Below are 57,671 nucleotides of genomic sequence, written 5' to 3' on the forward strand. Positions count from 1 at the left end.
CTGTTCGGCGCGGACACCGCCCAGCTGGCACGCGACATGCTCGCCGGCGGCCTGCGTGCGGCCTTGTGCTGCGTGGACGCGCGGCAACTCGACGGCCGCTACAGCGGCCGCGATTTCGATGCCGACCTGCTGCGCGAACTGCCGCCGCACTGCGATCCCTGCGGTGAGAACGGCGAATTCCACACCTGCGTCCATGCCGGCCCGATGTTCTCGCACCCGCTCGCGCTGGTCCGTGGCGAGACGGTGCTGCGCGACGAGCGCTTCGTCTACACCGACTTCGCCCTGCAATAGCACGCTCAGTCGCGCGCATCTTGCAGCCCTGCCGGCACGACAACCGCTAGGATGCCGGCTCGATGACCGCCACCCCGCCCTCCGCCACCGCCCCTCACCCGGAACGCGCCCTGCTACGCCTGTGCGTGGCGATCTTCCTCGGCTACCTCACCGTCGCCCTGCCATTGCCCGTGCTCCCGCTGCATGTACGGCAAACCCTCGGCTACAGCGATTTCATCGTCGGCGTGACGATCGGCGTGCAGTTCGTCGCCACCATCTTCACCCGCGGCTATGCCGGGCAGCTGGCCGACACCACCGGCGCGCGACGGGCGATGCGCGGCGGTTGCTGGCTCGCCGCCGTGGCCGGCGTGGGTTATGTCGTCTCCACCTGGCTGCCGCATGACGGCCAGCTCCCCGTTCTCATCCTCAGCCGTCTCCTGCTCGGCGTGGGCGAAAGCCTGCTGGTCACCGGCATGATGGCCTGGGGCATCGGCACGATCGGTGCCGCGCACTCGGGCAAGGTGATCACCTGGACGGGCGTGGCGATCTTCGGCGCGCTCGCGGCCGGCGCGCCGCTGGGACTGGCGATCCATGAGTACGGCGGCTTCGTCTGGGTCGGCGCGGCCACGATCGTGCTGCCGCTGGCCGGACTGGCACTGACCCTCGGCGTTGCACCGGTCGCGCCGCTCGGCGGCCATCGCCTGCCGTTCCGCACCGTGCTGGCGAAGATCGCGCCGCCCTCGTTCGGCCTGATGCTGCAAGGCGTCGGCATCGCCAGCATCAATGCCTTCATCACCTTGTACTTCGCGGCACGCGGATGGCGCGGCGCGGGTTGGACGCTGACCTGCTTCGGCGTCACCTTCGTCGGCATGCGGCTGCTGTTCGGCCATCTGCCGGACAAACTCGGCGGCCGCCGCGTCGCGCTGATCCTGATGCTGATCGAAACCGCCGGCCTGCTCGTGCTCTGGCAGGCGCAGGCGCCGTGGATGGGATTCCTCGGCGCCGCCCTGACCGGCGCGGGATGCTCGCTGCTGTATCCCTCGCTCGGCGTGGAAGCCGTGCGCCGCGTACCCGCGCAAGTGCGCGCCACCGCACTGGGCGCATACGCGGCGTTCCAGGACGTGGCTTACGCGGTGACCGGTCCGATCGCCGGACTGCTCGCGATGCGGTTCGGCTATCCGTCGGTCTACCTGTTCGCCGCGATCGCGGCGCTCGCCGGCTGGATCGTGGTGTTCCGTCTGCGCCCCGCCGCCGCGATGAGCTGAGGCAACTCAGCCACGCAACGCACGCGCGTGATGCGCGACGTGCTCGCCGATGAAGCTGGCGATGAAGTAATAGCTGTGGTCGTAGCCCGGCTGCAGGCGCAGGTCGAGCGGATATCCCGCGGCCTCGCATGCGGCTCGCAGCAACTCCGGCTTCAGCTGCGTGCCCAGGAATTCGTCCGCATCGCCTTGATCGACGAACAAGGACAGCCGTTCGGACGCCGCCGCGATCAATTCGACGGCGTCGCATGCCTTCCACACCTCACGATCGTCACCCAGATACGCGGCGAACGCCTTCTCGCCCCACGGCACCCGCGACGGCGCCACGATCGGCGAGAACGCCGACACGCTGCGATAACGTCCCGGATTGCGCAGCGCGATCACCAGCGCCCCGTGCCCGCCCATGGAGTGCCCGCTGATCGCACGCGCATCACCGACCGGAAACTGCGCTTCGATCAGCCTCGGCAGTTCCTCGACGACGTAGTCGTACATCCGGTAATGCCGCGCCCACGGCGCCTGCGTGGCGTTGACGTAGAAGCCGGCGCCCTGACCGAGATCGTAGGCCGCATCATTCACCACGCCCTCACCGCGCGGACTCGTATCCGGCACCACGATCGCGATGCCGTGCTCGGCGGCATACCGCTGCGCGCCGGCCTTGGTGATGAAGTTCTGCTCCGTGCAGGTCAGACCGGACAGCCAGTACAGCACCGGCACGCGCTCCCGCCGCGCCTGCGGCGGCAGGTAGATCGCGAATCGCATGTCGCAATCCAGCACCTGCGAGCGATGCGCCCAGACTTCCTGGCTGCCGCCGAACGCGGCATGTTGTTCGACGCGCTCCATCAGTGCGTGCTCATCAGTAATGGATCACCGTGCGGATCGACTTGCCTTCATGCATCAGATCGAAGGCCTCGTTGATCCGCTCCAGCGGCAGCGTGTGCGTGATGAAAGGATCGAGATCGATCTCGCCGTGCATCGCCTGCTCCACCATGCCCGGCAATTGCGTGCGGCCCTTCACGCCGCCGAAAGCGGTGCCGCGCCACACGCGACCCGTGACGAGCTGGAACGGCCGCGTGCGGATCTCCTGTCCCGCCCCCGCCACACCGATGATCACGCTCTCGCCCCAGCCCTTGTGACAGCACTCCAGCGCCGCGCGCATCACATCGACATTGCCGATGCATTCGAAGCTGAAATCCACTCCGCCGTCGGTCAGTTCCACGATCACGTCCTGGATTGGTTTGTCATGCTCCTTCGGATTCACGCAATCGGTGGCGCCCATCGATTTGGCGAGTTCGAACTTGCCGGGGTTGGTATCGATCGCGATGATCCGCCCCGCCTTCGCCTGCTTCGCGCCCTGGATCACCGCCAGCCCGATGCCGCCGAGCCCGAACACCGCCACCGAATCACCCGCCTTCACCTTCGCCGTGTTGTGGACCGCGCCGATGCCGGTGGTGACGCCGCAACCGAGCAGGCACACCTTCTCCAGCGGCGCCGTGGGATCGATCTTCGCCAGCGAAATTTCCGGCACCACCGTGTATTCGCTGAACGTGCTGCAGCCCATGTAGTGATAGATCGGCTGCCCGTTGTAGGAGAAGCGCGTTGTGCCGTCCGGCATCAGCCCCTTGCCCTGCGTCGCGCGCACCGCCTGGCAGAGATTGGTCTTGCCGGACAGACAGAACTTGCACTTGCGGCATTCCGCCGTGTACAGCGGAATCACATGATCGCCCGGCGCCACGCTGGTGACGCCCTCGCCGACTTCCACCACCACACCGCCGCCCTCGTGACCGAGCACGGCCGGAAAGATGCCTTCCGGATCGTCACCGCTGAGCGTGAACGCATCGGTATGACACACACCGGTGGCGTGAATCTTCACCAGCACTTCTCCGGCTTTCGGCCCCGCCACATCGATCTCGACGATCTGTAGCGGTTTACCGGCCTCGAACGCCACGGCGGCGCGTGATTTCATGACCCACTCCTTGATTACTTCAGATAGGAACGCACCAGCGCGATTGCTTGCTGGATGCCCGCGTCGTTCTCGGCGATGTCGCCGAACTCCTCGCGCAGATGGCTTTCCAGCACCTCCGCCATCAGCCCGTTCACCGCACCGCGGATCGCCGCGAGCTGCTGCAGCACGGCGCTGCATTCGGCGCCTTGCTCGATCGCGCGCTCGAGCGCATCGGTCTGGCCGCGGATGCGGCGCAGGCGTGTGAGGGCGCGCTTCTTTTCGTGGGGGGTGTGGGGCATGGCGGCGTATCCCAGTACTCCCAGGGAGTATATGCCAAGTCAGATGTTTAACGTGGCGCAACGCCGCAAAGCAAACGGGCAATGGCTGCTATCGGCCAGCGGCATGGGCCTTGAGCCAGCTCTCTTGCTTTGCCATAACACTCCTTTTAACCCCCCAAGCAGGCCTAACGTTTGAATTAACCCCTGAGTTAAGCCGCGCCGCGAAGCGGCGTCGGCTTGGACGAATTGTTAGGCGTCAAGTGACGCAGCCAACGTGTTTACGATTCTTACGAGTCCCGATGCTGTCATGACTATCTCCGCGGAATACGTAAACCCCTCCCCAGTTACTTCACGCGAGACGACATCCGCGAACTTTTCGAGGTTTTGGAAGTATTCGAGGTCTTCGTTTTCCTCGAAGGTGCCGAGCACGCCGCCTGAGACAATTGCCGCTAGATCGTTGTGGGAGAGTGCCTTGTTGCGCGCATGGCGCAACTTTTCAGCAAATGAATCTAACTTAGCGCGAATCGGCACCAGCAGTGACTTTGCGGCGTCCTCCCACCCGCCATATGTCATCACATAGTCGATGCTTAGGGTGACATTGCCTGCCACGACCGCCTTATCGTGGAGCTTGGCAATTTGAAGTGCCGCGTACTCAACGGTGACGCTGCTGAGCTGTGCAAGCGCACAGCCGTAATCTGTCCGACGCAACTTATCAGCGTGAGGATTGTTGTCGAAGAGGTGCCTGTGAATCTGATTGGCGTGGTAAGCCCAGTCACAGAGCGCACAGAACTCCTTTACGACATGATGTGAGAGACCTTTCATTGACGCCTAACGCCCGAGCTAAGCCGCACCGCTTTTCGGCGGCGGCAAGGTCAAAATCCTAGAGGCTTTGCCGATGCCGCGAAGCGGTGTCGGCTTGAACGAATTGTTAGGGCTCAAGCCTTTGACCTAGCGCACTGGCAGTGAGTTCGACAAAGTTGGCTAAGTCCTTTGGATTGCCCGCGTCAAACATGTTCATGCTGTAGTCGCGCAAAAGATTGAGGGATGGTTGAATCTCGTCAATGTCTTGCTGGTTGTATGCGAAAACAACATTGCGCTTGCAGTCGGGAAAAATTTCACCTGCTTTGTCGAGCGTGATCGACTTGATCGCAGCTTGACCATGACGATTGCGCAGTTGATCACTCTTAACGCGGAAGTCGATTGTCTCAGTGATGTGCATCACGCCGTTTCTAGCAGCAAAATCTGCAAATAGCTTCGCTTCTTCCATGACTGGGAAGTTAGCGACTACCTTGTGCTGAGATATTGCGCTTGGATCTTCACTATAAAGCTTGGCCTTGATGAGGTGACTCTTGAGTGTTGCGCGTAGACGTGGCTCGCGTTTCTCGCGTATGGCAAGCGGTGGAACAATCAGATCCCTCAAGAGAAGCCGAACTTGCTCTTCATACGACTCAAGATCGCAAGCAAACTGGGCTAGCGGTGAAGCATGGACGAACGGCAAGCCGGAAAGGATTGCCTGGCGCGTAGTAGAACTATCCAAGCCCTCACAAATTGAGTTCCAGTCCTGGGAGAGTCTCCTAAGAATTCTTAGGTCAACGTTTGGGTCTAGCGCCCTGATCTTGTTGTAGCTATCAGTGAGGTGGACATCAAGGTTGCCGCGTAGATAGACGCATACGCCGATATTCACCCACTCGCCGCGCCGGGGGTCTGGAACGGCACGAATTAAGGAGTAATCAAAGACTTCCATTGATCAATCTCCTCCGGATACGCGCGAGGCGCTTTGTGCGGTGACGTCTCCACCACCGATCAACAATCTGGCGTTGGGGAGCGGGCCACCATACTACTGGAACGTCGCAGATGTTGCGACTGAACCAGTCGTCGTCGAGCTGGAGAAGCCTGTCAATCGCTGCTACTGCGTCGACCTGAGACAGTGGCTGCGTTTTCCTGAGAATGCGCTGGCAAAGGTTGGTTTTGCAATCGTGCGGTAGGTCGATCTTTTTGGAGGGCCAGCCCGTAACCAAAAGTGATCTGCTGTGATCTACAGCCATTAGATCAGCGCCAGCGAATGTTTGTCTTATCAGATAGTTTCCGAAGTGTCGATCAATGTTCCTGATGAATACATCAAACGCATAAATTGCTGAAATTGTCCCTAGAACTTTCAGCAAGAAAGCGGCGTCTGTGGTGAGGCGCGAAGCTGCCATTTTTGGAGGGAGAACACCGCTCTCGGCTCTAGAAGCAAATGCTTGCTCCCCGTTTGGGAGATTCGCTAGATGCCCCGTAGCGCAGGCAATTTGGCTCGACGCTGCCATTCTTGAGCACACAAGCTCAGCGACCGGCATGAGTGGGTTGTGCTTTTCAACCTTCTTCAGAATGTACGGCAATCCATCAAAGCCGATTCCGTAGTGTGTGCAATCAGCGGAGCCAAACGGAGCTGGCTCCGTTCTCTGTATGTCCACAGGTATGAGTGGTGGCTGTTGAGTCATGATGGCGATGAATCCGTCCTTGAGCCCTAACTACGATTAGACCCTAAAATGGGGCGTAGCAAAGATTCTTCTGCCTGCGATACAGGCTCGTCAATCAGAATTTTCTTCCAGGGAACAATGGTTTGCGGCGATGGGTCCGTGGCCGGGGGCATGAAACATTGATGGCGTTATCCGGCAAGGAGACGTCCATATGCAATATGACCGCGGGCCTGCAGCCCTAACCGAGAGTCCAGGCCTTGCGCGGGCGCCTAGGCTACTGGACGAAATTCGCCGTCGTTTACGCCTCAAACGCTACAGCTTGCGTACCGAGCACGCCTATCTGTAACCGGTCTCCACGAGTCAGCGCTGCCTAAGTATCAACTTGCCAATCATCGACTGGGATCAGCCGGTATTCTGAATCCCCGCCGCAATGCCATTGACGGTGGCGATCAATGCCCGCAGCAGTACATCGTCCTCGCGACCGGCCTCGCGCCATCGGCGCAGCAACTCCACCTGCAACAGACTGATCGGATCGACGTAGGGATTGCGCAGCCGGATCGACAGGCGCAGCCGGTAGTCGTCGGCGAGCAGCGCATCCCGGCTCTTCAAGGCGAGGATCGCTTCGCGCGCGCGCACGAACTCCTCGGCGATGCCCGGGAAGAACGTCGCGTGCATGTCGCCGGCCAACAGCGAGTAGCGCTCGAAGATGGCGAGGTCGGACTTCGCCATCAGCATCTCGACGTCGTCCAGCATCGCGGCGAAGAACGGCCATTCGCGCGCCATCGCGGCCATGGTGTCGAGGCCGTGGGTGTCGATGCCGTGGCGCAGGGCGGCGCCGACGCCGTACCAGCCGGTCAGGCCGGAGCGGTTCTGCGACCAGGCGAAGACCCAGGGAATCGCGCGCAAGGTTTCGATGCCGCCTTCGCGCCGCCGCGACGGGCGTGAGCCGATGCGCAGGCGTTCGATCACGTCGATCGGGGTTGCGGCGCGGAAGTACGTGGGGAAGTCCTCGCGCTCGTGCACGAGTGCACGGTAGTGCGCGCGCGAGACCTGCGCGAGTTCCGCGGCCAGCGCGCGCCACTGCCCCTCGCGCGGTTCCGGCGGGCGCGGGCGCAGGCTGGCGCGCAACACCGCGCCAGTCATTTGTTCGAGGTTGCGCAGCGCCAGCGCGCGGATGCCGTATTTGCGATGGATCACCTCGCCCTGCTCGGTGACGCGCAGGCGGCCGTCGATCGATCCGCGCGGGGCGGCGATGATGGCGCGCTCGGTCTTGCCGCCGCCGCGGCTCACCGATCCGCCGCGTCCGTGGAAGAACACGATGCGCACGCCGGCTTCGCGCGCGAGTTCCAGCAGTTCCACCTGCGCGCGCTGCAGGGCCCAGCGCGAGGCCAGCAGGCCGCCGTCCTTCGCGCTGTCGCTGTAGCCGAGCATGACGATCTGGCGACCGCCGCGCGCGGCGAGGTGTTTGCGATAGACCGGGTCCTCGAACAATGCGCGCATCACCGACGTCGCCGCTTCCAGGTCGCCGACGGTTTCGAACAGCGGCGCGACGTCGAGCGGGACTTCGCCATCCTCAATGCAATCGGCGGTGCGCGCCAGCGCCAGCACCGCCAATGCATCCGCGGCACTGCGGCTCATGCTGATGATGTAAGGCCCGAAGGCGTGCTCGCCGAATTGCGCGCGCAGCTCGCGCACGGCGCGGAAGACGGCCAGCGTTCCGGCTGCCGGCTCCACATTGATAAGCCCGGTATCGGGCACGACGGGCGCAGCACCTTCGATCAATGCGTGCAGGCGGGCGATGCGTTGTGACAGGTCGCGCGTCGGCCACTCCGCATCGTTTTCCAGCGCGGCCAATGCCGTGTCGTGTACGGCCGAATCCTGGCGCAGATCGAGCGCCGCCATGTGGAAGCCGAAGGTGCGCGCGCGCCACAGCACGCGCTGCAATGCGAAACGGCCGGCGTGATCGCCGCGGTTGTGGGCGAGACTGGCGTCGATGGTGTCGAGGTCGCCGATGAATTCGTCGGCGTCGGCATAGCCGTTCGCGGCGCCGCTGTCCGTCGCCGCCAGGCGGGCGCGCATCAGATCGAGGAAGATCCGGTACGGCATGTCGGCCAGGCGCGGGCGCAGCCGTGCCGCGGCTTCCGGCAGCAGATGGCGATAGCGGCTGATGCGCGCCTCGACCTCGGCATCGGCGGCGATGCGTTCGCGGCTCTGCGTCAGCACGTCGCCGAGCGCGCGCAGATCGGCGCGATAGTTCGCCAATGCCTGCGCCCGCTGCACGCCGAGCGCGGCGCGGATGGTGTCGGCGCCGACGTTGGGATTGCCGTCCATGTCGCCGCCCACCCAGGTGCCGAAGCGCAGCAGCGGCGGCAGTTCGATGCGTTGGCCGTATGCGTGCTCCACGGCATCGGCGAAGACTTCGTAGAACACCGGCAGCACGCGGAACAGCACGTTGCCGAGGTAGAAGCCGATGTGTTCGACCTCGTCGGTGACGCTGGGCTTTTGCGGCGGCGCTTCGATCGTCTGCCAGGCGGTGGTCAGCGATTGGCGGATGCGCTCCTCGTCGGCGCGGCGTTCCGGTGGCGTGCGGGTGCGGTCGATGTCGTCGATCAGGCGATCGACGATGGTGTGCTCCTTCAGCAGCAGCGCGCGCCGGATCGCTTCGGTGGGATGCGCGGTGAACACCGGTTCGACGCGCATGCGCGGCAGCAGGTCCTGCAGTTCCGCCAGTGTGACGCCGGCATCGCGCAGGTCGCGTAGCACCGCTTCCAGACCGCCCGGCTGCGGCGCCTCGGAGGTACGCTGGTAATCGCGGCGGCGGCGGATGCGATGCACGCGCTCGGCGAGATTGATCGCGCCGAAGTAGGCGGCGAACGCGCGCACCAGCGCCTCGGCATCCTGCAGCGGCACCTGTGCCAGGCGCGTGGCGAGCGCGTCGACCGGCTCGCCGTTCTCGCGTCGCGCGATGGCGTCGCGGCGCACGGACTCGACCTGCTGCAGGAGGGCCGGCGAGACCTGTTCGGCCAGCATCTGCCCGACCATGGCGCCGAGACGGCGCACGTCGTCGCGCAGCAGGGTGTCGTTCTCGGCGAATTCGAGGCGTTCGCGCAGCGGCGCGGGGCGGGACGTGGGGTTGTCGGTCATCGGCCGAAGGCTAACGCGTTTTTTGCCGCGCTGCAGCATGGCCGGACGGGCGGCGTCCGGATCGGGCTTGCTGCCGGCTCAGTACGCGAATTCGCGGAACACGCGATCGATGTCGCCGCCCCACTCGCCGTGGAACAAGGCCAGCTTGCGCTCGGCCGGCGTTTCGTTGGCTTCGGCGGCTTCGATCAGCGGCGCGAGGAACAGGCTCTCGTCGGCACCGTTGCGGTTGCGGCGCGCGCGGCGTTGCAGACCGGCCGCGGAAATCCTCAGCGCTTCCAGCGCCAGCTCGCGCACGGTGGCCTTGCGGAACGGCAGTTTCAGCGCCCGCTGCGGCACGCCATCGCGCAAGGCGTGGCGTTCGGCCAGGGTGAAATCCTTGACCAGATCCCAGGCGGCATCGAGCGCGGCATCGTCGTAGAGCAAGCCGACCCAGAACGCCGGCAGCGCGCACAAGCGATTCCACGGGCCGCCGTCGGCGCCGCGCATCTCCAGGAATTTCTTCAGGCGTACTTCCGGGAATGCGGTGGTGAGGTGATCGGACCAGTCACGCAGCGTCGGCAGGGCACCCGGCAGCACGGGCAGCTTGCCGTCCATGAAGTCGCGGAAGCTCTGCCCGCTGGCATCGTGATAGATGCCGTCGCGGTAGGAGAAGTACATCGGCACGTCGAGGATGTAGTCGACGTAGCGCTCGTAGCCGAACCCGTCCTCGAAAACGAAGTCCAGCATGCCGGTGCGATCCGGATCGGTATCGGTCCAGATGTGCGAACGATAGCTGAGGTAGCCGTTCGGCTTGCCCTCGGTGAACGGTGAATCGGCGAACAGCGCGGTCGCGATCGGCTGCAATGCCAGCGATACGCGGAACTTCTTCACCATGTCGGCTTCGGACACGTAGTCCAGATTTACCTGCACGGTGCAGGTGCGCGTCATCATGTCGAGGCCGAGCTGGCCGACCTTCGGCATGTAAGAACGCATGATCTGGTAGCGCCCTTTCGGCATCCACGGCATGTCCTCGCGCTTCCACTTCGGCTGGAAGCCCATGCCGAGGAAGCCGAGCTGCAATTCGTCGGCGACGGTTTTCACTTCCTTCAGATGCGTCGCGACTTCACTGCAGGTGTCGTGGATGCATTCCAGCGGCGCGCCGGAGAGTTCGAGCTGCCCCGCCGGTTCCAGTGTCACGGAGGCGCTGTCGCGCACCAGCGCGATCACGCGCTCCTTTTCCTCCACCGGCGTCCAGCCGAAGCGCGTCAGGCCCTTGAGCAGGGCTTCGATGCCGCGCTCGCCGTCGAACGTCGGCGGGCGCAGATCGTCGAGGCGGAAACCGAACTTCTCGTGTTCGGTGCCGATGCGCCAGTCTTCCTTCGGCTTCTCGCCCGCGGCGACATAGGCGACCAATTGATCGCGCGCGGTGATGGGCGTATCGCTGACGTGGCTCGGACTCGACATGCGGACTGCTCTGGCTGAGCGCCTGTCGCGACAGGCACTACGGTGGGGGACGATATGCGGGCCTCCCCCCTGGAAGGCAAGCGGCACTATAGCGACTGGCTTGCGAAACGGCGTTGTGAAGATGGGATACCGGTGTTCCACCGATGGCACATAGGCCTACAACCAGCCTTTCTGCCGCGCCAGCCGGTACGCTTCGATGCGGTTGCCGACGCCGAGCTTGCCGATCGCCTCCGACAGGTAATTGCGCACGGTGCCGTGCGAGAGCTGCAGCTTCGCGGCGATTTCAGCCGCGGACTGCCCCTCGCCCGCCAGCCGCAGCACTTGGCGTTCACGGTCGTTGAGCGGGTCGGCGTCGCTCCAGGCATCCACCGCCAATTGCGGATCGATGGCGCGGCCACCGCGATGCACCTTGCGCAGCGCCTCGGCCAGGTTCTCGGCCGGCGCGTCCTTGAGCAGATAACCGGAGACGCCAGCCTCCAGGGCGCGGCGCAGGAAGCCGGCACGGCCGAAGGTGGTGACGATCACCACCTTGGTCGGCAAGGCATGGCGTTGGATGCGCTGCGCCAATTCCAGGCCGCTCAGGCCCGGCATTTCGATGTCGGTGACCAGGACATCCGGCTTCAGGCGTTGCAGTTCACGCCAGGCACTCTCGCCGTCGGCGGCGGCGCCCAGCACTTCGATATCGGGTTCCAATCCCAACAACGCGGTCAAGGCGCCGCGCACCATCGCTTGGTCTTCGGCGAGCAGGATGCGGATCATGTCCATCCATCATACGACGCGTCGCTTGGGTGTTTCCGTGGCGGCGTCTTCTTCAACGGCGTCCTCTTTGAACGCGGCATCGGACTGCGGCTGCGCCGCATCCGGTTTGACCGGTACGCGTACCTGCAGGCGCGTGCCCTGCCCTTTGGGCGATTCGATCCGCAAGCTACCACCAAGTTTCGACACGCGTTCGCGCATGCCACCAAGACCATTGCCTTCATCCACGATGCCGCCGCGTCCGTTGTCGGCGATGCGCAATTGCACGATGCCCGCCTCGCACGCAAAAGCGATCTGCGCATGCGTGGCCTGCGCGTGACGGGCGATGTTGGTGGCCGCTTCGCGTATCACCAGGGCGAGGCTGCGTTCGATCTCCGGGGGCAGTGCCGGCGGCGCTTCGTACTGCAGATGCACCATCGACGATTCCAGCAGCAGTCGCGCCGAAGCCAACTCGGCGGCGAGATCGGCGGCACGGATACCGGTCACCGCGCTGCGCACCTCGGCCAGGGCGTGGCGGGCGACGCGTTCGGCTTCCTCCACTTCGCGGCGCGCGGCCGGCAAATCCCGCTCGAGCAGTTTGCGCGAGAGTTCCAGCTTCAACGTGATCAGCGACAGTGTATGCCCGAGCAGATCATGCAGGTCGCGACCGATGCGCTCGCGCTCGGCAGTCGCCGCCAGACGCCGCACCTCCTCATGGGAGAGCTTCAGCGCCACATCCTTTTCCTGGCTCTTGCGCTCCACGTTGACGATGATGCCGATGATCAACGTCAGCACCGGCACCCAGAGCATGGCCCGCAAGGGATAGTCCAACAGCCACGCCACCACGAAGAAGGCGGCGTTGAGCAACAGCAGATGCCACAGGTAGACGAGCAAGCGACGGTTGTAGGCGCTGCGCAGCATCACGCAGCCGAACACGAAATAGCTGATGCCTGCGGGATAGACCGGCATCAGCACCAGGCACAGCACGGCCATGCCTACCGCGTAGAAGTCGGAGGCGCGCCGCGATGCGAGCAAGGTCTTGGCGTAGAGCAGCACGAACACCGGATAGCTCGCCGCGGTGATCAGCGTCCATCTCCAGGTATAGCCGGACCCGAACAGTGGAGTGATGAACACCCAGGCCGACCATAGCAAGTGGACGCCTTCGATCCACGGCGATTTGCCCCGGCGCCTGGCTTCGGACACGGCGGAATCCGGCGCGGGAGTGAACCATGCAGAGAGGAAGCGAGGGATCACGGGCGTGGGCCGGCCGATCGATGTCGCGATGATGCCATCTCAGCCATGCCGACGCAGACGCCGCGCCGCCAGCAGCAGGAAGACGACGGTGAAGCCGAGCAATGCCAGGACATGCGGCCAGAGCGCGGCGGATTCGAAACCGACGGCCGCCTGCGACAGCTTATTGAGGTGATAACTCGGCCACAGCGGCGCCAGTTGCTGCAGGAACCGTGGCAGCACCGACAACGGAAACCAAAGACCGGAGAGGAAGGCCATCGGGAGATAGAGCAGATTCGCCATCGCCGGCGCGCCCTGGCCACTGACCAGGCAACCGAGCAGCAGCCCCATCGCGCAGAATGGCAGCGTGCCCAGCATGCCGGTGGCGAGCAGGTGCGCGATCTGCAGCGGTTGGAGCCGCACATCCGCGGCGAACACCGCCAGCACCACCAATAAACCGACGATCAGCCCTGCCACCAGCATCGCCATGATCATCTTGCCGAGCAGATACGCCGCCGGCGGCATCGGTAGCGCACGCTTGAGCATGAGCAAGCCGTTGTCGCGTTCCAGGGCCAGGGCGATGCCGAAGCCGAACAGGCCAGGCGCCATCACCCCGAAAGTCGCGTAGGCAGCCAGCAGGTAGCGTGGCGCATCAGGATTGCCATGCCTGCCGCCGAGGACGATGCCGAACATCGTGTAGAACACCAGCGGAAACAGCAGCGTCGGCAACATGAAACCGGGGCTGCGCAAGTAGCGAAGACATTCGCTGCGCATTTCCTGCAGGTAGGCCTGCAGCACGCGGCTGGCCGGCATCGATGCTTTCGCGGGCGTGGCGGCGGTCCAGTCGAACGTTTGCATCAGGCGGCCTCGCTGCGCGTGGATGCGATCGCTTCCGCTTCGCGGGTGAGTTCGGTGAAGGCTTCACCGAGGCCGGCGGCCTGAACTTCCAGATGCGTCAGCGTGCTGTCGGCGGCGAGCAGGCGTCGAAGCAGATCCTCGACGTGTTCGCTCGAGAGCCAGAGCCGCTCGCCATCCATGCGCGCCTCGGCCACTTCCGGCCAGGCACGCGCGGTGGCCGGATCGATCCCGCTGCGGCAACGCACGCGCTTGAGCGCGACGCGCGCGCGCAAGGCATCGACACTGCCTTCGCTGATCACCTTGCCGCGCATCATCACGCAGACGCGATCGGCGAGCGCTTCGGCTTCCTCCAGATAATGCGTGGTCAGCAGCACGGCACAACCTTCGGCGAGCAGTTGCCGGATCGCGGCCCAGAGTCCGTGCCGCGCCTGGATGTCCAGGCCCGTGGTGGGCTCGTCGAGGAACAGCAGCCGCGGCCGCCCGCACAGCGCCAACGCGAACTGCACGCGTCGCTGCTGACCGCCGGAAAGCTTGCCGTAGGGACGCCGCAGCAAATCCGTGACGCCGGCAAGCTCCGCGCTCTCCTGCAGCGTGCGCGGCGCCGGGTAATAACTGGCAGTGAGGCGGATCAACTCGCCCACGCGCAGCATCGGCGGCAGCGCCGCGCTCTGCAGCATCACGCCGATTCCGCGACGCGCCGACAAGCGCGACGGATCCTCGCCAAGAAGTTCCACCGTCCCCGCATCGGCGCGGATCAGGCCGAGCAGCAAACCGATCGCGGTGGTCTTGCCCGCGCCGTTGGGACCGAGCAGGGCCAGGAGTTCGCCGCCGCGCAGCGACAAGTCGACGCCATCCAGTGCCGGAATCTTGCCGTAGTGCTTGCTGGCGCCGCGCAGGCGCGCCAGAACGCTTTCATCGCCGCTCATCGTGGTTTCAAAGTGGAAGTCGTGGCGCCAAATTAGGCCGCCGCCCTCTTTGGAGGCAGTTGCGGCGATCAGCCATCGCGCATGACAAACGTCAGGTGAATAGATGGCCAACCTTGCGTAAGCTTGTCCGGCATCACACCGAGGGGGAACTCGGTTGGCGACCGCTGATGCATACCGCCACAATCCGTCTTTTCCCGTTTCCGGATCACGATGAATACTTCCGCCGACCTGCTGAAGGAACTCCGCATCGACCGCAAGGCACCCCCGCCGCCGCCTTCACGGCGCGGCCTGTGGACGACCTTGATCGTGATCGCCGTCATCGCGTTGCTTGCCGTCGGTGGCTGGCTGTTCTTGACACGTGACAAGGGCGTCGAGGTACGCACCGCGACAGCCGTGGCGATCGGCAGCGGCGGAGCATCGGCATCCGTGCTCGACGCCACCGGCTATGTGGTGGCGCGGCGCACGGCGACGGTTTCGGCCAAGATCACCGGCAAGGTGCGCGAGGTATTGATCGAGGAGGGCCAGCGCGTCGAGGAAGGCCAGGTGATGGCTACGCTCGATCCGGTCAGTGAAACCGCTGATCGCACGCTGGCGTCGGCACAGCTGTCGGCGTCGCAAAGCGAGATCGGGCGCGTGCAGGCGCAGTTGAAGGAGGCCGAAGTCAACGCTTCTCGGCTGTCGACGCTGGTGAGCCAGCAACTGGTGTCGAAGTCGCAATACGACCAGGCCGTCGCACAGCGCGACTCCCTGCGCGCGCAGCTGGTGACCGCGCAACGCAACGCCAAGGTCGCGTCGGACCAGCTCGCGATCGCAGACATCAATCTCGACTACACCGTGGTGCGTGCGCCGTTCGCCGGCATCGTCACCGCCAAGGCGGCGCAGCCGGGCGAAATCGTGTCGCCGCTATCCGCCGGCGGCGGGTTCACGCGCACCGGTATCGGCACCATCGTCGACATGGATTCGCTGGAGGTAGAAGTTGACGTCGGCGAGGCGTTCATCGGTCGCGTGCAGCCGAAGATGCCGGTGGAGGCCACACTCAACGCCTATCCGGACTGGAAGATTCCCGCCGAGGTGATCGCGATCATCCCCGCCGCCGACCGCGGCAAGGCCACCGTGAAGGTGCGCATCGCATTGAAGGTGAAGGACCCGCGCATCGTCCCGGACATGGGCGTCAACGTCAGCTTCCTCGAAAACGAAAAGCCCGCCACCGCGTCGCCGCTGCAGACACGCGGCGTGCGCGTGTCCGCCACCGCCATCACGCAGCGCGAGGGCATCAACGTCGCCTTCGCGTTAAAAGGCGGCGACGCTGGCACGGTGGAGCAGCGCGAACTCAAGCTCGGCCGCACGATCGGCGACGACCGGCAGGTACTATCGGGCCTGTCGGCCGGCGACGAGGTCATCCTGTCCCCGCCCGCTGAGCTCAAGGACGGAAGCAAGGTCCGGGTGGCCGGCGCGGACGCCGAAAAATAATTTCGAATCGGGGCTGCGGGATGTCGATTTCCCGTCCTCTCGATCGTCGTAGTGGTTGTGAAGGCCCGGCGGACGCCGGGAGCGGCATCGCTGGGGCTACGTCCTCCAGCCGAGCAATCAACAGCAGCCCCCTGCCGGGGACGTAGCCCCGGCCTACATTTGAGGTAGAGCGATGTCATCCCTGGTATCGATCCGCAATCTCACCAAGACCTATCAGCGCGGCCCCGAGCAGGTTGCCGTCCTGCACGGGCTCGACCTGGAAATCCCCAAGGGCGACTTCGTCGCGCTGATGGGCCCGTCCGGCTCCGGCAAGACCACGCTGCTCAACCTGATCGGCGGTCTCGACGTCCCCACCTCTGGGGAGATCGAGATCGAGGGCGAACGCCTGGACCGCATGAGCGCCGGACAGCTGTCCCACTGGCGCAGCCAACACGTCGGCTTCGTGTTCCAGTTCTACAACCTGATGCCGATGTTGACCGCGCAGCGCAATGTCGAGCTGCCGTTGCTGCTGACCAATCTCGGCGGCGCGCAACGCAAGCGCAATGCCGAGATCGCGCTGACGCTGGTCGGTCTCAAGGAACGTCTCGGACACAAGCCGAACGAGCTCTCCGGCGGCCAGCAGCAGCGCGTGGCAATCGCGCGCGCGATCGTTTCCGATCCGACGCTACTGATCTGCGACGAGCCCACCGGCGATCTCGACCGGCATTCGGCCGAAGAAATCCTGGAATTGTTGCAGCTGCTCAACCGCGAGCACGGCAAGACCATCGTCATGGTGACCCACGACCCAAAGGCGGCCGAGTACGCAACCCACACGTTGCATCTCGACAAGGGCACCCTGGTCGAGCAGGTGCGACGCGTGGCTTGAGACATTGACTCCCTCCTCTGCAACGCATGGGAAGGAGAACCTCGGAGGATTCCATGAAGTATCTCCATCTGGTCTGGGCGGAACTGTTCCGGCGCAAGACGCGCACGTTCCTCACCCTTTTCTCGATCGTGGCAGCGTTCCTGCTGTTCGGGCTGCTCGACGGCGTGCGCGAAAGCTTCGCAGAGGCCGGGCAGAGCGCGAACGGCGCCAAGCGCCTGCAGACCGGCGCCAAGCTGTCCTTCATCCAGCCGCTGCCGATGGCGCTCAACGATCGCATCGCGCGCGTCGACGGCGTCAAGGGCGTGGCCTATGCGAACTGGTTCGGCGGCGCCTATCGGGATCCGCATAACCAAATCTTCAGCTTCGCCGTATCGCCGAACTACCTCGACCAGTTCCCGGAAATCGACGTCGCGCCGGCCGAACGCAAGGCCTTCGACAGCACCCGCACCGGCATCCTGGTGGGCGAGGATCTGATGCGGCGCTTCGGCTGGAAGGTCGGACAGAAGGTGCCGCTGCAATCGACCATCTTTCCCAATAGCGACGGCAGCAAGAACTGGAGCTTCGACATCGTCGGCGTGATGCGGGCGAAGGACAAGAAGACCGGCGGCTGGTACGGCCAGATGCTGCTGATGCAGTGGAAGTACTTCGACGAGTCCACGCCCTACAACCGTGGCCAGACCGGCTGGTACGTGATCAGCCTCAACGACGCCAACCAGGCCGACCGCGTCGCCAGGGCGATCGACGCGCTGTCGGCCAACTCCGATCATGAAACCAAGACCCAGACCGAAGCGGCCGCCGCGGCTTCGTGGATGAAGCAGATGGCCGACATCGGCCTGATCGTCAGCTCGATCATGGGCGCGGTGTTCTTCACCCTGCTGCTGCTCACCGGCAACACCATGGCGCAGGCGGTGCGCGAGCGGATCCCGGAACTCGCGGTGCTGAAGACGATCGGCTTCTCCAATCACAGCGTATTGTTCATGGTGTTGGCCGAATCGGTATTGATGGTGCTGATCGGCGGCGTGCTCGGCGTGACGCTGTCGGTGGTGCTGGGACCGATCGTCGGCGGCCTCAGCAACGGTGCCGTGCAAATTCCGCCGGTGGGCTGGAGAAGTTGGTTGCTCGGCATCGGTCTGATGCTGGGGATCGGATTGCTGGTCGGCGCATTGCCTGCGCTGCGGGCGATGCGATTGAACATCGTCGATGCGCTGGCCGGACGCTGAGGAGAAATTGACATGAAGACATTTCTGCGCGTTTTTCTTCTCATCTTGACCGTACTGGTCAGCATCGCGGCCTGGTTGATGCTGCCGTGGTACATCCTGCTCGGCATCGCGGTCCTGTTCGTGCTGTGGCTGCTGTTCACCCGGCGCGGCCAACAGACCGGATCTGTCACCCAAGTTGGCCTCAGTACGCTGAAGCAGCGCATCGCCGCTTCCTTGGTGGTGGTAATCGGCATCGCCGGCGTAGTCGGCGTATTGGTGGCGCTGCTGGCGATGGCCGAAGGTTATCGGGAAACGTTGCGCAAGAGCGGCAGCGAGGACAGCGCCATCGTGATGCGCGGTGCTTCCGCGGCCGAGGTGATGTCCACGCTCAGCCGCGACAGCATCGTCGCCATCAACGACGCGCCCGGCGTCGCCCGTGACGCGCAAGGCCGCGCATTGATCTCGCCCGAGCTGATCGTAGCCGCCAATCTGCCGTTGAAGGACGGCAGCGGTGATGATGGCAGCGTGCAGGTACGCGGCGTGGGCGATCAGGCCTGGGCTGTGCGTCCATCCGTGAAGATCGTTTCCGGCCGCAAATTCGAAACCGGCCGCCGCGAGCTGGTGGCCGGCAGCGGCGCGCAGCGTCAGTTCGCGGGACTCGAACCTGGCCATGTAATCAAGCTCGGCAGCCAGGACTGGACCGTGGTCGGCATCTTCCATTCCGGTGATGCCATGGATTCGGAAATATGGGGCGATGCCGAAGTCGTCGCGTCCACCTATAACCGTGGCAGCTCGCGCAGCTCGGTCACCGCCAAGCTGAGCTCCGCCGCCGCGTTCAAAGGGTTCAAGGCTGCGCTCGCCAACGATCCGCGCCTGGATGTGGACACAACCACCACTCTCGAATATTTCAATAAGCAATCCGAACAGATGACCACCGTCTTGCGCGCGATCGGCATCGTGGTCGGCGTGATCATGGCGCTTGGCGCGGTGTTCGGCGCGCTCAATACCATGTACGCCAGCGTCGCCGCACGCCAGCGGGAAATCGGCACCTTGCGCGCAATCGGCTTCCGCGGCGTGCCAGTGGTGGTGGCAGTGATGCTGGAAACGCTGTTGCTGGCGTTGCTCGGCGGCGTGATTGGCGGCCTGCTGGCCTGGCTCATCTTCAACGGCTACACCGCCTCCACCATCGCCGGCGGCGTCGGCCAGCTGACCTTCCAGTTCAAGGTCTCACCACAACTGCTGTGGACCGGTGTGAAGTGGGCCATGGCGATCGGTTTCATCGGCGGCCTGTTCCCCGCCGTGCGCGCGGCGCACCTGCCGGTCACCGAAGCATTGCGCAGCGCGTGAGGCTGGCAACAGCACATCGCCTTCGCACGCGTACAGCGTGCGAAGGCGAACCGGCCCGGTTTCGTGCGACGATCGCGGTGTCCGAAAAGAAAGCCGCATGACCGAAGACATCCACAATCCCAGCATCCGGCATCTCGACGTTCGCGCGCTCGATGCACGCCTGCACGATCTGCAGAAGCGCGCCTTCCAGCACTACGAGGCCGCCGCCGCACATGCGGAGGCCGAGCCTTCGCGAGCCGATGCGATCTATGCCGAAACGGAGCGCACGGTCGCGCCGTTGATCGCCGAAGCCAGGACCATCAGCGAGGAGCTCGCGCGTCGCCTGCGCGTGCGAGCGCACCGGTATCGGCTTGCCGCGCTCGTGGTCGCGGTCTTCGGAGTCGCTCTGGCGATCTGGCTGGCGACGAAGGGCTGAGCCAAGCGCTACGACGGCTGATCCGCATCGAGCCAGCCTCGGGCGATGGCGCTTTCGACATCGGCTTCGGTGTCGAGATCGAACTCCAGATCCGGCGCACGCAGCGTCCACACCGCGTCGTCGGGCAGCAATCGCAGGCGTCCGCCGAGACCGTGATCCGCCTGCAACCGCGCGGCCTCGGCCAGCAGTGACGGCGTGACCACGGCCGGAACTCCGCGCTTGTCCGCGTGCGATGTCGCCGCGCAACCCGATGATGCGCTGGCAGCACCTGTCAGCAATTGCTGGAGGTGTGTGATTTCGAGTGCCGATTGATCGCAGGCGAGGATCAACGTCGGCGCGCGATGTCCGACCAATGCGGCCGCGGCGGCGCGCAAACTACTGGCCATACCGCTTTGCCAATCCTCATTGATGACGATCTCGCAGGCGATGTCCGCCAGCGCGAGCTCGCAAGCATCACGATGTGCGCCGAGCACCACCAGCAGGCGTTGCGGATTCGTCCCGGATGCCAGACGCGCGGCGCGATGCAACAGCGTTTCGTCCGCGCGCCGCAGCAATTGCTTCGGGCGCCCCAGGCGACGGCTGCCACCCGCCGCCAACACGATGGCGGCATGCGATGCGGTCAAGCCACCGCCTCGGCGGGACGAGGATCAGGGTTGGAGGTGAGTTCTTCGCCAGACGCACGCCCCGGTTCCACCTCATGCAGATACGCCTGCAGTTGCGCGGCGATGCTCAGCGCGATCGCTTGTGGCCCCTGCCCGCCCAGCTTGAGGCCAATCGGCGAACGCAGGCGTGGCGTCAACACGGCGCGATGCGATGCCGGCAGCACGCGGAACAGATCCTCTCGGCGGCGCACCGGACCAAGCAGACCGACGAAGGGAATTGCATTCGCCGCCAACGCATCGAGCGCTTCGCGGTCGAGTTCGAAGTTGTGATGCATGACCAGCGCGGCATCGAACACCTGGTCCGCACGCACGGCATCCGCCGGCGTGGCATCGAGATGCCGATCCGCGAAGCGCGCCTGTCCGCGCCAGCGTTCGCGACGCTCGGCCAGCGTGGTCTTCCAGCCCATCTCGCGCAGCAGGGGTAACAACATCGGCGTTTCCGGGCCGGCACCGAGCACCAACACCTCGGGTGGGGCATCGATGCGCAGCGACCACGCCGTTGTCGTCGATCCCCACGCCACCGTCGTCGTCGCGATGCGCCAATCGCGCACCGTTCCCGCTGCGATGCATGCAACGGCGCCGTCGCGATCGATCTTCAAGTCCAGCGGCGCGCGCCCGCGCTGCCATGCGGCGAACGGCGCTTCCGCATCCGGCAGCTGCCGCAGCGGCAGCAACGCCAGACGCAACAGACCACGGCACCCGACCGCCGAACCGGACAGCATGTCCTCGTCCTCGCGCGTGTCGATTTCCAGCCAATGCAGTTGCCCTTCCCGTGCGGGCTCGCTGGCGATGCGCTCGATCGCCGGTTCAAGACAACCCCCGCTGAGCCAACCGACTTGCCCGTCGCTGGCGCCGAACAGCGCCATCGCGCCCGCGCGCGCGTACGTGGAGCCTTCGGTCTCCAGCACGACCACCAGCGTCGCCGCATCGCCGCGCTGCAAGGCCTGCAGCGCCGCTTCCATCACCATTCGATGTTCAGACATGAGGCTTGCGCAATTCCGACGCGGACGGGGCTGAGGCAACGATAGCGCCGGCCAGCCTCGAATGCCTATCCCCCGGTATCTCCGTCCGCAAAACTCAGCGTCGCATGCGCCGGAACTGGTTCGGCGCGACGCCTTCATGCCGCTTGAACGCGGTGGTGAAGTGGCTGTGGCTGGCGAAGCCGGTGGCCATGGCGATGGCGGTGATGCTCTGTCGCGTCCCGGCGAGCAGCGCCCTGGCGTGTGCCAGTCGCCGTTGGATCACGTATTGCGCGGGCGTGGTGCCGAAGGTGCCGCGGAACGCAACCAAGAGCCGGTGCACGCTCATCCCGGCCAGCGAGGCCAGCGTTTCCAGAACGATGCGTTTCGACAGATTCGCTTCGATGTAGTCCTCCAGCCACTGCCGTGTCTGCGGAGATAATTCGGCCGAATCGCCCTGCGCCGATGCATCGGCGGCCGCGCCGCCGTACTTGTCGAGCAGATGCAGCCCGATCATCTGGCTCAGCGAGGCACTCATCATCCTCGACAGATCATCGTCCCGGCCTACCTGTTCGGCGAGCCGCTGCGCGGCGAAGTAGAGGAATTCGTCGCGATGCATCAGCCGCGGCGGGATGTCGTGGAAATCGCGCGCGCGCCCGGTGAGTTCCTCGAAATACTCCGGCGCGATGCGGATCTCGGCGCAACGGTAACCACCGCCGCGAGCTTGGCTCGCGTACTTGCGGCCGGCGGGAATCAGCAACACATCGCCGACCGCCGTCGGCATGCGTCGCGCTTCGTGCCCTTCGATCTCGGCCACCAGATCGTGCATCTCGCCTTCGAAATGCACGATCAGCGTGTGTTCCTCGCCGTGGATCGCCCAATCGGTCGGCGAAAGAATCTGCTCCGAAAGCAGCGACAGTTCGAGCCCAGGCCAGGCAGCGAGCGTTTCGGTGCGGGGATTGATGTCTGCGGTCTCCACGGAAACATCGTCCGGAGAATTTGCAAGCATCGTGGACATTTTGGAAGCCCTCATCCAAGTCCCGTGGCCATCATATCCGGCATCGGGTCACAGACGGTGATGCGCAGGCATCACCATTCTTGACGAACAAAAATGCCGCAGTCGCACATCGCTGGCCGCGGCCGCCTAGCCAACCGTCCATCCGGAGAAAGCCATGGCCATCACGTTGAACATCAACGGCAAGGAACACAGCGTCGACGCCCCCGAAGACAAGCCCCTGCTCTGGGTGCTGCGCGACGATCTGCATATGACCGGCACCAAGTTCGGCTGCGGCGCGGCGTTGTGCGGCGCCTGCACCGTGCTGGTTGACGGCAGCCCGCGCCGCGCCTGCGTGATGCCGGCCTCCGCCGCCGCCGGCAAGCAGATCACCACTGTTGAAGGCATCGGCGCCACGCCGGTCGGCAAGAAGGTGCAGGACACCTGGGTGGCATTGAACGTGCCGCAATGCGGCTACTGCCAGTCCGGCCAGGTGGTGGCGGCCACGGCGCTACTCACCCTCAACCCCAAGCCGAACGATCGCGACATCGACGAGGCGATGTCGGGAAACATCTGCCGCTGCGGCATGTATCCACGCATCCGCCGTGCGATCCATGAGATCGCCGACAACGCAGCCTGAGGAGGTAGCGCCATGAAAGACGATACCAAGACACCTCTCGACGCACCCGGCACCTCGCGCCGCCGCTTCCTCAAGGCGACCGCCGTGGCCGGTGGTGGCCTGCTGATCGGCTTCCACCTCGTGCCGAGCGGACGCGCAGCGATGGCGGCGGAAACTGCCGGCGGAAAACCACTGCAACCGAACGCCTTCGTGCGCATCACTCCCGACGATCAGGTTACCGTCATCGTCGGCCATTCCGAACTCGGCCAGGGCACGTTGACGGCGATCTCGATGATGGTGGCCGAGGAACTCGACGCCGACTGGTCGCGCGTGCGCTACGAGCAGGCGCCGGCCGATCCGGCCTACAACCAGCCGGTGTTCCACACCCAGATCACCGGCGGCAGCATGTCGACCGGTTCGGAATACATGCAGCAGCGTCAGGCCGGCGCCGCCGCGCGTGCGTTGCTGGTCGCCGCCGCCGCCAAGCGCTGGGGCGTGGATGCCGCGAGTCTGCGTACCGAAGCCGGCAAGGTCCATGACGATGCCGGCAAGCGCAGCGCGCGCTACGGCGAACTGGTCGACGAAGCAGCGGCGCTGCCCGCGCCCGCGCTCGACACACTCAAGCTCAAGGACCGCAAGGATTTCAAGATCATCGGCAAGCCGCGGCAGCGGATGGATGCGGCGATCAAGGTCGACGGCAGCGCCCAGTTCGGCCTCGACGTCTATCTGCCGGGCATGTTGACCGCGATGCGCGTGCGGCCGCCGGTATTTGGCGGCAAGCTGCGAAGCTTCGACGCCAAGCAGGCGAAAGCGGTGCCCGGTGTGGTCGATGTGCTGCAGATTCCCACCGGCATCGCCATCATCGCCAAGGATTACTGGTCGGCCAAGAAAGGACGCGACGCTCTCGTCGTCGATTGGGACCCGACCGCCGGCGAGCGCCGCTCCACCGCGCAGATGCGCGCCGACTACGCCAAGCTGATGGATGCGCCGGGCGCGCTGGTGGCGCGCAACGATGGCGACATCGCCGCCGCGCAAAAGAACGCCAAGCAGACCCTGACGGCCGAATTCCCGTTCCCGTTCCTCGCGCACGTGCCGATGGAGCCGTACAACGCCGTGGTCGACCTGAAGGATGACGGCTGCGAGGTCTGGATCGGCACGCAGTGGCAGAGCGGCGACCAGTTGGCCATCGCGCAGGTGCTCGGGCTGAAGCCGGAGCAGGTGAAGCTCCACACCATGCTGGTCGGCGGCGGCTTCGGCCGGCGCACCAATCCGCCGATCGCGGCGGAAGCGGCGGAAGTGGCCAAGGCCGCGCGCGCGGCCGGCATCCAAGCCCCGGTCAAACTGATGTGGACGCGCGAGGACGACGTTCACGGCGGCTTCTATCGCCCGTTCGTGCATGCCCGCCTCAGCGCGACGCTGGACGAACACGGCCGGTTGTCGTCGTGGAGCGACCGTCACGCCGCGCAGGCGTTCCTGCCGGGCACGCCGTTCGAGGCGGCGATGAAGAACGGCATCGATCCGTCGAACAGCGAAGGCGCGGAGGACATGCCCTACGCCGTGCCGAACATGCACTTCAGCATCCACCAGCCCAAGTCCGACATTCCGCAGTGGTGGTGGCGTTCGGTCGGCCACTCCTTCAACGGCTTCATCGTCGAAACCTTCATCGACGAGCTGGCGCACGCCGCCGGCAAGGATCCTTATCAGTTTCGACGCGACCATCTCAAGGACGACCCGAAAAACACGCGCCTGCTCGGCGTGCTCGACGTCGTCACCAGCGCCGCGGGCTGGGACAAACCCTTGCCCAAGGGCGTGCATCGCGGTATCGCCGCGCATGCTTCCTACGGTTCCTTCGCCGGCCAGGTCATCGAGGTGAGCGTCGATGCCGACAAGCGGCTCACCGTGCACCGGGTGGTGGCTGTGATCGATTGCGGCGTGGTGATCAATCCCGATCTGGTCAGGGCGCAGGTGGAATCGGCCGTGATCTTCGGCCTGTCTGGCGCGCTGTTCCAGGAAATCACGCTGAAGGACGGTGTCGTCGAGCAGAACAACTACGACGATTACCCGGTGCTGCGCATGTACCAGACGCCGAGGATCGATGTGCATCTGGTCAACAGCGACGCGCCGCCCTCCGGTTGCGGGGAACCCGGCACCGAATGTGTCGCGCCGGCGCTCGCCAACGCGATCTTCGCTGCCACTGGCCAGCGCCTGCGCACCCTGCCGCTCAAACACCACCTGCAGATCGCCTGAGGAGGACGCCATGAACGTACGCAATCGCCCGCTGCGCATCGTCGCCCTGCTCGGGATCGTCTCCGCCGTCGCCGCTGCAATGGCCATCGCTGCGGAAAACGCCCCCAAGCCTGCCAAGTCCGTCAGCGATCCTGCGCTGTTCGATCCGATCGCCAGCGTGGTCATGCATCCGCGCTGCATGAACTGCCATCAGGTCGACTTCCCGCGCCAGACCGACGCCGGCATCCGCCATACCCAACTGGTGGTGCGCGGCACCGGCGGCACCAGCGCGCACGATGGTGGCCACGGCGCGCCGACCCTGCAATGCCAGACCTGCCACCAGGCCAGCAACACCGCCGACGGTCGCGTGCCCGGCACGCCGAACTGGCAGCTGGCGCCGGCATCGATGAAATGGGAAGGGCTGTCGAAGGCGCAGATCTGCGAACAGCTCAAGGATCCCGAGCGCAACGGCCATCGCACCACCGCCAAGTCCGTGGTCGAGCACATGGGCGCCTACGGCAGCCACACCGATCCGCTGGTATTGTGGGCGTGGAATCCCGGCGCCCATCGCAGCACCCCACCGATCAGCCACGCCGAGTTCGTCAAGGCGCTGGAAGCCTGGGCCGAAGCCGGCATGCCCTGCCCGTCAACGACCGACGCGCGCACCGCGGCGCGTTGATGCGCTGCGGCATCGCGGCCGACCGCATGACCGGCCGCGATGCTTTGCAGGATCGTGCCGGATTCTTGCAGGATCAGGCTATCCCGGCGTGAGCGCGCGATAGTGTCGCATGGCAATCTCCTTACATTCGGCGGCGGTGTCCCGCCCCCATTCGCGCACATTCCCTGGTGATCCCCCGATCACACCAGTCGGATGCCAGCGGGGGTAACATCCCGTCACCCCAGCCGTCGCCAGGGAGACGACCATGAAACTGCACGTCAACGGGACCGAGCGCGAAGTCGACGCGCCGGCCGACATGCCGCTGCTTTGGGTGCTGCGCGATCTGCTCGGCATGACCGGCACCAAGTTCGGTTGCGGCATCGCGCAATGCGGCGCCTGCACCGTCCACATCGACGGCGCGCCGCTGCGTGCCTGCGTCACGCCGGTCTCGGCCGTGGAAGGCAAGAAGATCACCACCATCGAAGGATTGTCGGCGGACGGCACCCATCCGGTGCAGAAGGCCTGGGCCGAACTCGACGTGGTGCAGTGCGGTTACTGCCAGTCCGGCCAGATCATGTCGGCCGCCGCGCTGTTGGCACAGGTGCCCAAGCCGACCGATGCCGACATCGACCAGGCACTGTCCGGCAACCTCTGCCGCTGCGGCACCTACCAGCGCATCCGCGCCGCGGTGCATCGCGCGGCCGAACTGAACACCTGATTCCATCCAAAGCCTTTTCCCTGCACGCAGGAGAAAGGTTGGAGTGAGGGGCGCGGCCCGACATCCTCGAACACCGCACACCCTGACTCCGTCTCCCTCATCCGGCCTACGGGCCACCCCTCAACCGCTTGTGGCGACTTCGATCCGGCAAGCGGGAGAAGGGAATCTGGAGGTTCTCATGAACGCAGTCCTCGATCCGGCCCGTCGCAACTTCCTCAAGACCAGCGCGCTTGTCGGCGGCGGCCTGGTGATCGGCTTCGTGGTCCCCGGCGCGAAGCGCTTCGCCCTGGCGCAGGAACCGGCCGCGGCCGCAACCGCCTTCGCGCCCAACGCCTTCCTGCGCATCGGCACCGACGACAGCGTGACCGTGCTGCTGGCCCACTCGGAAATGGGCCAGGGCATCTGGACCACGCTGCCGATGCTGATCGCCGAGGAGCTCGACGCAGACTGGTCGAAGATCAAGGTCGAGCACGCGCCCGCTGGCGATCCCTACAAGAGCACGTTGTTCGGCATCCAGATGACTGGCGGTTCCTCCACGACCTACAGCGAATTCGACCGCTACCGCCAGGCCGGCGCCACCGCACGCGCCCTGCTCGTGCAGGCCGCCGCCGCGCGCCTGAAAGTACCGGCCGACCAGATCCGCACCGAGAACGGCCACGTCATCGCCGGCGATCAACGCCTGCGCTACGGCGAACTCACCGACGAAGCGTCAAAGCTAACGGCACCCGATCCGAAATCGCTGAAGCTCAAGGAACCGAAGGACTGGAAGATCATCGGCAAGCCGACCAACCGCCTCGACACGCCGGAAAAGATCACCGGCCGTGCCCAGTTCGGCATGGACGTGCAGTTCGAAGGCCTGCGCACCGCCGTGGTGGCGCGCTCGCCGGTGTTCGGCGGCAAGGTGAAGTCCTTCGATGCCACCGCGGCGAAAGCGGTGCCTGGCGTGCGCGACGTGGTGCAGGTGCCGAGCGGCGTGGCCGTGATCGCCGATCACTACTGGGCCGCCAAGCTCGGCCGCGATGCGCTGAAGGTCGAATGGGACCTCGGCCCGCACGCGACGCTCGACACCGCCGCCCTGCGCGATCAGTTCACCAAGCTGGCGACCACACTCGGCGCGGTCGCCGCGCAGGCGGGCGATGCCGTCGCCGCAATGGCGAACGCGAAGAAAACCGTGGAAGTCGAATATGCGGTGCCCTATCTCGCGCATGCGCCGATGGAGCCGCTCAACTGCACGGTGAAGATCGACAGCGACAAGTGCGAAATCTGGACCGGTACCCAATTCCAGACCATCGATCAGCAAGTCGGCGCCAGGATCACCGGTTTGAAGCCGGAACAGGTCTTCGTCCATACCGCCTTCCTCGGCGGTGGCTTCGGCCGTCGCGCCACGCCGGCCTCCGATTTCGTCACCGAAGCGGTCGAAGTGGCGAAAGCCGCGAAGGCGCCGGTGAAGACGGTCTGGTCGCGCGAGGACGACATCCGCGGCGGCTACTACCGCCCCGCCTACGTGCAGCATGCCAAGGTCGGCCTCGACGCCGACGGCAAGCCGATCGCATGGCTGCAGACCCTGGTCGGGCAGTCGATCATCGCCGGCACGCCGTTCGCGTCGGCGATGATCAAGAACGGCGTCGATGCCACTTCCGTGGAAGGTGTCGCCGATTCGCCATACCTGGCGGGCACGCCGGCGCATCGCGTCGACCTGCACTCGCCGGACACCGGCATCCCGGTGCTGTGGTGGCGTTCGGTCGGCCACAGCTACAACGGCTTCGTGATGGAGAGCCTGGTCGACGAACTCGCGCACGCCGCCGGCAAGGACCCGCTCGAATACCGCCGCACGCTGCTCAAGGACCATCCACGCCATCTCGCCGCGCTGAACCTCGCCGCCGAGAAATTCGGCTGGGACAAGCCGCTGGCGAAAGGCCGCGGCAAGGGCATCGCCGTGCACGAATCCTTCGGCAGCTACGTCGCGCAGGCGGCGGAAGTCTCGGTGGAAGACGGCACAATCAAGGTACATCGCGTGGTCTGCGCGATCGACTGCGGCCTCGCCGTGAACCCCAGTGCCGTGGAAGCGCAGATGCAATCCGGCATCGCCTTCGGCCTCGGTGCCGCCCTGCACTCCAAGCTCACCTTCAAGGAAGGTCGCGTGCAGGAATCCAACTACCACGACTACACCGTCCTGCGCATGCACGAGATGCCGGTGGTGGAAGTCCACATCGTGCCGAGCACGGAAAAAATGGGGGGCGTCGGCGAACCCGGCACGCCGCCGATCGCACCGGCGGTGGCGAACGCGGTGTTCGCGCTCACCGGACAGCGACTGCGCGAACTGCCATTGCAGCTTGCAGCCACGCCCGCGACGAAAGCTTGAAGAGGAGAACGACGATGAAGCGTTCCGCCCTACTGTGTCTCGCCGTGCTCGCCCTCGCCGCCTGCGGCCAACGCGTCAGCCCGGAACAGAAGGCCAAGGCGATCGAAGCCTTCGCCACCGTCGAGAAAGTGTTCCAGCATCCGCGCTGCAGCAACTGCCACATCCCCGGTGACCAGCCGCTGCAGTTCGATGCCCAGACCCCGCACGCCATGAGCGTCGTCCGCGGCCCCGAAGGCAAGGGCGCGCCCGGCCTGCCTTGCAGCACCTGCCACGGCGTGCAGAACTCCCCCGCCAGCTACGGCCCGCATGCCCCGCCCGGCGCACCGAACTGGCACCTGCCCCCGCCCGATCACAAGATGGCCTGGATCGGACTGCCGGCGAAGGAACTGTGCGAGATGATCCAGGACAAGTCGAAGAACGGCGACCGCGACTTCGCCGCGCTGCTCAAGCATGTCAGCGAGGACAAGCTGGTGTTGTGGGGGTGGCAGCCGGGTGGCGAACGCAAGCCGGTGTCGGTGCCGCATGATCAGTTTGTGGCGGCGTTCAAGACTTGGGCTGATGCTGGTGGGCCTTGTCCGGAAGGTTGAGCTTTCGGTTCTTCGCTGCTTGCCATTGGTAGGAGCAAAGGCGTTTCGCCCCTGAAGGGGCGAGTTCATTTCTTTTGGGGCTTACCAAAAGAAATGAACTCGGCCGCGTAGCGGACGAAACGCTTTTGATTTTCGACAGCAACAGCCAAGAGCAAAGACACTGGATGACCAGCCATTCGGCTGTTAAAAACCCACCTTCGCGGGAATGACGAGCAACGGCAACGGCAACAGCCAAATGGATCCCAGCTTCCGCTGGGATGACGAGCGAAGGCTACGTCGCCTCAGCCACTACCCGCCGCCGCGACCGCCACCACCCCTCACCAGCAAAAATGGCCAAACTGATCCAAATAAACACAAACCCAATCAACCGATCCCGATCAAACGGCTCATGCAACACAAACACCCCGATCAAGAACTGCAACGTCGGCGCAATGTACTGCATCAACCCGATGATCGAATAAGGCACCCGCCGCACCGCATAAGCGAACCCGATCAACGGCAACGCCGTCAGCGCGCCCGCCAGCACCAGTAGCGCATCCATCCCGGTGCCCCATCCGGCGGAGAAGAACTGACCGGCCCCATGCGTCTCGCTCCACACCAACAGAGCGAGCGCCGGCAGGAATAGATACAGGCTCTCGATCCCGAGCCCGGGAATCGAATCCACCGCCACTATCTTGCGCACCAGTCCGTACAACCCGAACGAGCCGGCCAGCGCCAACGCGATCCACGGAAAACTGCCGTAGTTGAACGTCAGCCACAGCACGCCGATCGTCGCGATCCCCGCCGCCAGCCACTGCGCCGACGTCAGCTTCTCGCGCAGCAACAGCACGCCCAGCACCACGTTGAGCAGCGGATTGATGAAGTAACCGAGACTCGTCTCCACGACATGCCCCGCGTTCACCGCCCAGATGTACAGGCTCCAGTTGAACGCGATCAGCGTTCCGCTCAACGCCAGCAAGCCGGCGACGCGCGGCTGCGACAGCAACGCACGCCACCATTGCACGCCCTGCTTCCAGCACAGCCAGCCGACGACCAGGATCGTGCTCCACACCACGCGATGCAGCACGATCTGCAGCGACGGCACCGCCTTCAGGGCATGCCAGTACAACGGCATCAAACCCCAGAGCACGAAGGAAGCGGCCGCGGTCCACAAACCGCGGCGATCGAGGGCGAGCGTGGGCGTCATGCCGTTTCCTCGGCGGGGCGCTGCGTCGTCACCGTCTGCTTCTGCGCGCGCAGTTTGCCGAGCGTGATCGCGACCACGCCGAGCAGGATCACAGCCATCGCACCGATGTCGTGCGCGGTGAAGCGTTCACCCGCCAGCATCACACCGAGAACCACCGCGATCACCGGATTGACGTAGGCGTAGCTGCCGGCCAGCGCCGGACGCACGTTGTGCAGCAACCAGATGTACGCGGAGAACCCGATCAGCGAACCGAACAACAGCAGATAGCCCACCGACGCCAGCGCCTTGGGCGTGGGCACCGCCGCGAAGCGTTCGCCCAACAGCAACCCGACCACCAGCATCACGGCACCGCCGCACAGCATCTGCGCCGCCGCGCCCATGAAGGGCGTGGGCAGATCGCGGCCTCGGCTCCACACCGAACCGAATGCCCACACCACCGAGGCCACGAGCAACGCCACCAGCCCCCACGGCGTCGCCGTGAGGCTGCCACCGGCGTTGAGCCACAGCACGCCCACGAAGCCGATGCCCAGCCCCAGCCATTCGATGCGTGTCGGAGACTGGCCGCGCATCGCCGAGAACAGACCGATCCACAGCGGTGCCGAACCCACCGCCATCGCGGCCAGGCCCGAGGACACCGACTGCTCCGCGATGCACACCAAGCCATTGCCGCCACCCAGCAGCAACACGCCCATCAAGGCGCTGTTGCGCCACTGCCGTAGCGTCGGCGCCGGCATGCCGCGCAGCCGCAGGACGGCATACATCAAGCTGCCGGCGATCAGGAAGCGGATGCCTCCCATCAGCAGAGGCGGGAATCCGCCTTCGAGCGCGAAGCGAATGCCGAGGTAGGTCGACCCCCAGACCACGTACACGGCGGCAAGCGCGAGCGCGACGGCTAGGCCGCGCGGCATGGCGGAGACGGAAGAGGCAGACATGTGGGGTTCCAGAGTCGGAGCTGCGAGTCGCGCGGCGCGCGATCGGTTTCAACAGCTCCATGGGTGCAGACTAGCGGGACAGCAAGCACACTGCTTGAAATTTCGTGCATCCAAACGCGAAAATTTTGCATAGCTGGCTTGAGGACGATTCATGGCAGCGACACCTCCGATTCTCGACGAGTTCGACCACAAGCTGCTCGAGCTGCTGCAGCGCGACGCCGACACCACGCTGTCGGTGCTCGGCGATGCGGTCGGCCTATCAGCGAGCGCCGTGCAGCGCCGGCTGACGCGCTATCGCAAGAGCGGGCTGCTGCGTCAGGTGGCGGTGCTCGATCCGGCGCAACTCGGCAATCTCACCCTGGCCGCCGTGCTGGTGACGCTGGAACGCGAATCGGCCAAGAAACACACCGCCTTCCATGCCCGCATGCGCGCCGCGCCGGAAGTGCAGCAGTGCTACGTGCTGGCCGGCGACTGGGATTATCTGGTGATCCTGGCCACCACCAGCATCGCCCATTGCCGCGAGGTCGCCGAGCGCCTGTTCTACGACGAGGGCAACATCAAGCGCTACGACACCCGGTTCGTGTTCGACACGGTGAAGCTGGGCCTGCAGCTACCGACCCGGCCGCCGCCGCGCCGGCGCAAGTAGGACCGCGCCGGCGAAGCATCAGGCCGCATTGCCGCGGCCGGCATGCTCGCGCTGCAGCAGGCGGTCCTTCAGCGGCAAGCCCCAGCGATAACCGCCGAGCGAACCGTCGCCGCGAATCACGCGATGACAGGGCACGATCACCGCGATGCGGTTGTGCGCGCAGGCACTGGCGACCGCGCGCGTGGCGCGCGGCTCGCCCAGCCCCGCCGCGACTTCGGCATAGCTGCGCGTCTGTCCGGCCGGGATCTTCATCAGTGCATCCCAAACGCGCTTCTGGAACGCCGTGCCGAGCAGATCGACCGGCACCTGCGTGCGTTTGCCTGCGAGTGCATCCGCCACCGCGCGCACGCGCGGGGCCAGGAATTCGTCGCGTCCGGCATCGACGCGCTCAAGGTTCGCGTTCGGGAATTCGGTGCGCAGTTTCGCTTCGAGTTCGGCATTCTCGCCCGAAGAGGCCACGACCTCGACCATGCAGATTCCGCGCTCGGTGGCGGCGACGAGCGCACGGCCCAGCGCGGTGTCGATGACGCTCCAGCGGATCGCTTCACCGGCGCCGCCGGCGCGATAGCGCGCGGGCGTCATGCCGAGCTTGACCGCGCCGCCCTCGTACACGCGCGAGGGCGAGCCGTAGCCGGCGTCGTAAAGCGCGCCACTGATGTCGTCGCCTTCGCGCAAGGCCGCCTTCAGCAGTTCGAGTTTGCGCTGCGCGCTGTATTCGGCCGGGCTGAGGCCGAACTGCGCGCGGAAACGCCGCTGCAGATGCGAAGCGCTCAGGCCTACCGCGCCGGCCAGTTCGGCGAGCGAGAGATCGTCGCCTTCGAGCAGTTTGCGGGCGCGTTCTAGTTTGTCGTTGATTTTGTCCACGGCATGAACGATAACGGGCGCCCGAGGCGCCCGCTATCCGATTCTTGCACTGTCCTTCCCTCGCTCATGCGGGAGAAGAAAACCTGATCCGACAGCGATCAGTCAGCCCAATGTCCCGGCGTTTTCGCTTCAGGCAACACCTGTCCGGCCAGCGTGCGATCGTTGTGCAGCAGCTGGATCGCATCGCCGAGAATCGACGCGGATTCGCGCAGCAGCGGATCAGGTGCCTTCTCCGCCGCCTTCTCGCGCGCTGCGTCCTTGGCGATGTCGCGTTCGCTGTACGTCAGGCCATCGTCGGCGGCATCGTCGGCCAGCGGATCGAGCGGCAGACCAAGCGCCTTGCGCTGCTCCTGACGCGACTTGCGCTTGGCGTCCTGACGATCGCGCTCGGCGCGGCGCTCGGCTTCGTTGAGCGAGATGTATTTCTTCGCTTCCTCGGCGCGGAATTCGGCGACGTCTTCCTCGACCCACTGGAATTCCTTGTCGTTCGCCACGCGCGCCTTGTGCAGGGTATCGAGCCTGGGCAGCAGGATCGCGAAGTTGCCGTACTGCGTGTGCGGCACGCCGGCGATGCGGGTCCACGGCAAGGCGTTGTCGTAGGTGCTCTCGCCGAACTTGGAGGCGTCGACCATCACCGGGAACTGGATGTCCGGCACCACGCCCTTGTTCTGCGTGCTGCTGCCGCCGGGCAGGAAGAACTGCGCGATGGTCAGCTTCACCTGGCCGTAGCGCTTCTGTTCGTTGCCGGGCCAGCGGTCGAGGTCGACCAGGTTCTGCACGGTGCCCTTGCCGAAGGTGGTCTCGCCGATCACCAGACCGCGGCCGTAATCCTGGATGGCGCCCGCAAAGATTTCCGAAGCGGACGCGGAGCCGCGATTGACCAGCACGGCCAGCGGGCCGTCCCAGGAAACACCGGACTCGTCGTCGCTGTCCACGCCGACGCGACCGCCGGATTCGCGCACCTGCACCACCGGGCCCTTGTCGATGAACAGGCCGGTGAGTTCCACCGCTTCGTTGAGCGAACCGCCGCCGTTGTTGCGCAGGTCCAGCACCACGCCGTCGACCTTCTGCGCCTTGAACTGCTGCAGCAGCTTCGCCACGTCGCGCGTGGCCGAGGCGTAATCGCCGTTGTTCTTCCGGCGGCCATCGAAATCCTGATAGAACGCTTCAAGCTTGACCACGCCGATGCGGCGCTGCGGCTCGCCGTTGCCGGCGGGCAGATCGAGGATCTGCGATTTCGCCGCCTGCTCTTCCAGGCGGATGCGGGCGCGCGTGAGCACCACGCGCACCGGCTTGCTGTCGAGCGTGGCTTCGGCCGGCACGATGTCCAGGCGCACCTGCGTGCCGCTCTTGCCCTTGATCTTCTCGACCACGTCGTCAATGCGCCAGCCGATCACGTCTTCCATCGTGCCGCTGGTGCCCTGGCCGACGCCGACAATGCGATCGCCCGGCTTGAACTTCTTGCTGAGCGCGGCGGGGCCGCCGACGATCAGCTCGCGGATCACCACCACGTCGTCCTGCTTCTGCAGTTGCGCGCCGATGCCTTCCAGCGACAGCGACATGCTCTGGTTGAAGCGTTCGGCCTCGCGCGGATCGAAGTAGTCGGTATGCGGATCGATCGAGGACGCGTAGGCATTGAGGAAGCTGGAGAACGCGTCGTTGCCGTCGAGCTGGGCGATCGACGAAGCGTTGTTGGCGTAGCGCTTGTCGAGCGTCTTGCGGATGTCCTCCGGCTTCTTGCCGGCCAGCTTCAGGCGCAGCCAGTCGTTGCGCACGGACTGTTTCCACAGCGCGTCGAGTTCGGCCTCGTCCTTCGCCCACGGCGCGTCCTTGCGTTCGTAGTACCAACGGTCGTTACCGTTGAAGTCGAAGATGTCCTGATTGAGCAGCGCGCGCGCATAGGCGAGGCGCTGGCTCACGCGCTGCTTGTAGACGGCGAAGATGGCGAAGGCCGGATCGAGCTGGCCGTTCTTGACGGAATCGCCGAGGGTGTTCTTGTAGGGCTCGAACTTGGCGATGTCGGCGGCGGTGAAGAACACCTTGCTGCCGTCGAGCGCCTCGAGATAACGCTTGAAGATGTCCCCCGACAGATGCGCGTCCAGCGAACCGGGGCGATACGCGTAGCGGCTGTCGGACAGCAGTCCGTAGACCAGCTTGGACGTGGTGGCCTGATCGGCGCTGGCGGACGAGGGAATGGCCTTGTCTTCGCCGCGCGCCATCAGCACCAGTGGTACCGAGAGGGCCAGGGCAATCAGGGAAATGGACAGCGGGCGGGACAGATTCATGCGTTCACTCGATGATGGGCCGCGTCGGCGAACGTGTGGAGGCGCCGCTGCGGCCCTGGAAACCCGGCGGAGCCGGGCTGGAGGGTGTCCGGAGCCAATCGAATGCGCCACGGACGGTAGTACCACTATAGGGTCCGGTTTAGACGACGCAACAGTCCGAAAGTTGCGCCTTGGACCACTCTACCCGTGGCGATTGGAACGGTTGTGAATGAAACGTAGGCGGATCGTCCTCGTGCGGAGCCTCGCCCCGCTCCCATTCAGGCTCAGGCGGCGACGCCTGCCTCGGCCGCCTGCCGGTCGGCATGATAGGAGGAGCGCACCAGCGGCCCCGAGGCGACGTGGGTGAAGCCCAGCGACATGCCGTAGGTCTCCAGCGCCTTGAACTCCTCCGGCGTCCAGTAGCGCAGCACCGGGTGGTGGTGCGCGCTGGGCTGCAGGTACTGGCCTATGGTGACCATGTCCACATCGTGCGCGCGCAGGTCGCGCAGCGTGGCCTGTACCTGCTCCATGGTTTCGCCCAGCCCCAGCATGATGCCGGACTTGGTGGGCACCTCCGGATGCTGGCGCTTGAACTGCTGTAGCAGGGTCAGCGACCACTGGTAATCGGCGCCGGGGCGGACGTTGCGGTACAGGTCCGGCACGGTCTCGACGTTGTGGTTGAACACGTCCGGCGGATTGGTGGCCAGGATTTCCAGCGCGCGCTCCATGCGGCCCTTGCCGCGGAAGTCCGGCGTGAGGATCTCGATCTTGGTGTTCGGCGTCTTGGCGCGGATCTGGGCGATGCAGTCGACGAAGTGCTGGGCGCCGCCGTCACGCAGGTCGTCGCGGTCGACGCTGGTCACCACCACGTATTTCAGTCCCATGTCGGCGATGGTGTTGGCCAGATTCACCGGCTCGAACGGATCGGGCGGCTTGGGGCGGCCGTGGGCGACGTCGCAGAAGCTGCAGCGGCGCGTGCAGACCTCGCCGAGGATCATGAAGGTGGCGGTGCCGTGGCCGAAGCATTCGTGAATATTGGGGCAGCTCGCTTCCTCGCAGACCGTGACCAGGCGGTTCTCGCGCAGCTTGGCCTTGAGCGCGGCCACCGCGCCGTTGCTGGGAATGCGCACGCGAATCCACGATGGCTTGCGCAGCACGGGCGCGTCGACGAATTGCACCGGCGAACGCGCGATCTTGTCGCCGGCGACTTGTTTCACTCCCGCCTGCAGCGGACTCGCCTGTTGCGCCGCATCGGCGGAGACGACTTGGAGGGGAATCGCGCGGGGGGTGGTTTCGCTCATCGGAATCTCGGGAATCAGAAGCGGCGCCTGGCGACAGGCTCAGGCGGCTTGCGACAGATCGGGCAAACGCGGCTCGGCGTGCAGTTCGAGCCCGAACTGGCGGCCCAGCTCGGCCAGCAGCGGCGCCTTGACGGCGTCCAGGCCGGACGGTCCGCCCAAGTCTAGCACCGAGGTCACTTGCAGCCCGGCGTAGCCGCAGGGGTTGATGCGGTGGAACGGCTCCAGATCCATCGCCACGTTGAAGGCCAGCCCGTGGAAGGTGCAGCCGCGGCGCACGCGGATGCCGAGGGCGGCGACCTTGGCCTCATTCACGTACACGCCGGGCGCGCCGTCGCGGCGTTCGGCATGGATGTTCCAGATGGCCAGGGTGTCGATGATGGCCTGTTCGATGCGGGTGACGTAGTCGCGCACGCCCACTTTCAGACGCTTCAGGTCGAGCAGCGGGTAGACCACGATCTGCCCCGGCCCGTGATAGGTGACCTGGCCGCCGCGATCGACGTGCAGCACCGGAATCTCGCCCGGCATCAGCACGTGTTCGTCCTTCCCGGCCTGGCCGAGCGTGAAGACCGGATCGTGCTCGACCACCCACAACTCGTCGGGCGTGCCCTCGCCGCGCGCATCGGTGAAACGCTGCATCGCGCGCCAGACCGGCTCGTAGGGCTGCCGGCCAAGGTCGCGGACCACGGCGTGACGCAACTCCGTTCCGATGGCGCCTACAGCGTCCATTTCACTTCCGGGTGCGCGCGCAGGGCCTCGTGCGCGGCCTCGTACTGGACGCGGCTGTCGGCACGAAAGCGCAGCTTCACCGAGACGAACCTGCCACCGCTGGATTCGCGCCAGCTGATGGTTTCGTGCAGCACGTCGATGCCGGCGGCGGTCAGCAACCTGGGGATTTCCGTTTCCAGTCCCGCGCTCGCCGCGCCCATCGCGGTGATCTCGAACTCGCCCGGGAACTGGAATCCGTGCTCGGGGTTATCGGATATGATGTTCATGCCTCGATTATGCGGCCAGGGGGGCGTGATCCCAAGATCGCGCCAGGGTTCGCGGGCAACAGGAAGTTGAACACATCGTTCGTTTTTTCATTGGGACATAGGGGTAGTAACAGAATGAAAACCTTCACTGGCCACGCGCTGGCCATCGCGTGCTGCTGTCTGCTGCTCACCAGCCAGGACGCCTTCGCCAGAAAGAGCGCGCAACAGGAGCGCTCCGAGAAGACCACGCAGATCCCCACCTGCGGCAAGAAACTGGGCACGATCACCGTGCTCGAGCCGGAAAACCACTGGTGGTCCTCCTACCAGCTCGAATCGCCGGCTGCGCTGATCAAGCTATTCGTCAGCAAATCCAAGTGCTTCACCCTGGTCGACCGCGGCAAGGGCCTGGCGGCGATGCAGGCCGAGCGCGATCTCGCCTCCAGCGGTGAGCTGCGCAACCGTTCCAACCTGGGCAAGGGCCAGATGAAGGCGGCCGACTACGCCCTGGTGCCCGACCTGATCTCCAAGAATTCCGACGCCGGCGGCACCAACATCGGCGGCGCGCTGGGCGGGCTGCTCGGCGGCCGCGCCGGCCGCATCCTGGGCGGGGTCGACCTGAAGAAAAAGACCGCCGACGTGCTGCTGACCGTCACCGACATGCGCTCGTCCGAGCAGCTGGCGATGGCCGAAGGCCATGCCACCAAGACCGACATCGGCTTCAGCGGCGGCGGTTCCGGCTGGCTGTCGAGTACCCTCGCCGGCGGCGTGGGCGTGTCGAGCTACTCGAACACCGAGATCGGCCAGGTGATGACGCTCGCCTACCTGCAGGCCTACACCGACCTCGTCGCCGAACTGGGCGGCCTGCCCGAGAACGCCTCCGCCGCCAACGCGCAGCAGGCCGTGACCGTGAACAAGCCCGGCCGCCTGCTCAAGCAGTCCAATGGCAAGGGCGGCGCGGTGCGCGATCTCGATCCGGGCATGATGCTCTACCCCACCGGCAACAAGGACGGCGCGATGTGGGAAGTCGAGGACGAACTTGGCAACAAGGGCTGGGTCAGCTCGAACCTGATCGAACTCTCGCGCTGATCTCCGTCGTCATGACACACGAAAGGCCGGCAATGCCGGCCTTTTGTTTTGTGCGCGATGCGTGAAACGGGATTATTCGGAATCCCACCACATCCAGAACGAATCCCACAGGCGGCCGAAGAATCCAGCCTCCTCGATGCCGTCGAGCGCGACCAGCGGCGCGGTGGCGATCACCTTGCCGGCCAGCGCGACCTTCACCGTGCCGACCTTCTGGCCCTTCTTGATCGGCGCGACCAGCGTCTTGGGCACGTCCATGGTCGGCTTGAGCTGTGCGTACTTGCCGCGCGGGATACCGACGAGCAGTTCCTGCGCCACACCGAGCTGCACTTCCTCGGTCTGGCCCTTCCACACGCGCTGCTTCGAGATCACCTTGTTGGCGTCGTAGAGCTTGTGGGTTTCGTAGAAGCGGAAACCCCAGTTGAGCAGCGCCTGCGAATCCACCGCGCGCTGGTTCTCGCTGCTGTCGCCCATCACCACGCTGATCAGGCGCTGATCGCCGCGCTTGGCCGAGGCCATCAGGCAGTAACCGGCGGAAGAAGTGTGACCGGTCTTGATGCCGTCGACGCTCGGATCGCGCCACAGCAGCAGGTTGCGGTTGGTCTGCGGATTCATCGCGCCGACCTTGAATTCCTTGATCTTGTTGAAGCTGTAGGCCTCAGGGAAATCACGCACCAGGGCGCGACCGAGCAGCGCCAGATCGTGCGCCGTGGAGTAATGCCCTTCCGCCGCCAGGCCGGTGGCGTTGACAAAGTGCGAGTTCTTCATGCCGATGCGCTGGGCATAGGCGTTCATCAGGTTGGCGAACGCGCCTTCGCTGCCCGCGGCGTGTTCGGCGAGCGCGATGGCGGCATCGTTGCCCGACTGCACCACCATGCCCTTTTCCATCTCGATCAGCGGCGCGGTCTTGTTGACCTCGAAGCCGCTGTAGCTGCCGTCGGTGCCGGCACCGCCGGTGCGCCAGGCGTTCTCGCTCATCAGCACCTGATCGTCGCGCTTGATCTTGCCGGCCTTCAGTTCGGCGGCCAGCACATAGGACGTCATCACCTTGGTGATGCTGGCCGGTTCCACGCGCAGATCGGCGTTGTCGCCCGCCAGCACCTGCCCGGTGGCGTAATCCAGCAGCACCCAGGCCTTGGAGACCTTCGGCGCCGGCGCCGGCGGGATAGGCAGGTTATCGCTCAGCGCGGTCGTAGCGGCGGCCGCGGGCTTGGCGGCCGGCTGTGGCGTCTGGGCGACGGCCAGGCCCACGGCGAAAGTGAACGAGGTGGTGAACAGCGCGGCGGCGAACAGCGCACCACGTGCGACAACGGCGGTTTTCATCGACAACGGAACTCCAAAGACGATCACGGCGCCGGACTCGACGCCAAATTGAATAAAGCATTGGAAAGTCCGCACATCGAACCGCGCCGTCAACGCGGTGAGGTGTGCGGGCTCTTGCGGAGGGACCCGCGTCCCTAAATTCTAATCGCGAACGACCTGCGGCTGGCCGAATCCCAGACCAACGACGCGGCTCGACAGTTCCGCGACACGCCCGTTATCGACCGGACCGACGCGCAGCCGCCAGATCGGCTTGCCGGCGGAAGTGCCGTCGAACAGGCGCGCGTCGGACACGCCGGCGCCCTTGAGCATCGACAGCGCGCGTTCCGCGTTGGCCCGCGCGCCGAAGGCGGCGACCTGCAGCGTCACACCGTCTTTCGCGGCCATCCGCACCGACGGCGCGGGTTCCGTCGCGGCGGCAATGGATTCCTTCGCGACCGGAACCTCGGCGCGGCGGGCCTCCATCCGGGCCTCTTTCCGCGCTTCCTTGGCCGGCTTGTGCGTCGCGGCCAGCCGGGCTTCGGGCGATGCCGAGCCGTAGGGATCCGGCTTCCCGGCCTTGCCGGTCGCCACACGGGCGCGGCGAGCCTTCATCCAGGCATCGAATTCGTCGGCGGTCATGGCGCGGCCGTCCTGGCGCATGTCGAAACGCCAGTCGAGATCGCTGGAAGCGGGCGGCGGCGTCTTGTCGGTGCTGGATGCCGCCGTTCGCGAGCCGGCGCTGGCGACAGTGGTCGGCTGCCGTTCGCTGGCGTTGGCGCTAGCGATCGGCAGGGCCTGCACCAAGGTGTCGATGGCGCTGGAAGAGGCGGTCGTCGCGCTCGAAGCCGCACCCGCGCGCAGCGACGCGGGCTTGCCGGTGGCGATGCGCACACCCGGCGGAAGCCCGGTCGTGCCGCTATCGGCAACGGGCTTCGCAGCCGGCTCGCGCCGCGAGGCGACGGCATCGTAATCGTTGCGCGCGTTCTCACCGGGACTCAGACCGACCACTTCGACATTGCCAGTGCCGCGCGGATGGATGCCGAGCTTCACCGCCGCCGCGTAACTCAGATCGATCAGGCGCCCGTCGTGGAACGGCCCGCGATCGTTGACGCGAACCACCACCGACTTGCCGTTGTCGAGATTGGTCACGCGCGCGAAGCTCGGCAGCGGCAGCGTCTTGTGCGCCGCGGTGAAGGCGTACATGTCGTACACCTCGAGATTGGAGGTGCGGCGGCCGTGGAATTTGTTGCCGTAGTACGAGGCGGTGCCCTTCTCGTCGTAGCCCTTGGCGCTGTCGAGCACCCGGTACGATTTGCCCAGCACCTTGTACGGCGTGCGGTTGCCGTAGGAAGACCGCGGTTCGTCGACGACATCGGGCTCGGGAATCGCATCGACGTCCGGAATATGGTCCGGCGCGCTGTCGGCGACGCCCGGCGCATACAAACCGCCGCGCGTGTAGTTGCCGCGCTTGCTCGGATCTTCCTGCGCCGGCGCATACGGCGAACGCTTGTTGCGCCCCGACGGGAGCGCCGAACGTCCGATCGAGCCTTTCTCAGGCAGCGCCACGGCTTCGGAAGCGGATTTCTTGGGGTTGCTGGCGCAAGACGCCAGCACGAGCGGCATCGAGACCAGGATCGCCGACGAGAGCAGCAGTCGTCTCATGACGTGCCGCTGCCAACCGTACCGTTACGGATGGCCTGCGCCAGCTGATAGACGGCGAGCGAGTACATCGGGGAACGATTGTAGCGGCTGATGACGTAGAAGTTCCGATAGCCGAACCAGTACTCCTTGCCCGCCTCGCCATCGAGCGAGAGCAGCGTGGCGCCCTCGACCACCGGCTCGCCGGGCTGCGGGCGATAGCCGCGCGCGGCGAAATAGGCCTGCGGATAGATCGGGTCCAGCGCCTTCGGGTCACCTTCCGGCACGAAATCGGCAGCCTCGGGCGCGCGCGTCACGCGTGCGACCACCGCGCCGCCGCGCTCCCAGCCATGCGCGACGAAATAGTTGGCGATGGAGGCGAACACGTCGGGTTTGTGCGTGAGCAGATCGCGCCGGCCATCGCCGTCGCCATCCTTGCCCCAGTTGCGCCAGCTCGACGGCATGAACTGGCCCATGCCCATGGCGCCGGCATAGCTGCCTTTCAGCGTCAGGATATCGAGCTGCGGCTCTTCCTTCACCAGCCCGAACAGCTGCGCCAATTCGCCCGCGAAGAACGGTGCGCGCTTGGGATGCCAGAACGCCAGCGTGTACAGCGCGTCGATCACGCGATAGCTGCCGGTGTTCTTCCCGTAATTGGTTTCCACGCCGATGATCGCGACGATCATCTCCGCGGGCACGCCGGTCTCGGCGCTGATGCGGTCGAGCGCCTCGCGATTCTCGGCGTAGAACGCGCGGCCGCCCTCGATGCGCGCGTCGGTCATGAAGATCGGGCGATAGTCGCGCCACGGCTTCACCGCTTCGGCCGGGCGCGTGATCGCGTCGATGATCTTCTGCTGATACACCGCCTGCGCCAGCGTCGAACGGATGAAGTTCGGATCGACGCCGTAGGTCTGCGCGGTGTAATCGACGAAGGCGGCGACGCGCTGCTCCATCGGGATCGCCGGATCGGTCACCGACGGCGGCGCCACCGGACGTTCCGGCGGCTGCGGCACTTTCGGCAGCAACGTCTGCGTGACTGGCGTCGTCACCGCTGTCGGTGCGGCGACCTTGCTAGTCGAGGAAGGAGGGACCGCCTGCGTCGCGCACGCGGCCAGCGCGAGCGGGATCAGAACGATGAACGGTGCGGAGGCGTGCAATGCGGAGGCGTGGGCGCGTCGGATCATCGGCGCGAGGGTAGCACGCGTGCGCGATGACGGCTGACCGCGTGTTCAGCCTCGATTGTTAAGCACGATCGCTAAATCGAGTGCTACGCATGAATCGGCCGATGATTGCGCACCGCCATCACCACGCCGATGCCGGCCAGCAATGACACCGCCGCGGTTCCGCCGTAACTGAGCAATGGCATCGGCACGCCGACCACGGGCAACAGGCCGGAAATCATGCCGCCGTTGACGATCACGTAGACGAAGAAGGCGAGGCCGAGACTGCCCGCGAGCAATCGCGAATAGCCGTCGCGCGATTCGGCCGCGATCCACAGACATCGGCCGACGATGAACAGGTACAGCGCCAGCACCACGGCGACGCCCATCCAGCCGAATTCCTCCGACAACACCGCGAAGATGAAGTCGGTGGTGTGCTCGGGCAGGTAGTTCAGATGTGATTGCGAGCCCTGCCCCCAGCCCTGCCCGGTCATGCCACCGGAGCCGATCGCGATCTTCGACTGGATGATGTTCCAGCCGGTGCCGAGCGGATCGGATTCGGGATCGAGGAAGGTGAGGATGCGGTCCTTCTGATACGGCCGCAGGAACCAGAACCAGGCGATCGGCGCCGCCGCCGCGATGCCGCCGAAGCCGAGCGCGAACCACCACCACGGCAATCCGGCCAGGAATAGCACGAACGCGCCGCTGATCGCGACCAGCATCGCCGTGCCGAAATCCGGTTGCAGCATCACGAGCCCCGTCGGCACGAGGATGATGACGGCGGTGATCAGCACGGTGCCGATGCGCGGCGGCAGCCACTGACGATCGAGATACCAGGCCGCCATCATCGGCAGGCTGAGTTTGAGCAGTTCGGAAGGCTGGAAATAGAACAGTTTGAGATCGAGCCAGTGCCGGCCGTGCTTGCCGGTGCCGATCGCCAGCACGAGCAATAGCGGGATCAGCGTGGCGGCGAACACCGTCGGCGTGAGATCGCGCAGGCGCAGCGGCGACATCCACGACAGCGCCCACATCGCGCCGAGACCAACCACGTAACGCGCGCTCTGCGCGATCACCAGCTGCATGCCGTTGTCGCCGCCGGCGCTGTAGAGCACGGCGAGCGCGATCGCCATCAGGGCGACGAGTGGCGCGATCAAAGCCCAATCGAGCGTACGGGTAACGCGGAGGAACAGGTCGAGGAGCCAACGCAAGATGATGCTCAATGCGTGGCTCCTGTTTGCGCGGCGGAAGCATCTGTTGTGATCGCCGCCGGATCGATGTCTTCTCCAACCGCATCGGCCGTTTCGATCGGCTCAACCGCGGAGGGCAACACGGACGAAGGCGCCGCGCCCGACACCGGCAGGAACCGGCGTGTCCGCTCCCGCACCGCGTCCTCGGGCTTCGGCGGCAACATGCCCGCTTCCGCGGCGGCGACCGCTTCCGCGCCGATCGCGGTGAAGGGAATGCTGTCCGGATCGCGCTCGGGCAATTTGCCGAGCAGCCAGGTGTCGAACACCTTGCGTGCCACCGGCGCGGCGGCGCTGCCGCCGAAGCCGCCGTGCTCGACGATCACGGCGATCGCGATCTGCGGATCCTCCGCAGGTGCGTAGCCGACGAACCAGGCCTGATGGCGCAGATGCAGCGGCAGGCTGTGCGGATTGAGGCTGACATTGCCGCGGCGGCTGATCTTCTGCGCCGTGCCGGTCTTGCCGGCCATGCGATACGGCGCACCGCGCGCCATCGCGCGGCCGGTGCCGCCCGGATCGTAGATCGTGCCTTCCATGCCGCCCTGGATTTCGCGCACGTAGCCGACATGCGACGTGAGCGCCGTCGGCGCCGGCTGCGGTATCGGCGTCCACGGCTTGTCGAAACCGTCGCGGCGATCGCGCGCCAGATGCGGGCGATGCCCCTGCCCGTTGTCGGCGATCGCGGCCACGCCGCGCGCGAGCTGCAGCGTGGTCGCGATCCAGTAGCCCTGGCCGATGCCGGAGATCACCGTCTCGCCGGCATACCACGGCTCCTTGCTGTGCTTGGCCTTCCACTGCGGTGACGGCACGATGCCGTCGTTCTCGCCCATCATGTCGATGCCGGTCGGCTGGCCGAATCCGTAGCGGCGCATATAGCTGTCGAAACGGGCGATGCCCATGTCGTAGGCGAGCTTGTAGTAGTAGTAGTTCACCGATTGCGCGATCGACTTGCGCAGATTGGTCATGCCGGCGCCGCCGTGCGCGTCGCGATAGCCGCGCTTCTGTCCCGGAATGTGGAACTCGCCGGTGGAGTACACCTGGGATTGCGGCGTGCGCAGGCCGCTCTCCAGGCCGGCCAGGGCCACGAACGGCTTGATCGTCGATCCCGGCGGACCACCGCCGAGCACGTTGCGGTTGAACAGCGGCCGCGACGGGTTGTCCATCAGGCGCCGGTAGTCGGTGTTGGAGATGCCGTTGACGAACAGATTCGGGTCGTAGCTGGGCAGGCTGACCATGGCGAGGATCTCGCCGGTCTTGGGATCGATCGCCACGGCGGCGCCGTCGTTGTCGCCGAAGGCGTCCACCATCGCGCGCTGCAGATCGGCATCCACGGACAGACGCAGATCGGTGCCGGCGGTGGCGGGCACGCGTCCGACACGGCCCAGCGGCCGCCCCTCGACGTTGGTCTTCACTTCCTCGAAGCCGATCTTGCCACGCAGTATTTCGTCGTAGAAACGCTCGATGCCCGAACGCCCGGTATGCGTGAACACGCCGTGCTCGGCGCCGAAGGCGGCAATGTCCTTCTCGTCGGTGCGGCCGACGTAGCCGACGATATGCGCGAACAGCTCGCCGTAGGGATAGCGACGCGTGAGATACGGCTCGACCGTCACGCCGGGGAAGCGCCACTGGTCGACGGCGAAGCGCGAGATTTCCTCGGGCGTGAGCCGCAGCTTCAGCGTGACGGCGTTGAAGCCGCGCTTGGCCTTGCGCACGCGCTCGAACTGGGCGATGTCGTCGGGCGTGAGCGCGATGATCTTCGACAGATGCTCGATCAACACCTTCGTGTCGCCGGCCGTCTCCGGCACCACGTCCAAGCGGAATGCCGGCACGTTGTCGGCGAGGATGCGGCCCTTGCGGTCGTAGATCAGCCCGCGCGCCGGCACCACGGGACGCGGCTTGACGCGATTGGCTTCCGAGCGCTTGGCGTAGTCGGCGTGATCGACTACCTGCAGCTTGAAGTACCACCCCGCCAATCCGCCCAGGCACAGCACCACGACCGCGAATCCGAGCAGGGCGCGCAGGCGGAACTGCGCCGATTCCGCGTGCTGGTTCTTGATCCGTTGGCGTTGTGGCCGCCGCATCACATCAGTTTCTTCCCAGACGCAGCGCGTCGAACAACAGGAACAGCGGCGCCCACAACAGCATCCCGATCAGCGGCGCCCACCAGTAGCCCCATGGCAGCTGCGGCGCGCCCAGCGCCAGATGCACGGCCGCGGTCACCACGCGATCGTTGAGCAGCAGGCCACCGATCGCCAGCGCCTGCTGCGACAGCGGAAAGAAGCGCAGCTGCGAACGGAAGCGCTGCAGGATGAAGGCCATCACCGTCAGGCGCAGCGCTTGTTCGCCGAGGATGCCGCCAAAAACGAGATCGCCGAGCAGCCCCATGAGGAAGGCGAAGCCGAGACCGGCGCGTTCCGGCGTCTCGATCACCCAGTACGCCACCACCAGCGCCAGCCAGTACGGGCGGAACGGCTGCAGCACCGTCGGCATCGGCAACAGGCCCAGCAGCAAGGCCAGCAGCACGCTGACCGGCAGCAGCCAGGCGCGGCGCGGGCGGCTCATCGACGCGGCTCCTGGGTTTTAGCGTCTCCCCCTGCGGCGGCAGGAGGAGTCTGGGCATTCGGAAGTTCCACTCGCGTCGCCGCGGCCCCAGTCACCGCTGGATTTTCGGCTGCCGCCGAGGCCGCAGGCGTCGCGAGCGGCGGCGCCGTCACCACGCTGCGCAGCAGCAGCACGTCGCGGCCGCGATCGAGCTGCGCCGCCGGCTTGAGCTTGCCGACCAGGAACGCGCGGCTGTCGTCCGGATGCAATTCCGCCACCGTGCCGACCGGGAATCCGGCCGGGAAACGCCCGCCGATGCCGGAGGTGATGATGGCATCGCCCTCCTGCACATCGCCGGAGAGCGGGATGTTGGCCAGATCGAGCTCGTCGCTGCGGCCCTTGCCGTAGGCGATCAGGCGCACACCATTGCGCGCCACCGCCACCGGCACGGCGTGGTCGGGATCGGTGATCAGCAGCACCGTGGCCGTGGTCGATGTGGCTTCGATGATCTGGCCGACCAGGCCGCCTGCATCGATCACGCTCTGCCCCAGGCGCACGCCGTTGCGGGTACCGGCGTTGAGAATCAGGCGCTGCCGGGTCGGATCAAGGTCGATGTCGAGGATCGGCGCCAGCTGCACGTCGAGCTGGCCACGCTGGGCCGCGCCGAGCAGGCCCCGCAGACGCTCGTTCTCCGCCGCCGCCACCTGCAATCGCGCCTGCCGCGCGTTGCCGACCAGGATCTCGTTGCGCAGGCGGCGGTTTTCCTCGGTGAGCCGTGTTCGCGTCACCGCGTCGTCACGCATGCTCTCGCCCAGCCGCGCCGGCAGACCGGCCAGCCACCACAACGGCTGCACGGCGACGTTGACCTGGGCACGCACCGCCGACAGCCAGCCGCCGCGATGGTCGAACACGATCAGCGCGATCGACAGCGCGAGGAACGCCAGCAACCGCAGCGTGCCCGCGACATCGCCGCTGTTGTTCGGAGTTGGACTGGCGTAGGCGGGCACGAGGCGTGGCGAACGATTCTTATGGCGCGTCATCCCGAGCGTAGCGCGGGATGCGTTTCAGGCAAAAGTGAATGTCGCCGCAGCAGTTCCTTCGCTGCGTCCGGTATGGCTTGGTTGGCAGCCCCGATGCGGCGCACGAAGCGCCGCAGGTGGGCTTACTCGTAAGCGAAAAACTCGTTGCCGTGCGTGTCCAGCAGCTCCAGCGCGCGCCCGCCCCCGCGGGCGACGCAGGTCAGCGGGTCTTCCGCCACCTGCACGTGCAGGCCGGTTTCCTCGCTGAGCAGGCGGTCCAGATCACGCAGCAGCGCGCCGCCGCCGGTGAGCACGATGCCGAGCTCGGCCACGTCCGCGCACAGTTCCGGCGGCGTCTGTTCCAGCGCCTGCTTCACCGCGCTGACGATGCCCGACAGCGGTTCGCGCAGGGCTTCCAGCACTTCCTTGGAATTGATCTTCACCATCTTCGGCACGCCCTCGGCGAGGTGGCGGCCGGAGACTTCCATCTCCAGCACGCGCTCCTGCGGATAGGCGCAGCCGATGTCGATCTTGATCTTCTCGGCGGTGGTATCGCCGATCAGCATGCCGTGGTGACGGCGCACGTAGCTGATGATGGCCTCGTCGAAGCGGTCGCCGCCGATGCGCACCGACTGCGAATAGACGATGCCGTTGAGCGCGATCACCGCCACCTCGGTGGTGCCGCCGCCGATGTCCACGACCATCGAGCCGCGCGCCTCGGTCACCGGCATGCCGGCGCCGATCGCGGCGGCCATGGGCTCCTCGATCAGCGAGACGTCACGGGCGCCGGCTTCCAGCGCCGATTCCTTGATCGCGCGCTTCTCCACCTGGGTCGAACCGCAGGGCACGCAGATCAGCACGCGCGGGCTGGGACGCAGGAAGCGCGACTTGTGCACCTTCTTGATGAAGTGCTTGAGCATTTCCTCGGTGTAGGTGAAGTCGGCGATCACGCCGTCCTTCATCGGCCGGTGCGTGGTGATGTGGCCCGGCGTGCGGCCCAGCATCTGCTTGGCGGCGGTGCCGACCTCGGCCACGGTCTTGGGACCGCCGGCGCGGTCCTGCCGCACCGCCACGACCGAAGGCTCGTTGAGCACGATGCCCTGGCCACGGACGAAAATCAGGGTGTTGGCGGTGCCCAGGTCGATGGACAGGTCATTGGAGAACAGGCCGCGAAACTTCTTGAACATCGGGGGCGCCGCCGCTGGGAGGGCTGGGGGAAAAGGGCGGTTAGCCTAGCAAAAAAGCGCTGCCCGCAGGCTGTTTTATTGCCTGTTCTTTCGCCTTCGACTCCTCTGCCTGCACCGAACCATGCCGTCAGCGCGGTGAGACAGGGGAAGCCGGGAGGCAGACGAGGCGCATGGCACCGAAGTTCCGCGCGAAAAAGCCGACGCTCCGCCCCAGCCTCGAGCGCTTGAAGCGGCTTCGATCGCTCCATATCGGAGGGGATGGAGCTTTTTGCTGGCCTCCGCGCACCCGTCCCGCTAACCTTTCCCGTCTTGCCCAAACCACCAACGACGAGTTCCTCAAGATGGCTGCACTGATCTGCGGTTCCCTGGCCTACGACACCATCATGGTGTTCCCCGACCAGTTCAAGAACCACATCCTGCCGGACAAGGTGCACATCCTGAACGTGTCGTTCCTGGTGCCGCGCATGCGCCGCGAGTTCGGCGGCTGCGCCGGCAACATCGCCTACAACCTCAAGCTGCTGGGCGGCGATCCGATCCCGATGGCCACCGTCGGCCAGGATTTCGGCCCGTACCGCGAACATTTCCAGGAACTGCAGATCAACCTCGATCGCGTCAAGGAAATCCCGGAGCTGTTCACTCCGCAGGCCTTCATCACCACCGATCACGACAACAACCAGATCACCGCCTTCCATCCGGGCGCGATGATGCGCTCCTACGAGAACCACGTCCGCGACGTGCCGAACGTGAGCATCGGCATCGTCAGCCCCGACGGCTACGAGGGCATGCTGCAGAACGCCAAGGAATTCAGCGAGGCCGGCATCCCCTTCATCTTCGATCCCGGCCAGGCCATGCCGCTGTTCAACGGCGCCGAGCTGCGCGCCTTCATCGACCAGGCCGACTACGTCACCGTCAACGACTACGAATCCAACCTGCTGCAGGAACGCACCGGCTACAGCGAGAAGGAGATCGCAGGCAAGGTGAAGGCCTACATCGCCACGCGCGGCCCCAAGGGCGCGGTGATCTACGCCGGCGGCAAGATCTACGACGTGCCGCCCGCGCACGAGCGCCGCGTCACCGATCCCACCGGCTGCGGCGACGCCTTCCGCGCCGGCCTGCTGTTCGGCATCGAGAAGGACTACGACTGGATGACCATCGGCCGCATCGGCAACCTGATGGGCGCGCTGAAGGTGGAGCACCCGGGCACGCAGAACCAGCGCTTCGACTACGAGGAATTCGCCGAGCAGTTCAAGCAGCAGTTCGGCTACGCGCTGTAGCGTTCTTCGTTATGTAAAAGCCGTCATCCCAGCGCAAGCTGGGATGACAATCCCTAAAGTCGTCAGTCTCCTCGCGTAAACAACGGTCCCGTCAGAGATTTCCAGGAGAACCGCAATGCTTCGTGTCGCTTCCGCGCTTCTTCTGCTGACGCTGTTTGCCGGCTCCGCGCAAGCCAAAGGCCTCGGCCTGCGCGTTCTGGAAACCAAGGAGCCGGTCACCGGCACCACCGTCCCGTTCGCGGTCGTCTATCCGGCCTCCAACGCCAAGCCCGATGCGGTCACGCAGATGGGGCCGTACGCGGTGCAGGCGCAGATGGACGCGCCGATCGCGAAGGGCCGCTTCCCGCTGATCCTGCTCTCGCACGGCCACGGCGGCAGCAAGTTCGGGCACCACGATCTTGCCGAAGCGCTGGCGCGACACGGCTACGTCGTCGCGATGCCGGACCAGACCGGCGACAGCTTTAACGATCAATCCGGCGCGGGCACCGACCGCGTGCTGCTCGGCCGCGCCTGGCAGGCCAGCGAGGTGATCACGGCGGCGCTGGCCGATCCGCAGCTGAAAGCGCATCTCGACCCCAAGCGGATCGGCGCGGCCGGCTTTTCGGCTGGCGGCTATACCGCCCTGCTCCTGCTGGGCGCCCACGCGAATTTCTGGCGATTCAAGGACTTCTGCGAAAAGTATCCGGGCACCCCGGAGGTCTGCCCGAACGGATCGCAGGCGCCGCCGAACTGGAATCCGTACACCCTCAAGGATCCGCCGCCGACCGTCGACCCGCGCGTGCGCGCCGCCTTCTCGATGGCGCCGTTGAGCCTGATCATCCCGGACGACGGACTCAAGGACGTGCGCAATCCCGTGTTCCTGTACGCCGCCGCCAAGGACCAGGTGCTGCTGCCGGACGAAAACGCCAGACGCATCCGACCGCTGCTGCCCAATCTCTATCGCTACCGCGAGATCGAAGGCGCCGGGCATTACGTCTTCCTGCCGCCGTGCTCGGAAGAACTGGCCAAGGCGGTTCCGGTGATCTGCACCGATCCAGCCGGCATCGATCGCGCCGCCGCGCATCGCCAGATCAACCGGGACGCGGTCGCCTTCTTCGACAAGACCCTGAAGTGAACGCGCGCCGGCGCGCTGCGGCCGCCGGCGGCATCCGCAGCAACTGACATCCGCACCAATCGGTTGCACGAGCCGTAACCGCGTCACACAATTCCCGGCGGCCAGGGGCAGATGGAAAGGGCCGCCATGTACAACTTCCGGAATCTGCGCGCATTCGCGCCGCTACTGCTATGTCTCGCGGCGACGCCGCTGCGCGCCGCGCCGCCACCGGTCGAGGCCTACGGCCGCCTGCCCGCCATCGAGGAACTCGAACTGTCGCCTTCCGGCGACCGCTTCGCCTTCATCGCCACCGACGGCAACAAGCGCCGCCTGTACGTGCGCGAAGTGGACGGAGACAAAACACTGCTCACGCTCGTGGACGTCGGCACGGTGAAAGTGCGCGATCTCGACTGGGCCGGCGAGAACTTCATCGCCATCACCATCAGCGATCGCTACAACCTCGGCATGTGGTACGGTGGCGCGTATGAACTCGCCCAGGTGATGGTCCTGGACGTGGCGAACAGGCAGCTCAAGCCGCTGCTCAAGGATTCGCGATTCCTGGGCTCGGTCAACGGCCGCTACGGCTACACGCAACGCGATGGCCGCTGGGTCGGCTTCTTCTCCGCGCCGCTGATGTCCAACTCCACCGGATTGTCGGGCGAGCGTACCCTGCTCGACGGTGATCCGGATCTGGTCAGCGTCGATCTGGAATCCGGCGGTTTCCGCAGGCTCGCCGAAAGCAGTTCCGGTAACGGCGCCGGCTGGCTGGTCGGCCGGGACGGCACCGTGCTCGCCACCGCGCGCTACGAGGACAAGAGCGCGGATTGGCGCCTGTACGCCGGCACGATGTCCGGCAAGCTGATCGAAAAACGCAAGGACACGCTCGGCGAGAACTGGATCATCGGACAGGGCCGCACGGCCGGCACCGTTCTGTACGCGGTGCACGACGAACAAGGCGCCACCCACTACATGGAAGCATCGCTCGCCACGGGCGAGAAAAAGGAAATCCTCACCGGCGATCCCGTGCGCAGTTTCAAATTCGACCCTGTCACCGGGCTGCTGACCGGTACCCTGCGCGAAGGCGACAACCCCGAGCTGGTCATGTTCGACCCCAAGCAGCAGGCCCTGCTCGACGCCACGCGCCGCGCCTTCCCGCAGCTGCAAGTCGGCTTCGAATCATGGAGCGACGACTTCAAGCGCCTGGTGGTGAAAACCGAAGGACCAGGCGACGCCGGCAGCTGGTGGCTGGTCGACGCCCGCACCGCCGGCAAACCCGCCAAGGCCGACTACCTGGGCGAGCAATATCCGAGCGTGAAGCCCGAGCAGGTCGGCCCCTTCAAGATGATCGATTACAAGGCCGCCGACGGCACGAAGCTGCAAGGCGTCCTCACCTTGCCGCCAGGCCGCGAACCGAAGAAGCTCCCGCTCGTGGTGCTGCCGCACGGCGGCCCGCAGGCGCGCGACTACCCGTCCTTCGATTTCTGGGCGCAGGCCTACGCCAGTCGCGGCTATGCCGTCTGGCAACCGAACTTCCGCGGCTCCGCCGGCTACGGCGTCGACCTGGTCAACGCGGGCCACGGCGAATTCGGACGCAAGATGCAGACCGACATTTCCGACGGCGTGGCCGAACTGGCGCGACAGGGCATCATCGATCCGCAGCGCGCCTGCATCGTCGGCGCCAGCTACGGCGGCTATGCCGCGCTGGCCGGCGTCACCTTGCAGCAAGGGCTGTATCGCTGCGCCGTCGCGGTGGCGGGCGTCACCGATCTCAAGGATTTCCTCACCGAACGCCGCACCCGCCTGGGTGCCGACGGCATGCGCTACTGGATGCAGTATCTCGGCGCGAAGAACACCGGCGACGACCTGCTCGAAACACTCTCCCCGGCCCGGCTCGCCGCGCGCGCCGACGCACCGGTACTGCTGATCCACGGCAAGGACGACACGATCGTGCCGATCCGTCAAAGCCAGCTGATGAAGCGCGCGATGGAAAAAGCCAACAAACCCGTGGAGATGATTACTCTCAACGGCGAGGATCATTACCTGTCACGCGAAGCCACGCGCATCGACATGCTGCGCGCGGCGGTGGCGTTCGTGGAGAAGCACAACCCTGCGGAAGCCGGAACGCAGGTCGCGCCAGAAGCGCAGGCGGCAGCCGACTGATGTCGTCAACGCTCGTCATTCCCATCAAGCCGGGAATGACAAGCAAGAACGGAAGCGCACGATTCGTTCGCGGCCTTGCCTGCGAACGAATCAAATCATCTCAGCGCCGATGTTGACCGCCGAACTCCGGCCCTTCTTGGGTCGGCCCCTGCAGTTGCGTGGAGGCAGGCGCCGGCAGACTCTTCACGCTTTCGAGCGCCGGTGTCGTGGTCGCCTGCTGCACGCTGATGCTGAGTCTGTCCGAAGCGGGCGTGCGCGCGGCAATGTTCGATTCCTGACCGATGAAGAGGTTCTGCTGGCCGTTCACCGGCTGACCCAGGGTGACGTATCCGATCTTGGGCAGCCCGTTCTTTTCCGCCAGCACAGCCAGGCTCGCCGCGGTCTCCAGCACCGGCAACGCCTTGTTGCCCGGCGGAAGATTGCGGTTGAGCTCTTCCACCTTCTCCTTCGCCTGAGTGAACAGCTGTTGTGCTTCGCCGGAGCGCGTCCTCAGCGCCTGGTTCACCTTGACCAAGGGATCCTGGCTCTCCAACGGAGCCGCCGATCGCGGCAGGGCCGCCCTCTCGATCGCCCGGTCGGCGTAATCCGGATAGGTTGGAATCGGCGCGGGTTTCGTCGCGCGGTCGGATTTCGACGAGCCGCCACCGAAGCGAAAGGTCAGGCCGATGCCGACGCCGACGTCGTTGCCCTTCCCGTACACGTTGCCGGAGACGGTCAGATTGTCGCGGGTGTAGTCCGCGCCGAGCCGGAAGGTGGTCTTCTCGCCCTTCCTGTCCTCGATCGAGAAACTTCCCTTCAGATGTTCGTTCTCGCGGAACATCTTGGAGATCTCGACGCCAGCCAGGAATTTCTTGTCGTTCGGATCGACGGACACGTTCGCGCCGACGCTCGAGCCCAGCTTGTCGAAGACGTAGCTACCGTTGGCACCGAAATGGGGCTTGTCGCCGTTGATGCCGAAGTTGCCGTTGAGCTTCAAGTTCGGACCGGCGATGCCGAGATTGGCATCGAACTGCTTGCCGACGCTGTTGTACTTGCCGCTGGCCAGACCCGACCACGTATCCGAGAACGCGAACGCCGATTCGGCGGACAACGAATAGCCGTTCGGCTGCCCGGTAAAGTTGAAGTTGAGATGGTTGCGCTTGTCGAACGCGAGCTTGGCATCCAGCGACTGCGTGTTGGCGGCGCCATTGCGCAGATAATCGAAATTGAAGCGGCCTTCCTCGCCGAACGCGTACCAGCCGTTCAAACCCAGCGACGATCCCTTCGGTTCGAACGAGCTCTTGAGGCCAAAGCCGAAGCGATCCTGCTTGCCCACGTCGAGATTGAAGTCGGTCTTGCCCAGTTCTTCGTTCCAGAGGAACCGTCCGGCGATATTGCCGTTCTCGCCGAGCCTGCTCTTGCCGTTCACATCCAGCAGGCCCATGCCCTTGATGTCGCTGGCGAGCAGGTTGAGCTGCTGACGGCCGTTGCCGTAATCGAAATTGAGCTGCGTCTTGCCGAGCGATTCGTCCCAGAGGAAACGGCCGTTGAAGTTGCCGTCCTTGCCGATCAGGCCCTTGCCGCCGATGTCGACGAAATCCATGCCCTGCGTTCGGCTGGCGAGCAGATCGAACTGTTGGCGGCTGTTCTTGTAGTCGAAATCGAGTGCGGTCTTGCCGAGCGACTCGTCCCAGGTGAAGCGGCCGTTGAAATCGCCGTCCTTGCCGATGCGGCCCTTGCCGGTGACATCGAGCAGGCTCAGGCCCTTGGTGTTGCTGGCGAGCAGGTCGAACTGTTGCCGGCCGTTGGTGTAATCGAAATCGAGCGCGGTCTTGCCGAGCGATTCGTCCCAGGTGAACTGGCCGTTGAAATTGCCGTTCTTGCCGAGCTGTCCCTTGCCGGTCAGATCGAACAGGCGCACACCCTGCGTGCTGCTGGCGAGCAGATCGAACTGCTGCCGGCCATTGGTGTAGTTGCCGCTCAGCGCGTAGACGTCGGTGCCGGTATTGCCCGCCAGGCCGCCCTGGAACTTGTGCTCGCCCTGACTGCCCTTGCCGCCGGCGGCGAAGAGAAGATCGTTGCCATGCAGTCCGAGGCCGCCGACGAAGGTGCTGTTGCCGCGATTGGCGCCGAACAGCAGATCATGCGTGCGGGTATCGAAATTGCCGGAATAGTTGCCCAGCAATGTCGTGCCGGAGCCCGGATCGGCGTGGCGGCCGAACGCGTCGAGCACCCACTGGTTCTGCTCGTTGAGTCCGAGGCGCGAGGTGTAGCCGCTGCCGGTCCCGGGCAACGAGAACTGCGGCCAGGTCAGGCCCAGCTGCGGCGTCGCGGTCTTGAAGACATCGGGAATCTGCGCAGCCGATTGCTGGCTGCCCGGATCGGCCGGCTTGGGCGGATCCTGTTGGTTTTTGGGCTTTTTATCGTCGTGGTCATCCATTGCCATCTCCAACCATCCATGGTTTCGATAGATTCAGTCCTATTAGCTATGACATAGCAGCTGAATACTTGTCAAGAAAACAGGCTTGCAGGACTGTCATTTTTCCCATTTCGGGAGCTTGCTTCGATCCAATCCCGCCACTTCGAACGCCGCCGAACGGATGCCGCCGGCCTGGACCGGGAATTCGATCACAATCAGTTTCGCGCCCTTGGTCATCCGCCACAGCGCGCGCTCGTCGTTGATGAACATCGCGATCGCCTCGTCGGTCTTGGGACGCAGCGCTGCCATCGTCTTCGGCACGGCATCATCCACCTTCACCTTGACCTTGCAGCCGCCGTAGCAATCGAAATCACCGGCCTGCAGCACGAGATAGCTGCTCCGCCCCCATGCCGGATTGTCGCGAAAGATCAGGCGAACGGGCTTGGCGCCGCTGCCGTCGGTATCGACGTCCTCTTTCGAATAGATCGCCGCGGACAATTGCTGTCCGCCCTTCACGTTCTCGGTGTTGTAACTCCACAGCGCGGTGACTCGCGCCTGCTCGCGCGCGGCTTCGGCCTTGGCCTTGATCTCTTCGTATCGAGGACGAATGCGCTTGGCGGCCTCGGTGTTGGGAAACTGATCGAACAGCACGTCGGCCTGCGCCTTCGCCAGCGGCCAGTTTTCCTTGGCGACGGCATCGTCGAATCCGGTGGCGTTTTCCTTCGCCGCATTTTCGCTGGCCGCGGCTGTGGCGGCGGCCTGTGCCGCGGCATCGGCGGCGCGGTCGCGGCAACCATTCGCGATGGCGATCGCGAACAGGATGGCCGCATACGGGAAAATTTTCGGATTCATGCGCGAACTCCGGTTCCTGGTCAAACCTTTCGACCTGATTCTATAGGCTCGTCATTCCAACCTGCGCTGGAATGGCGAGCCAGCCCTGCACTCACTTGGATCGAGGACATCTCAGCGCGCTTCGATCAACGCCATCACCGCCTCGGCGGCCTCGTCAGGCTGTTCGATGATCGTCGAATGGCCGCTGCCTTCGAGCAGCAATCGCCGCGCATGCGGAATCTGTTCGCCGTAGGCCGCCATCGCGCTGATATCGATGACCCGATCGTGCGCGCCCCACACCAGCAGCGCGGGCTGCCGAATCTTCACGGCTTCGGTGCCGGGCAGGAACTGATCGGTGCCGCGACCGATGTGATCGAGAATCGATTGCTCGAAAGCGCCATCGGCACGGCGGGATGCGATGACGATGTTCGACACCGGCCACGGAATCGGCGGCAACGCCCTGCGATCGTGCACCACGATGCCGAGATAACGCTGCAGCGATGCCGCATCGGTGACGCCGAAAGGATTGCCGCCGGCCAAAACTTCAAGCGCGAAGGCATTTTCGTCGAAGCTCACGCCGGACGCGTTGAACAAACCGACGCGCTCGATCAGCTCCGGATGCCGCGCGGCGGTGAGCGCGGCGATGCCGCCCCCCATCGAATGACCAAGCAGCACCACCGGCGTGCCGCAGACCGCGCGGATGAAAGCGGCGACATTCTCGGACTGCGCCACGTAGCCGTAATTCGCATCGGCATCGCGCTGGCTTTCGCCCCAGCCCGGCAGATCGGGAATCACCAGGCGATAGCGGCCGCGCAGGCGCTGCGCGAGGCGATACCAGTTTTCCTTGCTGCCGGTGTAGCCGTGGATCATCACGACGGTGGGTGCGCCGGCACGATCCGCGGCGCGCTCGGCGTAGACCCAGCGCTTGCCATTGATCTGCACGGTGTGC

General features: G+C 65.4%; 50 protein-coding genes (2 of these 50 only partly in view). 18 read left to right on the plus strand and 32 right to left on the minus strand.

Annotated features, from left to right (window positions below; translation table 11 throughout):
- Positions 1–291: the 3' portion of a Dph6-related ATP pyrophosphatase gene (locus LG367_RS11435; protein ID WP_226469383.1), read on the plus strand. 390 nt of this gene lie to the left of the window's left edge; only the last 291 of its 681 coding nucleotides appear in the window; its start codon lies off the left edge, out of view; its stop codon occupies positions 289–291.
- Between the two features lie 62 nt (positions 292–353).
- Positions 354–1,535, plus strand: a complete 1,182-nt coding sequence (locus tag LG367_RS11440; protein ID WP_226469384.1) for an arabinose transporter — start codon at positions 354–356, stop codon at positions 1,533–1,535.
- 6 nt (positions 1,536–1,541) lie between these two features.
- Here the strand turns inward: LG367_RS11440 and fghA are convergent, their stop codons facing one another.
- The 11 genes from fghA to LG367_RS11495 all read right to left on the minus strand — a co-directional run bounded on the left by fghA (position 1,542) and on the right by LG367_RS11495 (position 14,547).
- A complete protein-coding gene (gene fghA, locus LG367_RS11445) occupies positions 1,542–2,372 on the minus strand; it encodes an S-formylglutathione hydrolase (RefSeq protein ID WP_226469385.1) in 831 nt (276 codons plus the stop codon).
- A gap of 13 nt (positions 2,373–2,385) precedes the next feature.
- Positions 2,386–3,495 (minus strand): S-(hydroxymethyl)glutathione dehydrogenase/class III alcohol dehydrogenase, encoded by a 1,110-nt coding sequence (locus LG367_RS11450; protein WP_226469386.1) that lies wholly within the window; start codon positions 3,493–3,495, stop codon positions 2,386–2,388.
- A 14-nt stretch (positions 3,496–3,509) separates the two neighbouring features.
- On the minus strand, positions 3,510–3,773 hold the full coding sequence (gene frmR / locus LG367_RS11455) for a formaldehyde-responsive transcriptional repressor FrmR (protein WP_226469387.1): 264 nt from the start codon (positions 3,771–3,773) through the stop codon (positions 3,510–3,512).
- Between the two features lie 228 nt (positions 3,774–4,001).
- Positions 4,002–4,574, minus strand: coding sequence for an AbiU2 domain-containing protein (locus LG367_RS11460; RefSeq protein WP_226469388.1), 573 nt, complete (start codon positions 4,572–4,574; stop codon positions 4,002–4,004).
- A gap of 106 nt (positions 4,575–4,680) precedes the next feature.
- Positions 4,681–5,496, minus strand: coding sequence for a DUF3037 domain-containing protein (locus LG367_RS11465; RefSeq protein ID WP_226469389.1), 816 nt, complete (start codon positions 5,494–5,496; stop codon positions 4,681–4,683).
- A 1,117-nt stretch (positions 5,497–6,613) separates the two neighbouring features.
- Entirely contained in the window at positions 6,614–9,355 is a 2,742-nt protein-coding gene (ppc, locus tag LG367_RS11470) for a phosphoenolpyruvate carboxylase (RefSeq protein WP_226469390.1), read from the minus strand.
- A gap of 78 nt (positions 9,356–9,433) precedes the next feature.
- Complete coding sequence (locus tag LG367_RS11475; protein WP_226469391.1) at positions 9,434–10,798, minus strand: glutamate--cysteine ligase; 1,365 nt, start codon at positions 10,796–10,798, stop codon at positions 9,434–9,436.
- A 156-nt stretch (positions 10,799–10,954) separates the two neighbouring features.
- The gene (locus LG367_RS11480) at positions 10,955–11,557 is read right to left on the minus strand and encodes a response regulator transcription factor (RefSeq protein ID WP_226469392.1); all 603 of its coding nucleotides are present in this window, start codon (positions 11,555–11,557) and stop codon (positions 10,955–10,957) included.
- A 9-nt stretch (positions 11,558–11,566) separates the two neighbouring features.
- Positions 11,567–12,787, minus strand: a complete 1,221-nt coding sequence (locus LG367_RS11485; protein ID WP_226469393.1) for a sensor histidine kinase — start codon at positions 12,785–12,787, stop codon at positions 11,567–11,569.
- A gap of 39 nt (positions 12,788–12,826) precedes the next feature.
- Positions 12,827–13,621 carry an ABC transporter permease gene (locus LG367_RS11490; protein WP_226469394.1) on the minus strand — a complete coding sequence of 265 codons (795 nt, stop codon included), beginning with the start codon at positions 13,619–13,621 and terminating at the stop codon, positions 12,827–12,829.
- Entirely contained in the window at positions 13,621–14,547 is a 927-nt protein-coding gene (locus tag LG367_RS11495) for an ABC transporter ATP-binding protein (RefSeq protein WP_226469395.1), read from the minus strand. Before LG367_RS11495 ends, LG367_RS11490 begins: the two co-directional genes overlap by 1 nt.
- Positions 14,548–14,757: 210 nt before the next feature.
- Between LG367_RS11495 and LG367_RS11500 the strand changes: the two genes are divergently transcribed.
- The 5 genes from LG367_RS11500 to LG367_RS11520 all read left to right on the plus strand — a co-directional run bounded on the left by LG367_RS11500 (position 14,758) and on the right by LG367_RS11520 (position 19,843).
- Positions 14,758–16,017: an efflux RND transporter periplasmic adaptor subunit gene (locus LG367_RS11500; RefSeq protein ID WP_226469396.1), complete on the plus strand. Its 1,260-nt coding sequence runs from the start codon at positions 14,758–14,760 to the stop codon at positions 16,015–16,017.
- A 172-nt stretch (positions 16,018–16,189) separates the two neighbouring features.
- The gene (locus LG367_RS11505; RefSeq protein WP_226469397.1) at positions 16,190–16,882 is read left to right on the plus strand and encodes an ABC transporter ATP-binding protein; all 693 of its coding nucleotides are present in this window, start codon (positions 16,190–16,192) and stop codon (positions 16,880–16,882) included.
- 53 nt (positions 16,883–16,935) lie between these two features.
- The gene (locus tag LG367_RS11510; protein WP_226469398.1) at positions 16,936–18,102 is read left to right on the plus strand and encodes an ABC transporter permease; all 1,167 of its coding nucleotides are present in this window, start codon (positions 16,936–16,938) and stop codon (positions 18,100–18,102) included.
- A 12-nt stretch (positions 18,103–18,114) separates the two neighbouring features.
- Complete coding sequence (locus tag LG367_RS11515) at positions 18,115–19,428, plus strand: ABC transporter permease (protein WP_226469399.1); 1,314 nt, start codon at positions 18,115–18,117, stop codon at positions 19,426–19,428.
- Positions 19,429–19,525: 97 nt separating this feature from the next.
- The gene (locus LG367_RS11520) at positions 19,526–19,843 is read left to right on the plus strand and encodes a hypothetical protein (protein WP_226469400.1); all 318 of its coding nucleotides are present in this window, start codon (positions 19,526–19,528) and stop codon (positions 19,841–19,843) included.
- A gap of 8 nt (positions 19,844–19,851) precedes the next feature.
- Here the strand turns inward: LG367_RS11520 and LG367_RS11525 are convergent, their stop codons facing one another.
- The 3 genes from LG367_RS11525 to LG367_RS18640 form a co-directional block, all read right to left on the minus strand.
- Positions 19,852–20,466, minus strand: coding sequence for a nucleotidyltransferase family protein (locus tag LG367_RS11525; RefSeq protein ID WP_226469401.1), 615 nt, complete (start codon positions 20,464–20,466; stop codon positions 19,852–19,854).
- Positions 20,463–21,488, minus strand: a complete 1,026-nt coding sequence (locus LG367_RS11530) for an XdhC family protein (RefSeq protein ID WP_226469402.1) — start codon at positions 21,486–21,488, stop codon at positions 20,463–20,465. Before LG367_RS11530 ends, LG367_RS11525 begins: the two co-directional genes overlap by 4 nt.
- 94 nt (positions 21,489–21,582) lie before the next feature.
- Complete coding sequence (locus LG367_RS18640) at positions 21,583–22,443, minus strand: helix-turn-helix transcriptional regulator (RefSeq protein WP_226469403.1); 861 nt, start codon at positions 22,441–22,443, stop codon at positions 21,583–21,585.
- A gap of 193 nt (positions 22,444–22,636) precedes the next feature.
- On the opposite strand from LG367_RS18640, the gene LG367_RS11540 reads away from it, so the two are divergent.
- The 6 genes from LG367_RS11540 (at position 22,637) to LG367_RS11565 (ending at position 29,628) form a co-directional block, all read left to right on the plus strand.
- Positions 22,637–23,098: a (2Fe-2S)-binding protein gene (locus LG367_RS11540; RefSeq protein WP_226469404.1), complete on the plus strand. Its 462-nt coding sequence runs from the start codon at positions 22,637–22,639 to the stop codon at positions 23,096–23,098.
- A 12-nt stretch (positions 23,099–23,110) separates the two neighbouring features.
- Positions 23,111–25,324 carry a xanthine dehydrogenase family protein molybdopterin-binding subunit gene (locus LG367_RS11545; RefSeq protein ID WP_226469405.1) on the plus strand — a complete coding sequence of 738 codons (2,214 nt, stop codon included), beginning with the start codon at positions 23,111–23,113 and terminating at the stop codon, positions 25,322–25,324.
- Positions 25,325–25,334: 10 nt separating this feature from the next.
- Complete coding sequence (locus LG367_RS11550) at positions 25,335–25,982, plus strand: hypothetical protein (protein ID WP_226469406.1); 648 nt, start codon at positions 25,335–25,337, stop codon at positions 25,980–25,982.
- A 244-nt stretch (positions 25,983–26,226) separates the two neighbouring features.
- Positions 26,227–26,679, plus strand: a complete 453-nt coding sequence (locus tag LG367_RS11555; RefSeq protein WP_226469407.1) for a (2Fe-2S)-binding protein — start codon at positions 26,227–26,229, stop codon at positions 26,677–26,679.
- Positions 26,680–26,857: 178 nt separating this feature from the next.
- Complete coding sequence (locus LG367_RS11560) at positions 26,858–29,041, plus strand: xanthine dehydrogenase family protein molybdopterin-binding subunit (protein WP_226469408.1); 2,184 nt, start codon at positions 26,858–26,860, stop codon at positions 29,039–29,041.
- A gap of 14 nt (positions 29,042–29,055) precedes the next feature.
- A complete protein-coding gene (locus tag LG367_RS11565; RefSeq protein WP_226469409.1) occupies positions 29,056–29,628 on the plus strand; it encodes a hypothetical protein in 573 nt (190 codons plus the stop codon).
- Between the two features lie 271 nt (positions 29,629–29,899).
- On the opposite strand, the gene rarD is transcribed toward LG367_RS11565, so the two are convergent.
- Positions 29,900–30,814 (minus strand): EamA family transporter RarD, encoded by a 915-nt coding sequence (gene rarD, locus LG367_RS11570; RefSeq protein ID WP_226469410.1) that lies wholly within the window; start codon positions 30,812–30,814, stop codon positions 29,900–29,902.
- Positions 30,811–31,746 carry a drug/metabolite exporter YedA gene (gene yedA, locus LG367_RS11575; RefSeq protein WP_226469411.1) on the minus strand — a complete coding sequence of 312 codons (936 nt, stop codon included), beginning with the start codon at positions 31,744–31,746 and terminating at the stop codon, positions 30,811–30,813. Before yedA ends, rarD begins: the two co-directional genes overlap by 4 nt.
- A 151-nt stretch (positions 31,747–31,897) precedes the next feature.
- Here yedA and LG367_RS11580 point away from each other — a divergent pair, with 151 nt between their 5' ends.
- Positions 31,898–32,392, plus strand: a complete 495-nt coding sequence (locus tag LG367_RS11580; RefSeq protein WP_226469412.1) for an Lrp/AsnC family transcriptional regulator — start codon at positions 31,898–31,900, stop codon at positions 32,390–32,392.
- An 18-nt stretch (positions 32,393–32,410) separates the two neighbouring features.
- On the opposite strand, the gene LG367_RS18645 is transcribed toward LG367_RS11580, so the two are convergent.
- From LG367_RS18645 to LG367_RS11610, 5 genes are all read right to left on the minus strand, one after another.
- A complete protein-coding gene (locus LG367_RS18645) occupies positions 32,411–33,256 on the minus strand; it encodes a methylated-DNA--[protein]-cysteine S-methyltransferase (RefSeq protein WP_319004021.1) in 846 nt (281 codons plus the stop codon).
- Between the two features lie 98 nt (positions 33,257–33,354).
- Positions 33,355–35,541, minus strand: coding sequence for a carboxy terminal-processing peptidase (locus tag LG367_RS11595; protein ID WP_226469413.1), 2,187 nt, complete (start codon positions 35,539–35,541; stop codon positions 33,355–33,357).
- Positions 35,542–35,804: 263 nt separating this feature from the next.
- Positions 35,805–36,821, minus strand: a complete 1,017-nt coding sequence (lipA, locus tag LG367_RS11600; protein WP_226469414.1) for a lipoyl synthase — start codon at positions 36,819–36,821, stop codon at positions 35,805–35,807.
- Between the two features lie 39 nt (positions 36,822–36,860).
- Positions 36,861–37,547: a lipoyl(octanoyl) transferase LipB gene (gene lipB / locus LG367_RS11605; protein ID WP_226469415.1), complete on the minus strand. Its 687-nt coding sequence runs from the start codon at positions 37,545–37,547 to the stop codon at positions 36,861–36,863.
- The gene (locus tag LG367_RS11610; RefSeq protein ID WP_226469416.1) at positions 37,535–37,813 is read right to left on the minus strand and encodes a DUF493 family protein; all 279 of its coding nucleotides are present in this window, start codon (positions 37,811–37,813) and stop codon (positions 37,535–37,537) included. The genes lipB and LG367_RS11610 overlap by 13 nt, the downstream gene beginning before the upstream one ends.
- A gap of 114 nt (positions 37,814–37,927) precedes the next feature.
- Here LG367_RS11610 and LG367_RS11615 point away from each other — a divergent pair, with 114 nt between their 5' ends.
- Positions 37,928–38,878 carry a CsgG/HfaB family protein gene (locus LG367_RS11615; RefSeq protein WP_226469417.1) on the plus strand — a complete coding sequence of 317 codons (951 nt, stop codon included), beginning with the start codon at positions 37,928–37,930 and terminating at the stop codon, positions 38,876–38,878.
- A 72-nt stretch (positions 38,879–38,950) separates the two neighbouring features.
- Here LG367_RS11615 and LG367_RS11620 read toward each other — a convergent pair whose 3' ends face one another.
- From LG367_RS11620 to LG367_RS11655, 8 genes are all read right to left on the minus strand, one after another.
- Positions 38,951–40,198, minus strand: a complete 1,248-nt coding sequence (locus LG367_RS11620; RefSeq protein WP_226469418.1) for a D-alanyl-D-alanine carboxypeptidase family protein — start codon at positions 40,196–40,198, stop codon at positions 38,951–38,953.
- A 141-nt stretch (positions 40,199–40,339) separates the two neighbouring features.
- Positions 40,340–41,839, minus strand: a complete 1,500-nt coding sequence (locus LG367_RS11625) for a septal ring lytic transglycosylase RlpA family protein (protein WP_226469419.1) — start codon at positions 41,837–41,839, stop codon at positions 40,340–40,342.
- Positions 41,836–42,999 carry a lytic murein transglycosylase B gene (mltB, locus tag LG367_RS11630; RefSeq protein ID WP_226469420.1) on the minus strand — a complete coding sequence of 388 codons (1,164 nt, stop codon included), beginning with the start codon at positions 42,997–42,999 and terminating at the stop codon, positions 41,836–41,838. Before mltB ends, LG367_RS11625 begins: the two co-directional genes overlap by 4 nt.
- Before the next feature lie 83 nt (positions 43,000–43,082).
- Positions 43,083–44,195, minus strand: a complete 1,113-nt coding sequence (gene rodA, locus LG367_RS11635; protein WP_226469421.1) for a rod shape-determining protein RodA — start codon at positions 44,193–44,195, stop codon at positions 43,083–43,085.
- The gene (gene mrdA / locus LG367_RS11640) at positions 44,192–46,300 is read right to left on the minus strand and encodes a penicillin-binding protein 2 (RefSeq protein ID WP_319004022.1); all 2,109 of its coding nucleotides are present in this window, start codon (positions 46,298–46,300) and stop codon (positions 44,192–44,194) included. Before mrdA ends, rodA begins: the two co-directional genes overlap by 4 nt.
- A 4-nt stretch (positions 46,301–46,304) precedes the next feature.
- Positions 46,305–46,781 (minus strand): rod shape-determining protein MreD, encoded by a 477-nt coding sequence (gene mreD, locus LG367_RS11645; RefSeq protein WP_226469422.1) that lies wholly within the window; start codon positions 46,779–46,781, stop codon positions 46,305–46,307.
- Positions 46,778–47,800, minus strand: coding sequence for a rod shape-determining protein MreC (gene mreC, locus LG367_RS11650; protein ID WP_425490954.1), 1,023 nt, complete (start codon positions 47,798–47,800; stop codon positions 46,778–46,780). The genes mreD and mreC overlap by 4 nt, the downstream gene beginning before the upstream one ends.
- A 122-nt stretch (positions 47,801–47,922) precedes the next feature.
- A complete protein-coding gene (locus LG367_RS11655; protein WP_226469423.1) occupies positions 47,923–48,966 on the minus strand; it encodes a rod shape-determining protein in 1,044 nt (347 codons plus the stop codon).
- Between the two features lie 341 nt (positions 48,967–49,307).
- Between LG367_RS11655 and LG367_RS11660 the strand changes: the two genes are divergently transcribed.
- The 3 genes from LG367_RS11660 to LG367_RS11670 all read left to right on the plus strand — a co-directional run bounded on the left by LG367_RS11660 (position 49,308) and on the right by LG367_RS11670 (position 53,493).
- Complete coding sequence (locus LG367_RS11660) at positions 49,308–50,240, plus strand: carbohydrate kinase family protein (protein WP_226469424.1); 933 nt, start codon at positions 49,308–49,310, stop codon at positions 50,238–50,240.
- 115 nt (positions 50,241–50,355) lie between these two features.
- A complete protein-coding gene (locus LG367_RS11665) occupies positions 50,356–51,354 on the plus strand; it encodes an alpha/beta hydrolase family protein (protein ID WP_226469425.1) in 999 nt (332 codons plus the stop codon).
- Between the two features lie 126 nt (positions 51,355–51,480).
- On the plus strand, positions 51,481–53,493 hold the full coding sequence (locus LG367_RS11670) for an alpha/beta hydrolase family protein (protein ID WP_226469426.1): 2,013 nt from the start codon (positions 51,481–51,483) through the stop codon (positions 53,491–53,493).
- A gap of 100 nt (positions 53,494–53,593) precedes the next feature.
- Here the strand turns inward: LG367_RS11670 and LG367_RS11675 are convergent, their stop codons facing one another.
- The 3 genes from LG367_RS11675 to LG367_RS11685 form a co-directional block, all read right to left on the minus strand.
- A complete protein-coding gene (locus LG367_RS11675) occupies positions 53,594–55,912 on the minus strand; it encodes an XVIPCD domain-containing protein (RefSeq protein ID WP_226469427.1) in 2,319 nt (772 codons plus the stop codon).
- Positions 55,913–56,008: 96 nt separating this feature from the next.
- A complete protein-coding gene (locus LG367_RS11680) occupies positions 56,009–56,743 on the minus strand; it encodes a hypothetical protein (protein WP_226469428.1) in 735 nt (244 codons plus the stop codon).
- 111 nt (positions 56,744–56,854) lie between these two features.
- A protein-coding gene (locus LG367_RS11685) for an alpha/beta fold hydrolase (protein WP_226469429.1) crosses the window boundary here: on the minus strand, positions 56,855–57,671 show its 3' portion. 143 nt of this gene lie beyond the right edge of the window; the window shows 817 of its 960 coding nt (coding positions 144–960); its start codon lies beyond the right edge, outside the window; the stop codon is at positions 56,855–56,857.

The organism is Luteimonas panaciterrae, assembly GCF_020511115.1.
Classification (GTDB): Bacteria; Pseudomonadota; Gammaproteobacteria; order Xanthomonadales; family Xanthomonadaceae; genus Luteimonas; species Luteimonas panaciterrae.

What these genes read in the sequence shown, in the direction of transcription:
- LG367_RS11440 (WP_226469384.1), top strand. Translation starts at nt 354, where the DNA reads ATGACCGCCACCCCGCCCTCCGCCACCGCCCCTCACCCGGAACGCGCC.
- fghA (WP_226469385.1), bottom strand. Translation starts at nt 2,372, where the DNA reads ATGGAGCGCGTCGAACAACATGCCGCGTTCGGCGGCAGCCAGGAAGTC.
- LG367_RS11450 (WP_226469386.1), bottom strand. Translation starts at nt 3,495, where the DNA reads ATGAAATCACGCGCCGCCGTGGCGTTCGAGGCCGGTAAACCGCTACAG.
- frmR (WP_226469387.1), bottom strand. Translation starts at nt 3,773, where the DNA reads ATGCCCCACACCCCCCACGAAAAGAAGCGCGCCCTCACACGCCTGCGC.
- LG367_RS11460 (WP_226469388.1), bottom strand. Translation starts at nt 4,574, where the DNA reads ATGAAAGGTCTCTCACATCATGTCGTAAAGGAGTTCTGTGCGCTCTGT.
- LG367_RS11465 (WP_226469389.1), bottom strand. Translation starts at nt 5,496, where the DNA reads ATGGAAGTCTTTGATTACTCCTTAATTCGTGCCGTTCCAGACCCCCGG.
- ppc (WP_226469390.1), bottom strand. Translation starts at nt 9,355, where the DNA reads ATGACCGACAACCCCACGTCCCGCCCCGCGCCGCTGCGCGAACGCCTC.
- LG367_RS11475 (WP_226469391.1), bottom strand. Translation starts at nt 10,798, where the DNA reads ATGTCGAGTCCGAGCCACGTCAGCGATACGCCCATCACCGCGCGCGAT.
- LG367_RS11480 (WP_226469392.1), bottom strand. Translation starts at nt 11,557, where the DNA reads ATGATCCGCATCCTGCTCGCCGAAGACCAAGCGATGGTGCGCGGCGCC.
- LG367_RS11490 (WP_226469394.1), bottom strand. Translation starts at nt 13,621, where the DNA reads ATGCAAACGTTCGACTGGACCGCCGCCACGCCCGCGAAAGCATCGATG.
- LG367_RS11495 (WP_226469395.1), bottom strand. Translation starts at nt 14,547, where the DNA reads ATGAGCGGCGATGAAAGCGTTCTGGCGCGCCTGCGCGGCGCCAGCAAG.
- LG367_RS11500 (WP_226469396.1), top strand. Translation starts at nt 14,758, where the DNA reads ATGAATACTTCCGCCGACCTGCTGAAGGAACTCCGCATCGACCGCAAG.
- LG367_RS11505 (WP_226469397.1), top strand. Translation starts at nt 16,190, where the DNA reads ATGTCATCCCTGGTATCGATCCGCAATCTCACCAAGACCTATCAGCGC.
- LG367_RS11510 (WP_226469398.1), top strand. Translation starts at nt 16,936, where the DNA reads ATGAAGTATCTCCATCTGGTCTGGGCGGAACTGTTCCGGCGCAAGACG.
- LG367_RS11515 (WP_226469399.1), top strand. Translation starts at nt 18,115, where the DNA reads ATGAAGACATTTCTGCGCGTTTTTCTTCTCATCTTGACCGTACTGGTC.
- LG367_RS11520 (WP_226469400.1), top strand. Translation starts at nt 19,526, where the DNA reads ATGACCGAAGACATCCACAATCCCAGCATCCGGCATCTCGACGTTCGC.
- LG367_RS11530 (WP_226469402.1), bottom strand. Translation starts at nt 21,488, where the DNA reads ATGTCTGAACATCGAATGGTGATGGAAGCGGCGCTGCAGGCCTTGCAG.
- LG367_RS11540 (WP_226469404.1), top strand. Translation starts at nt 22,637, where the DNA reads ATGGCCATCACGTTGAACATCAACGGCAAGGAACACAGCGTCGACGCC.
- LG367_RS11545 (WP_226469405.1), top strand. Translation starts at nt 23,111, where the DNA reads ATGAAAGACGATACCAAGACACCTCTCGACGCACCCGGCACCTCGCGC.
- LG367_RS11550 (WP_226469406.1), top strand. Translation starts at nt 25,335, where the DNA reads ATGAACGTACGCAATCGCCCGCTGCGCATCGTCGCCCTGCTCGGGATC.
- LG367_RS11555 (WP_226469407.1), top strand. Translation starts at nt 26,227, where the DNA reads ATGAAACTGCACGTCAACGGGACCGAGCGCGAAGTCGACGCGCCGGCC.
- LG367_RS11560 (WP_226469408.1), top strand. Translation starts at nt 26,858, where the DNA reads ATGAACGCAGTCCTCGATCCGGCCCGTCGCAACTTCCTCAAGACCAGC.
- LG367_RS11565 (WP_226469409.1), top strand. Translation starts at nt 29,056, where the DNA reads ATGAAGCGTTCCGCCCTACTGTGTCTCGCCGTGCTCGCCCTCGCCGCC.
- rarD (WP_226469410.1), bottom strand. Translation starts at nt 30,814, where the DNA reads ATGACGCCCACGCTCGCCCTCGATCGCCGCGGTTTGTGGACCGCGGCC.
- yedA (WP_226469411.1), bottom strand. Translation starts at nt 31,746, where the DNA reads ATGTCTGCCTCTTCCGTCTCCGCCATGCCGCGCGGCCTAGCCGTCGCG.
- LG367_RS11580 (WP_226469412.1), top strand. Translation starts at nt 31,898, where the DNA reads ATGGCAGCGACACCTCCGATTCTCGACGAGTTCGACCACAAGCTGCTC.
- LG367_RS11595 (WP_226469413.1), bottom strand. Translation starts at nt 35,541, where the DNA reads ATGAATCTGTCCCGCCCGCTGTCCATTTCCCTGATTGCCCTGGCCCTC.
- lipA (WP_226469414.1), bottom strand. Translation starts at nt 36,821, where the DNA reads ATGAGCGAAACCACCCCCCGCGCGATTCCCCTCCAAGTCGTCTCCGCC.
- lipB (WP_226469415.1), bottom strand. Translation starts at nt 37,547, where the DNA reads ATGGACGCTGTAGGCGCCATCGGAACGGAGTTGCGTCACGCCGTGGTC.
- LG367_RS11610 (WP_226469416.1), bottom strand. Translation starts at nt 37,813, where the DNA reads ATGAACATCATATCCGATAACCCCGAGCACGGATTCCAGTTCCCGGGC.
- LG367_RS11615 (WP_226469417.1), top strand. Translation starts at nt 37,928, where the DNA reads ATGAAAACCTTCACTGGCCACGCGCTGGCCATCGCGTGCTGCTGTCTG.
- LG367_RS11620 (WP_226469418.1), bottom strand. Translation starts at nt 40,198, where the DNA reads ATGAAAACCGCCGTTGTCGCACGTGGTGCGCTGTTCGCCGCCGCGCTG.
- LG367_RS11625 (WP_226469419.1), bottom strand. Translation starts at nt 41,839, where the DNA reads ATGAGACGACTGCTGCTCTCGTCGGCGATCCTGGTCTCGATGCCGCTC.
- mltB (WP_226469420.1), bottom strand. Translation starts at nt 42,999, where the DNA reads ATGATCCGACGCGCCCACGCCTCCGCATTGCACGCCTCCGCACCGTTC.
- mrdA (WP_319004022.1), bottom strand. Translation starts at nt 46,300, where the DNA reads ATGCGGCGGCCACAACGCCAACGGATCAAGAACCAGCACGCGGAATCG.
- mreD (WP_226469422.1), bottom strand. Translation starts at nt 46,781, where the DNA reads ATGAGCCGCCCGCGCCGCGCCTGGCTGCTGCCGGTCAGCGTGCTGCTG.
- mreC (WP_425490954.1), bottom strand. Translation starts at nt 47,800, where the DNA reads ATGACGCGCCATAAGAATCGTTCGCCACGCCTCGTGCCCGCCTACGCC.
- LG367_RS11655 (WP_226469423.1), bottom strand. Translation starts at nt 48,966, where the DNA reads ATGTTCAAGAAGTTTCGCGGCCTGTTCTCCAATGACCTGTCCATCGAC.
- LG367_RS11660 (WP_226469424.1), top strand. Translation starts at nt 49,308, where the DNA reads ATGGCTGCACTGATCTGCGGTTCCCTGGCCTACGACACCATCATGGTG.
- LG367_RS11665 (WP_226469425.1), top strand. Translation starts at nt 50,356, where the DNA reads ATGCTTCGTGTCGCTTCCGCGCTTCTTCTGCTGACGCTGTTTGCCGGC.
- LG367_RS11670 (WP_226469426.1), top strand. Translation starts at nt 51,481, where the DNA reads ATGTACAACTTCCGGAATCTGCGCGCATTCGCGCCGCTACTGCTATGT.
- LG367_RS11675 (WP_226469427.1), bottom strand. Translation starts at nt 55,912, where the DNA reads ATGGATGACCACGACGATAAAAAGCCCAAAAACCAACAGGATCCGCCC.
- LG367_RS11680 (WP_226469428.1), bottom strand. Translation starts at nt 56,743, where the DNA reads ATGAATCCGAAAATTTTCCCGTATGCGGCCATCCTGTTCGCGATCGCC.